The sequence below is a fragment of the Kitasatospora sp. NPDC004272 genome (assembly GCF_053603035.1).
In genome coordinates this window covers 1-47,470 of sequence record NZ_JBSGET010000055.1, presented here as the reverse complement: position 1 = coordinate 47,470, position 47,470 = coordinate 1, and the positions used below count along the sequence as shown (strand labels likewise).

46 protein-coding genes and 2 pseudogenes are annotated in these 47,470 nt (G+C 74.4%); 22 read left to right on the top strand and 26 right to left on the bottom strand.

Features of this window, described 5'->3' with window-relative positions:
- Positions 1–85: 85 nt before the first annotated feature.
- From ACWEO5_RS18700 to argC, 9 genes are all read right to left on the bottom strand, one after another.
- The gene (locus ACWEO5_RS18700; protein ID WP_452163394.1) at positions 86–577 is read right to left on the bottom strand and encodes a GNAT family N-acetyltransferase; all 492 of its coding nucleotides are present in this window, start codon (positions 575–577) and stop codon (positions 86–88) included.
- Positions 578–865: 288 nt separating this feature from the next.
- Positions 866–2,230: an FAD-binding oxidoreductase gene (locus ACWEO5_RS18695; protein ID WP_452163393.1), complete on the bottom strand. Its 1,365-nt coding sequence runs from the start codon at positions 2,228–2,230 to the stop codon at positions 866–868.
- Positions 2,231–2,449: 219 nt separating this feature from the next.
- Positions 2,450–3,871 (bottom strand): argininosuccinate lyase, encoded by a 1,422-nt coding sequence (argH, locus tag ACWEO5_RS18690; protein ID WP_344555245.1) that lies wholly within the window; start codon positions 3,869–3,871, stop codon positions 2,450–2,452.
- 82 nt (positions 3,872–3,953) lie between these two features.
- A complete protein-coding gene (locus ACWEO5_RS18685; protein WP_452163392.1) occupies positions 3,954–5,147 on the bottom strand; it encodes an argininosuccinate synthase in 1,194 nt (397 codons plus the stop codon).
- 112 nt (positions 5,148–5,259) lie between these two features.
- Entirely contained in the window at positions 5,260–5,811 is a 552-nt protein-coding gene (locus tag ACWEO5_RS18680) for an arginine repressor (protein ID WP_033253686.1), read from the bottom strand.
- A gap of 25 nt (positions 5,812–5,836) precedes the next feature.
- Positions 5,837–7,039 carry an acetylornithine transaminase gene (locus tag ACWEO5_RS18675; RefSeq protein ID WP_452163391.1) on the bottom strand — a complete coding sequence of 401 codons (1,203 nt, stop codon included), beginning with the start codon at positions 7,037–7,039 and terminating at the stop codon, positions 5,837–5,839.
- A complete protein-coding gene (gene argB / locus ACWEO5_RS18670) occupies positions 7,036–7,968 on the bottom strand; it encodes an acetylglutamate kinase (RefSeq protein ID WP_452163390.1) in 933 nt (310 codons plus the stop codon). The genes ACWEO5_RS18675 and argB overlap by 4 nt, the downstream gene beginning before the upstream one ends.
- Before the next feature lie 23 nt (positions 7,969–7,991).
- Complete coding sequence (gene argJ, locus ACWEO5_RS18665; protein ID WP_452163389.1) at positions 7,992–9,176, bottom strand: bifunctional glutamate N-acetyltransferase/amino-acid acetyltransferase ArgJ; 1,185 nt, start codon at positions 9,174–9,176, stop codon at positions 7,992–7,994.
- On the bottom strand, positions 9,173–10,201 hold the full coding sequence (argC, locus tag ACWEO5_RS18660) for an N-acetyl-gamma-glutamyl-phosphate reductase (RefSeq protein ID WP_452163388.1): 1,029 nt from the start codon (positions 10,199–10,201) through the stop codon (positions 9,173–9,175). The genes argJ and argC overlap by 4 nt, the downstream gene beginning before the upstream one ends.
- A 369-nt stretch (positions 10,202–10,570) precedes the next feature.
- On the opposite strand from argC, the gene ACWEO5_RS18655 reads away from it, so the two are divergent.
- Positions 10,571–11,161 (top strand): hypothetical protein, encoded by a 591-nt coding sequence (locus ACWEO5_RS18655; RefSeq protein ID WP_452163387.1) that lies wholly within the window; start codon positions 10,571–10,573, stop codon positions 11,159–11,161.
- A 154-nt stretch (positions 11,162–11,315) separates the two neighbouring features.
- Here ACWEO5_RS18655 and ACWEO5_RS18650 read toward each other — a convergent pair whose 3' ends face one another.
- A complete protein-coding gene (locus tag ACWEO5_RS18650; protein ID WP_452163386.1) occupies positions 11,316–12,314 on the bottom strand; it encodes a LacI family DNA-binding transcriptional regulator in 999 nt (332 codons plus the stop codon).
- A gap of 217 nt (positions 12,315–12,531) precedes the next feature.
- Here ACWEO5_RS18650 and ACWEO5_RS18645 point away from each other — a divergent pair, with 217 nt between their 5' ends.
- From ACWEO5_RS18645 to ACWEO5_RS18610, 8 genes are all read left to right on the top strand, one after another.
- A complete protein-coding gene (locus ACWEO5_RS18645; RefSeq protein WP_452163385.1) occupies positions 12,532–13,434 on the top strand; it encodes a ribokinase in 903 nt (300 codons plus the stop codon).
- 49 nt (positions 13,435–13,483) lie between these two features.
- Positions 13,484–14,830, top strand: coding sequence for an NtaA/DmoA family FMN-dependent monooxygenase (locus ACWEO5_RS18640; protein WP_452163384.1), 1,347 nt, complete (start codon positions 13,484–13,486; stop codon positions 14,828–14,830).
- 48 nt (positions 14,831–14,878) lie between these two features.
- Positions 14,879–15,385 (top strand): flavin reductase family protein, encoded by a 507-nt coding sequence (locus ACWEO5_RS18635; protein ID WP_344555268.1) that lies wholly within the window; start codon positions 14,879–14,881, stop codon positions 15,383–15,385.
- Positions 15,378–15,803, top strand: coding sequence for a riboflavin kinase (locus ACWEO5_RS18630; protein ID WP_452163383.1), 426 nt, complete (start codon positions 15,378–15,380; stop codon positions 15,801–15,803). The genes ACWEO5_RS18635 and ACWEO5_RS18630 overlap by 8 nt, the downstream gene beginning before the upstream one ends.
- Positions 15,804–16,017: 214 nt before the next feature.
- Positions 16,018–16,710 (top strand): nicotinamide mononucleotide transporter family protein, encoded by a 693-nt coding sequence (locus ACWEO5_RS18625; protein WP_344555272.1) that lies wholly within the window; start codon positions 16,018–16,020, stop codon positions 16,708–16,710.
- A gap of 68 nt (positions 16,711–16,778) precedes the next feature.
- Positions 16,779–17,339 carry an Imm21 family immunity protein gene (locus ACWEO5_RS18620; RefSeq protein ID WP_452163382.1) on the top strand — a complete coding sequence of 187 codons (561 nt, stop codon included), beginning with the start codon at positions 16,779–16,781 and terminating at the stop codon, positions 17,337–17,339.
- A gap of 41 nt (positions 17,340–17,380) precedes the next feature.
- Positions 17,381–18,871, top strand: coding sequence for a hypothetical protein (locus tag ACWEO5_RS18615; RefSeq protein WP_452163381.1), 1,491 nt, complete (start codon positions 17,381–17,383; stop codon positions 18,869–18,871).
- 79 nt (positions 18,872–18,950) lie between these two features.
- Positions 18,951–19,550 (top strand): hypothetical protein, encoded by a 600-nt coding sequence (locus ACWEO5_RS18610; RefSeq protein ID WP_452163379.1) that lies wholly within the window; start codon positions 18,951–18,953, stop codon positions 19,548–19,550.
- A gap of 275 nt (positions 19,551–19,825) precedes the next feature.
- Here the strand turns inward: ACWEO5_RS18610 and ACWEO5_RS18605 are convergent, their stop codons facing one another.
- Entirely contained in the window at positions 19,826–21,058 is a 1,233-nt protein-coding gene (locus tag ACWEO5_RS18605) for an erythromycin esterase family protein (RefSeq protein WP_452163378.1), read from the bottom strand.
- Between the two features lie 80 nt (positions 21,059–21,138).
- Here ACWEO5_RS18605 and ACWEO5_RS18600 point away from each other — a divergent pair, with 80 nt between their 5' ends.
- Entirely contained in the window at positions 21,139–21,840 is a 702-nt protein-coding gene (locus tag ACWEO5_RS18600) for a MerR family transcriptional regulator (protein WP_452163377.1), read from the top strand.
- 90 nt (positions 21,841–21,930) lie between these two features.
- On the top strand, positions 21,931–22,710 hold the full coding sequence (locus ACWEO5_RS18595) for a HEAT repeat domain-containing protein (protein WP_452163376.1): 780 nt from the start codon (positions 21,931–21,933) through the stop codon (positions 22,708–22,710).
- 6 nt (positions 22,711–22,716) lie between these two features.
- Here the strand turns inward: ACWEO5_RS18595 and ACWEO5_RS18590 are convergent.
- Positions 22,717–23,061 (bottom strand): annotated as a pseudogene (locus tag ACWEO5_RS18590) (amidohydrolase family protein); the annotation flags it as partial.
- Positions 23,050–23,304: pseudogene (locus tag ACWEO5_RS18585) on the bottom strand (amino acid transporter); the annotation flags it as partial. The pseudogenes ACWEO5_RS18585 and ACWEO5_RS18590, both read right to left, overlap by 12 nt.
- A gap of 345 nt (positions 23,305–23,649) precedes the next feature.
- Between ACWEO5_RS18585 and ACWEO5_RS18580 the strand changes: the two are divergent.
- A complete protein-coding gene (locus ACWEO5_RS18580) occupies positions 23,650–24,864 on the top strand; it encodes a beta-ketoacyl-[acyl-carrier-protein] synthase family protein (RefSeq protein WP_452163375.1) in 1,215 nt (404 codons plus the stop codon).
- Between the two features lie 57 nt (positions 24,865–24,921).
- Here ACWEO5_RS18580 and ACWEO5_RS18575 read toward each other — a convergent pair whose 3' ends face one another.
- A complete protein-coding gene (locus ACWEO5_RS18575) occupies positions 24,922–25,953 on the bottom strand; it encodes an ADP-ribosylglycohydrolase family protein (RefSeq protein WP_452163374.1) in 1,032 nt (343 codons plus the stop codon).
- A 52-nt stretch (positions 25,954–26,005) separates the two neighbouring features.
- Between ACWEO5_RS18575 and ACWEO5_RS18570 the strand changes: the two genes are divergently transcribed.
- The 3 genes from ACWEO5_RS18570 to ACWEO5_RS18560 all read left to right on the top strand — a co-directional run bounded on the left by ACWEO5_RS18570 (position 26,006) and on the right by ACWEO5_RS18560 (position 28,399).
- On the top strand, positions 26,006–27,160 hold the full coding sequence (locus tag ACWEO5_RS18570) for a methyltransferase (RefSeq protein WP_452163373.1): 1,155 nt from the start codon (positions 26,006–26,008) through the stop codon (positions 27,158–27,160).
- Positions 27,157–27,342, top strand: a complete 186-nt coding sequence (locus ACWEO5_RS18565) for a hypothetical protein (protein WP_452163372.1) — start codon at positions 27,157–27,159, stop codon at positions 27,340–27,342. The genes ACWEO5_RS18570 and ACWEO5_RS18565 overlap by 4 nt, the downstream gene beginning before the upstream one ends.
- A gap of 124 nt (positions 27,343–27,466) precedes the next feature.
- Positions 27,467–28,399 carry a rhomboid family intramembrane serine protease gene (locus tag ACWEO5_RS18560; RefSeq protein WP_452163371.1) on the top strand — a complete coding sequence of 311 codons (933 nt, stop codon included), beginning with the start codon at positions 27,467–27,469 and terminating at the stop codon, positions 28,397–28,399.
- 7 nt (positions 28,400–28,406) lie between these two features.
- Here ACWEO5_RS18560 and pdxR read toward each other — a convergent pair whose 3' ends face one another.
- Positions 28,407–29,777 carry a MocR-like pyridoxine biosynthesis transcription factor PdxR gene (pdxR, locus tag ACWEO5_RS18555; protein WP_452163370.1) on the bottom strand — a complete coding sequence of 457 codons (1,371 nt, stop codon included), beginning with the start codon at positions 29,775–29,777 and terminating at the stop codon, positions 28,407–28,409.
- A gap of 299 nt (positions 29,778–30,076) precedes the next feature.
- On the opposite strand from pdxR, the gene ACWEO5_RS18550 reads away from it, so the two are divergent.
- From ACWEO5_RS18550 to ACWEO5_RS18540, 3 genes are all read left to right on the top strand, one after another.
- Complete coding sequence (locus tag ACWEO5_RS18550; protein WP_452163369.1) at positions 30,077–31,009, top strand: DMT family transporter; 933 nt, start codon at positions 30,077–30,079, stop codon at positions 31,007–31,009.
- A gap of 177 nt (positions 31,010–31,186) precedes the next feature.
- Positions 31,187–32,044, top strand: a complete 858-nt coding sequence (locus ACWEO5_RS18545; protein WP_452163368.1) for a polysaccharide deacetylase family protein — start codon at positions 31,187–31,189, stop codon at positions 32,042–32,044.
- A gap of 31 nt (positions 32,045–32,075) precedes the next feature.
- A complete protein-coding gene (locus ACWEO5_RS18540) occupies positions 32,076–33,080 on the top strand; it encodes a ketopantoate reductase family protein (RefSeq protein ID WP_452163367.1) in 1,005 nt (334 codons plus the stop codon).
- A gap of 7 nt (positions 33,081–33,087) precedes the next feature.
- Here the strand turns inward: ACWEO5_RS18540 and ACWEO5_RS18535 are convergent, their stop codons facing one another.
- Positions 33,088–33,906: an SDR family NAD(P)-dependent oxidoreductase gene (locus ACWEO5_RS18535; RefSeq protein WP_452163366.1), complete on the bottom strand. Its 819-nt coding sequence runs from the start codon at positions 33,904–33,906 to the stop codon at positions 33,088–33,090.
- 242 nt (positions 33,907–34,148) lie between these two features.
- Between ACWEO5_RS18535 and ACWEO5_RS18530 the strand changes: the two genes are divergently transcribed.
- The gene (locus tag ACWEO5_RS18530; RefSeq protein WP_344555312.1) at positions 34,149–35,015 is read left to right on the top strand and encodes a 3-hydroxybutyryl-CoA dehydrogenase; all 867 of its coding nucleotides are present in this window, start codon (positions 34,149–34,151) and stop codon (positions 35,013–35,015) included.
- A gap of 35 nt (positions 35,016–35,050) precedes the next feature.
- Here the strand turns inward: ACWEO5_RS18530 and ACWEO5_RS18525 are convergent, their stop codons facing one another.
- Positions 35,051–35,446, bottom strand: coding sequence for a hypothetical protein (locus tag ACWEO5_RS18525; RefSeq protein WP_452163365.1), 396 nt, complete (start codon positions 35,444–35,446; stop codon positions 35,051–35,053).
- Between the two features lie 184 nt (positions 35,447–35,630).
- Positions 35,631–36,500, bottom strand: a complete 870-nt coding sequence (locus ACWEO5_RS18520; RefSeq protein WP_452163364.1) for a chitosanase — start codon at positions 36,498–36,500, stop codon at positions 35,631–35,633.
- Between the two features lie 260 nt (positions 36,501–36,760).
- Between ACWEO5_RS18520 and ACWEO5_RS18515 the strand changes: the two genes are divergently transcribed.
- Complete coding sequence (locus ACWEO5_RS18515) at positions 36,761–37,252, top strand: N-acetyltransferase family protein (RefSeq protein ID WP_452163363.1); 492 nt, start codon at positions 36,761–36,763, stop codon at positions 37,250–37,252.
- A 3-nt stretch (positions 37,253–37,255) separates the two neighbouring features.
- On the opposite strand, the gene ACWEO5_RS18510 is transcribed toward ACWEO5_RS18515, so the two are convergent.
- Positions 37,256–38,455: an MFS transporter gene (locus tag ACWEO5_RS18510; protein ID WP_452163362.1), complete on the bottom strand. Its 1,200-nt coding sequence runs from the start codon at positions 38,453–38,455 to the stop codon at positions 37,256–37,258.
- A 126-nt stretch (positions 38,456–38,581) separates the two neighbouring features.
- On the opposite strand from ACWEO5_RS18510, the gene ACWEO5_RS18505 reads away from it, so the two are divergent.
- Positions 38,582–38,995, top strand: a complete 414-nt coding sequence (locus ACWEO5_RS18505) for a hypothetical protein (protein WP_452163361.1) — start codon at positions 38,582–38,584, stop codon at positions 38,993–38,995.
- A 71-nt stretch (positions 38,996–39,066) separates the two neighbouring features.
- Here the strand turns inward: ACWEO5_RS18505 and pheT are convergent, their stop codons facing one another.
- From pheT to infC, 7 genes are all read right to left on the bottom strand, one after another.
- Positions 39,067–41,577: a phenylalanine--tRNA ligase subunit beta gene (gene pheT, locus ACWEO5_RS18500; protein WP_452163360.1), complete on the bottom strand. Its 2,511-nt coding sequence runs from the start codon at positions 41,575–41,577 to the stop codon at positions 39,067–39,069.
- The gene (pheS, locus tag ACWEO5_RS18495; RefSeq protein WP_344555326.1) at positions 41,577–42,698 is read right to left on the bottom strand and encodes a phenylalanine--tRNA ligase subunit alpha; all 1,122 of its coding nucleotides are present in this window, start codon (positions 42,696–42,698) and stop codon (positions 41,577–41,579) included. The genes pheT and pheS overlap by 1 nt, the downstream gene beginning before the upstream one ends.
- A gap of 127 nt (positions 42,699–42,825) precedes the next feature.
- Positions 42,826–43,914 carry an ATP-binding protein gene (locus tag ACWEO5_RS18490; protein WP_452163359.1) on the bottom strand — a complete coding sequence of 363 codons (1,089 nt, stop codon included), beginning with the start codon at positions 43,912–43,914 and terminating at the stop codon, positions 42,826–42,828.
- 44 nt (positions 43,915–43,958) lie between these two features.
- Complete coding sequence (locus ACWEO5_RS18485) at positions 43,959–44,828, bottom strand: TrmH family RNA methyltransferase (protein ID WP_452163358.1); 870 nt, start codon at positions 44,826–44,828, stop codon at positions 43,959–43,961.
- Positions 44,829–44,931: 103 nt separating this feature from the next.
- Complete coding sequence (gene rplT / locus ACWEO5_RS18480) at positions 44,932–45,318, bottom strand: 50S ribosomal protein L20 (RefSeq protein ID WP_033256285.1); 387 nt, start codon at positions 45,316–45,318, stop codon at positions 44,932–44,934.
- A 104-nt stretch (positions 45,319–45,422) separates the two neighbouring features.
- Positions 45,423–45,617 (bottom strand): 50S ribosomal protein L35, encoded by a 195-nt coding sequence (gene rpmI / locus ACWEO5_RS18475; protein WP_030268653.1) that lies wholly within the window; start codon positions 45,615–45,617, stop codon positions 45,423–45,425.
- 133 nt (positions 45,618–45,750) lie between these two features.
- Positions 45,751–46,485 carry a translation initiation factor IF-3 gene (gene infC / locus ACWEO5_RS18470; protein ID WP_344555361.1) on the bottom strand — a complete coding sequence of 245 codons (735 nt, stop codon included), beginning with the start codon at positions 46,483–46,485 and terminating at the stop codon, positions 45,751–45,753.
- Between the two features lie 484 nt (positions 46,486–46,969).
- On the opposite strand from infC, the gene ACWEO5_RS18465 reads away from it, so the two are divergent.
- Positions 46,970–47,344, top strand: a complete 375-nt coding sequence (locus tag ACWEO5_RS18465; protein ID WP_344555335.1) for a DUF1844 domain-containing protein — start codon at positions 46,970–46,972, stop codon at positions 47,342–47,344.
- The last annotated feature ends 126 nt before the right edge of the window (positions 47,345–47,470 follow it).

Genomic DNA, 47,470 nt, shown 5'->3' with positions numbered 1-47,470 from the left:
GCGCCCGACCCCTCGTTCGGGTCGGGCGCCGCAATGCGTGTGCCGCGGTGCTCGTGCCGCGGTGCGTGTGCCGGAGGGCTCGCGCTCAGGCGGCGAGGGTGGTCGCCCCCGTCTTGGCCAGCGTCACGATGGACAGCCGGCGGGACACCTCGCGCACCTCGGTCTCGCGGTAGCCGAGCCTGCGGTACAGCCGCAGGTTGCCCAGGCTGCGGTGGCCGGTGAACAGTTCGAAGCCGCTCGCGCCGTCCTCGGCCAGCCCCGCCTCCAGGGCCTCCAGCAGGCGGCGGCCCAGGCCGTGCCGCTGCATCCGCGGGTGCACCACCAGCCGGCCGATCTGCCCGGTGCCGTTCCCGTCCACCCAGCCGCGGGCGCTGCCCACGACCTCGTCGCCGAGCCGGGCGACCAGCACCCGGTGGTCGGCCATCTCCGCCTTGAGGCTCTCCAGGGTCTGGGTCAGCGGCTCCAGCCCCCAGTCCCCGTAGAGCTCGGCCTCGCTCTGGTAGCCGAGGTACTGGAGCTTGAGGATCTGCTCCGCCTCTTCCGGTCGTGCCGCTGCGATGATCACACTCATGCCCATGTGCGGGGGCCTCCATCGTTAAGTGCCCGGCGCGTGCGAGTGAGGGTCTTGCACCGGTTCCTGTCCGAGGTGTGCCCGGACGGGGATCGGCCCGGCCCGGGAAAAGCGCGACGCGTCCCGCCGGACGGTGGTCCGGACGGCCGGGACTGACGCGCGCTCACGCTCAGTATCCGGGTGGTCGGGCGACCGTCAAGAGAGACGTTCGCCACCGCTCTACCCAGCGGCCAACCGTTCTCAACCTTCCCGACGCCCGACGTGGCGAGCGTCACGCCCCCACGGGTGGTGCCGTCACCCGCTCGGCCGGATGTTCTGGTTGACCCGGAACAGGTTCGCCGGGTCGTACCGGTCCTTCAGCGCGACCAGCCGCTCGTACTTCGCCAGCCCGTACGCCTCCACCACCCGGGCCTGCCCCTCCGCCCCCATCAGGTTCACGTACGCCCCGCCCGAGGAGAACGGCCGCATCGCCTCCCAGCAGCGCCGCACCCAGGCCGTGTGCGGCTCCGCCGGGCCCCGGGTCCAGCGCGCCACCGCGCTCAGCAGGTACGGCGCCGTCCGGTGCGTGTACGCGGTGTCCTCCGGGCCGACCCGGGCCACCGCCCCGCCCAGGAACGCCAACTGGAGCTGCGCGCCCGGCCCCGGCATCGCCGCGACCTGCTCGGCCAGCCGGTCGATCGCCGCCCCGTCCAGCACCGACAGGAACTCCGAACGCCCGAAGTTGGCCGCGCCCGGCCCCCGGTCCGCGTCCAGCGCCCGCTGCCACAGCGCGTACGGCCGGGTCTGCACGGTGTCCACCAGCACCCCCGGCAGGGCGCGCAGCGGCGCCACCGCCTCCCGGCCCCGGTCGGCCCGGCCGGACCAGCACAGGCCGATCCGCAGCACCGTCCGGTCCGGCAGCTGCGGCACGCCCCGCGGCCGTGCCAGCTCCACCCCCACCGTCAGGCCGTCCGGCGCGTGCGCCATGAAGTCCCGCACCGCGGCGAGGGTCGGCGGGAACAGCTCCACCGGCACGTACAGCGCCCCGCACAGCACGTGCGGGCCCACCCCGTGCAGCCGGTAGGTGAACGAGGTCACCACCCCGAAGTTGCCGCCGCCCCCGCGCAGCCCCGCGAACAGCTCCGGGTGCGCGGACGCGCTCGCCGTCAGCAACCGCCCCTCGGCGGTCACCACGTCCGCCTCCACCAGGTTGTCGCAGGTCAACCCGTACGCCCGGGCCAGCCAGCCCACTCCCCCGCCGAGCGTCACGCCCGCGATGCCCGCCCCCGAGTACGGTGCGCCCGTCGTCGCCAGGTCGAACGCCTGCGTCTCGTGGTCGAACGCCCCCCAGGTCACCCCCGGCTGCGCCCGGGCGAGCCGGCGAGCCGGATCCACCCGGACGCCGCGCAGCCGCGACAGGTCGATCAGCATGCCGCCGTCGCACGTCCCCAGCCCGGCCAGGCCGTGGCCCGCGCCGCGGACCCCCGCGTACAGGCCGTGCTCCCGGGCCACCGCGACGGCCTGCAGCACGTCGGCGACGCCGGTGCACCGGGCGATCAGCTCGGGCCGCCGGTCCACCGCGCCGTTCCACACCGCCCGCGCCGCGTCGTACTCCGCGTCCCCGGGCACCACGATCTCGCCCCGGAACCCCTCGGCCAGCGCGGCGGCTGCTTTGGACATGGATCCAGCGTAGGCCGGGGGCACCTTTCGGGCAGGACGAGCGGGATGTGCATTCAGGGGCTCGGGGAACGGCGAGCCCGTGCTGCTGACGGCCGGAGCCCGTCGAAGCGTCCGTGCTGCCGCGCGCCCGAAACAGAACCGGAAGCCGATGCGCTGGGCGGCAGTGAACCGTCAGCAGACCCGGGCTCGCCGTTCCCCGAGCCCCTGTCGGGGCCCTTCTCAGCTCAGCCAGGACTGCTGGGCCGCGAGGTCGTCCTTGATCTCGGCGAGCTGGACGGCGACCGCCGACGGGGCGGTGCCGCCGCGGCCGTCGCGGGAGGCGATGGCGCCGTGGACAGAGAGGACGGTGCGGACCTCGGGGGTGAGGTGGGGGGAGATCCGCGCGAACTGGGCGTCGGTGAGGTCGGAGAGCTCGATGCCCTCGGCCTCGCAGACCTTGACGCAGGCGCCGGCCACCTCGTGCGCGACCCGGAACGGGACGCCCTGCTTGACCAGCCACTCGGCGATGTCGGTGGCGAGCGAGAAGCCGGCCGGGGCCAGTTCCTCCAGGCGCTCGCGGTGGACGGTCAGGGTGGCGATCATGCCGGTGAAGGCGGGGAGCAGGACCTCCAGGGTGTCGCAGGAGTCGAAGACCGGCTCCTTGTCCTCCTGGAGGTCGCGGTTGTAGGCGAGCGGCAGGGCCTTGAGGGTGGCGAGCAGGCCGGTCAGGTTGCCGATCAGGCGGCCGGACTTGCCGCGGGCGAGCTCCGCGATGTCGGGGTTCTTCTTCTGCGGCATGATCGACGACCCGGTGGAGAAGGCGTCGTGCAGCGTGATGAAGCCGAACTCCTTGGTGTTCCAGATGATGATCTCCTCCGCGATCCGCGAGAGGTTGATGCCGATCATCGCGGTGACGAAGGCGAACTCGGCGACGAAGTCGCGCGAGGCGGTGCCGTCGATCGAGTTGCCCACCGAGCCGCGCTCGAAGCCGAGTTCGGCGGCGACGGCCTGCGGGTCGAGGCCGAGCGAGGAGCCGGCCAGCGCGCCGGAGCCGTACGGGGAGACGGCGGTGCGGGCGTCCCACTGGCGCAGCCGCTCGGCGTCCCGGCCGAGGGCCTGGACGTGGGCGAGGACGTGGTGGGCGAACAGCACCGGCTGGGCGTGCTGGAGGTGGGTGCGGCCGGGCATCGCGGTGTCCGGGTGGGCCTCGGCGAGGCCGACCAGGGCGTGCTGGAGGTCGAGGACCAGCGCGCCGATGGTCTTGGCGTGGTCGCGCAGGTACATCCGGAACAGGGTGGCGATCTGGTCGTTGCGCGAGCGCCCGGCGCGGAGCTTGCCGCCGAGGTCGGCGCCCAGGCGCTCCAGCAGGCCGCGCTCCAGGGCGGTGTGCACGTCCTCGTCGGCGACGGTGCCCACGAAGGCGCCGGACTCGACGTCGGCCAGCAGCTGGTCCAACCCGGCCAGCATGCCGTCGAGTTCGGCGTCGCTGAGCAGTCCGGCCTTGTGCAGGACGCGGGCGTGGGCCTTGGAGCCGGCGATGTCGTAGGGGGCGAGCCGCCAGTCGAAGTGGACGGAGGCGGAGAGCTTGGCCAGGGCCTCGGAGGGGCCGTCGGCGAAGCGCGCGCCCCAGAGGCGGACGTCTGCGGGCTGGTCGGCGGTCATCGCGTGGGCTCCTTCGGAGGTGGGTCTGAGTGCGGCGGTGCCCCGGCCGCGGGGTGCGGCCGGGGCGGGGACTGCGGGTCGGTCAGGCCAGGTCGCGGCGGGCGGCGATCTTCGAGGACATGCCGAAGATCTCGATGAAGCCCTTGGACATGGACTGGTCGAAGGTGTCGCCGGTGTCGTAGGTGGCGAGGTTGAAGTCGTACAGCGACCGGTCCGACTTGCGGCCGTTGACGACGGCGCGGCCGCCGTGCAGGACCATCCGGATCTCGCCGGAGACGTGCTGGTTGGCCTCGTTGACGAAGCCGTCCAGGGCGCGCTTGAGCGGGGAGAACCACAGGCCGTCGTAGACCAGCTCGGCCCAGCGCTGCTCGACCTGCCGCTTGTAGCGGGCGAGTTCGCGCTCGACGGTGACGTTCTCCAGGGCCTGGTGGGCGGTGATCAGGGCGATCGCGCCGGGGGCCTCGTAGATCTCGCGGGACTTGATGCCGACCAGGCGGTCCTCGACCATGTCGAGGCGGCCGATGCCCTGGGCGCCGGCCCGCTTGTTCAGCTCCTCGATGGCCTGCAGGACGGAGACCTTGCGGCCGTCGATCGCGACCGGGACGCCGGCCTCGAAGGTGATGACGACCTCGTCGGCCTCGCGCGCGGTGGCCGGGTTCTGGGTGTACTCGTAGACGTCCTCGATCGGGGCGTTCCAGATGTCTTCCAGGAAGCCGGTCTCGACGGCGCGGCCGAAGACGTTCTGGTCGATCGAGTACGGGTTCTTCTTGGTGGTGACGATCGGGAGGTTCTTGGCCTCGGCGAAGGCGATCGCCTTGTCGCGGGTCATCGCGTAGTCGCGGACCGGGGCGATGCACTTCAGGCTCGGGGCCAGCGACTGGATGCCGACCTCGAAGCGGACCTGGTCGTTGCCCTTGCCGGTGCAGCCGTGGGCGACGGTGGTGGCGCCGTGCTTCTGCGCGGCGGCCACCAGGTGCTTGACGATCACCGGGCGGGAGAGCGCGGAGACCAGCGGGTACTGGCCCTGGTAGAGGGCGTTGGCCTTGAGGGCCGGCAGGCAGTACTCGTCGGCGAACTCGTCGCGGGCGTCGGCCACCTCGGCCTCGACGGCGCCGCAGTCGAGGGCGCGCTGGCGGATGACGTCGAGGTCCTCGCCGCCCTGGCCGACGTCGACGGCGACGGCGATGACCTCGGCGCCGGTCTCCTCGGCGATCCAGCCGATGCAGACGGACGTGTCCAGACCGCCCGAGTAGGCGAGTACGACGCGCTCAGTCACGGCTATCTCCATTCACAAACACAGGTTCCATGCGGCGTTAGGCATAAGTATGCACCACCGCGTATGAGTTCACAAACCAGTACCGCACAGCACGTTTGAAAAGCCCGGGAGGCTACTGCGACTTGGCCTGGGCGAGTTGCATCAGGTGGTCGGCCAGCGCCTGCCCGCCCGCCGCGTCCCGGCTGATCAGCAGCACGGTGTCGTCCCCGGCGATGGTGCCGAGGATCTCGAACACCTCGGCGGTGTCGATCGCGGAGGCCAGGAACTGGGCCGCGCCGGGCGGGGTGCGCAGCACCACCAGGTTGCCCGAGGCGGTTGCGGAGACCATGAGCTCGCCCGCCAGCCGGGCCATCCGGGCCTCGCTGGCGGACTCGCCCATCGGGGCGCGGGGGGTGCGGTCCCCGCCCTCGGCCGGGACGGCGTAGATGAGCGCGCCGTCCCGGTTGCGGATCTTCACCGCTCCGAGCTCGTCCAGGTCCCGGGAGAGGGTGGCCTGGGTGACCACCAGCCCGTCGTCGGCGAGCAGCTTGGCGAGCTGGCTCTGCGAGCGGACGGGCTGACGGGTCAGCAGGTCCACGATCCGCCGGTGGCGCGCGGTGCGGGTCTGCGGGACCTGCGGCGTGGGGCCGGCGGCGGGGGTCGTGGGCTCGGGGCGTTCGGTCATGACTGATGATTCTCCTGAAGGACGCTCAGCTGTTCGCGTCGGGGGCGGCTTCGCGGACCGTTCGGAGGATCGCGGGCAGGGCGGCGAGGAAGCCGTCGGCCTGCTCCTCGGTGAGCACCAGCGGCGGGACCAGCCGGACGGCGTCCGCGACGGCGGCGTTGACCAGGAAGCCCGCCTCCTGCGCGGCGGCCTGCACCCGGGCGGCGACCGGCTCGGTGAGCACGATGCCCAGCAGCAGGCCCTTGCCCCGGACGTGGTCGACCAGCGGGTCGCCGATCGCCTCGATGCCGGTGCGCAGCCGCTCGCCGAGCTTGGCGGCGTGCTCCAGCAGGCCCTGCTCCTCGATGGTGCGCAGCACCGCGAGGCCGGCGGCGGCGACCACCGGGTTGCCGCCGAAGGTGGTGCCGTGGTGGCCGGGGCCGAGCAGGTCGGCGGCCGGGCCGAAGGCGAGCACGGCGCCGATCGGCAGGCCGCCGCCGAGGCCCTTGGCGAGGGTGACGACGTCCGGCTCGACGCCCTCGTACGCCTGGTGGGCGAACCAGTGGCCGGTGCGGCCGGTGCCGGTCTGGATCTCGTCCAGGACCAGCAGGGTGCCGGTGGCGCGGGTGATCTCGCGGGCGGCCCGCAGGTAGCCGTCCGGGAGCGGGATGGCGCCGTTCTCGCCCTGGACCGGCTCCAGGAAGACGGCGGCGGTGTCGGTGGTGACGGCGGCGCGCAGGGCCTCGACGTCGCCGAACGGGACGTAGCTGACGTCGCCGGGCAGCGGCTTGAACGGCTCCTGCTTGCCGGGCTGGGCGGTGAGCGCGAGGGCGCCCATCGTCCGGCCGTGGAAGGCGCCCTGGAGCGAGACCAGGTGGGTGCGGCCGGTCAGCCGGGAGATCTTGAAGGCGGCCTCGTTGGCCTCGGTGCCGGAGTTGCAGAAGAAGACCTTGCCCGGGCGTCCGGACAGCTCGATCAGCTTCTCGGCGAGTTCGATGGTCGGCTCGGCCATGAACAGGTTGGAGACGTGGCCCAGGGTGGTGATCTGCCGCGTCACGGCCTCGACGATCGCCGGGTGGGCGGTGCCCAGCGCGTTGACCGCGATGCCGGCGACCAGGTCGAGGTACTGCTTGCCGTCGGCGTCCCAGACCAGCGAGCCCTCGCCGCGCACCAGCGGGATCCGCGGGGTGCCGTAGTTGTTCATCAGGCTGTGCTTGTACCGCTCGGTGATGGCGTCGTTGCCGCTCATGCCAGGCCCCCCACTACGGTGCTGTCGTCGTCGGGCACGACCATGGTGCCGATGCCCTCGTCGGTGAAGATCTCCAGCAGCAGGCTGTGCTGGACGCGGCCGTCCAGGACGCGGGCGGTGCCCACGCCGGAGCGGACGGCTCGCAGGCAGCCCTCCATCTTGGGGAGCATGCCGGAGGCCAGGGTGGGGAGCATCTCCTCCAGCTCGCTGGCGTTCAACTGGCTGATCACGTCGTCGGAGTTCGGCCAGTCCTTGTACAGGCCCTCGACGTCGGTGAGCACCACCAGCATCTCGGCGCCGAGCGCGGCCGCGATGGCGGCGGCCGCGGTGTCGGCGTTGATGTTGTAGACGTGGCCGTCGGCGCCGCGGGCGATCGAGGAGATCACCGGGATCCGGCCGTCGGCGATCAGCGCCTTCACGGCGCCGGCCTCGATGTTGACGATGTCGCCGACCAGGCCGATGTCGACCTGCTCGCCGTCGACCACGGCGTAGCGCTTGACGGCGGTCATGGTGTGGGCGTCCTCGCCGGTCATGCCGACGGCGAACGGGCCGTGCGAGTTGAGCAGGCCGACGAGTTCGCGCTGGACCTGCCCGGCGAGCACCATCCGGACCACGTCCATGGTCTCGGGGGTGGTGACGCGCAGGCCAGCGGTGAACGAGGACTCCAGGCCCAGCTTGTCGAGCTGGGCGCTGATCTGCGGGCCGCCGCCGTGCACGACGACGGGGTGCAGGCCGGCGAACCGGAGGAAGACGACGTCCTGGGCGAACGCGGCCTTGAGGTCCTCGTCGACCATGGCGTTGCCGCCGAACTTGATGACCACGGTCTTGCCGTGGAAGCGCTCCAGCCAGGGCAGCGCCTCGATCAGGGTGCGGGCCTTGGGCAGGGCCGCGTTGCTACGGGCCTGTTCGCCCTTGGGTGCGATCTGCATGGCGTGGTTCCGTCCCCCTCGGGTCAGCTGGAGTACGCGCTGTTCTCGTGCACGTACTCGGCGGTCAGGTCGTTGGTCCAGACGGTGGCCGCGGCCCGACCGGCCTTCAGGTCGGCGGTGATGACGACCTCGCGGTCCTTCATCGAGACCAGGTCGCGGTCCTCGCCGACGCCGCCGCCCCGGCACACCCAGACGCCGTTGATGGCGACGTCCAGCTGGTCCGGGTCGAAGGCGGCGGAGGTGGTGCCGATCGCGGACAGCACCCGGCCCCAGTTGGGGTCCTCGCCGTGGATGGCGCACTTGAGCAGGTTGCTGCGGGAGATCGTGCGGGCGACGTCGACGGCCTCGTCCTCGGTGGCCGCGTTGACCACCTCGATCCGGATGTCCTTGGAGGCGCCCTCGGCGTCGCCGATCAGCTGGCGGGCCAGGTCGGCGCAGACGGTGCGCACGGCCTCGGCGAACTCGGCCTGCCCGGGCGCCACTTCGGAGGCACCGGAGGCCAGCAGCAGCACGGTGTCGTTGGTGGACATGCAGCCGTCGGAGTCGACCCGGTCGAAGGTGGTGCGGGTGGCGTCGCGCAGCGCGGCGTCCAGCGCGGCGGAGTCGACCACGGCGTCGGTGGTGACCACGACCAGCATGGTGGCCAGGCCGGGGGCGAGCATGCCCGCGCCCTTGGCCATGCCGCCGACCGTCCAGCCCGCGGGGGCGGTGACCTGGGCGGTCTTGTGCACGGTGTCGGTGGTCTTGATGGCGATCGCGGCGCTCTCGCCACCGGTGTCGCTGAGGGCCTTCACCGCGAGCTCGACGCCGGGCAGCAGCTTGTCCATCGGCAGCCGGACGCCGATCAGGCCGGTGGAGCAGACCGCGACCTCGATGGCGCCGATGCCGAGCTCGGCGGCGACCTTCTCGGCGGTGGCGTGGGTGTCCTGGAAGCCCTCGGGGCCGGTGCAGGCGTTGGCGCCGCCGGAGTTGAGGACCACGGCGGCCAGTTCGCCGTCGTTCAGCACCTGGCGCGACCACTTGACCGGCGCGGCGTGCACCCGGTTGGAGGTGAACACGCCGGCGGCGGCGTGCCGCGGGCCGTCGTTGACGACCAGCGCGAGGTCCGGGTTGCCGGACGCCTTGATGCCCGCGGTGACGCCCGCCGCGCGGAAGCCCCTGGCCGCGGTGACGCCGACGCCGACGGTGCTCTGGTCCTGGGTGGTCACGGTGCGACTCCGTTCAGCGGGAGGCCGAGCTCCTCGGGGAGGCCGAGGGCGATGTTCATGCTCTGCACCGCGCCGCCCGCGGTGCCCTTCACCAGGTTGTCGATCGCGCTGATCGCGATGATCCGCCCGGCGTGCTCGTCCAGCACGACCTGCAGCACGGCGGCGTTCGAGCCGTACACGGACGAGGTGTGCGGCCACTGCCCCTCGGGCAGCAGGTGGACGAACGGCTCGTCGCCGTACGCCTTCTCGTACGCGGCCCGCAGCTCGGCGCCGGTGGTGCCGGGCTTCGCCTTGGCCGAGCAGGTGGCGAGGATGCCGCGCGGCATCGGCGCCAGGGTGGGCGTGAAGGAGACGGTGACCGGCTCGCCCGCGAGCGGGGCCAGGTTCTGCGCCATCTCCGGGGTGTGCCGGTGGCCGCCGCCGACGCCGTACGGGCTCATCGAGCCCATCACCTCGCTGCCCAGCAGGTGCGCCTTGGCGGCCTTGCCCGCGCCGGAGGTGCCGGACGCGGCGGTGATCACCGCCTCCGGCTCGGCCAGGCCCGCGGCGTACATCGGGTACATGGCGAGCGTGACGGAGGTCGGGTAGCAGCCGGGCACGGCGATCCGCTTGCTGCCGCGCAGCGCCTCGCGGTGGCCGGGCAGTTCGGGCAGGCCGTAGGGCCACGTCCCGGCGTGCGGGGAGCCGTAGAACTGCTCCCAGTCGGCGGACGACTTCAGGCGGTGGTCGGCACCCAGGTCGACCACCAGGACGTCCTCGCCGAGCTGGGCGGCGACCTCGGCGGACTGCCCGTGCGGCAGGCCGAGGAAGACGACGTCGTGCCCCGCCAGCGTCTGCGGGTTGGTCGGCTCCAGCACCCGGTCGGCCAGGCCGATCAGGTGCGGCTGCAGCGCGCCGAAGCGCTGGCCCGCGTTGGAGGCGCCGGTCAGCGCGCCGATCTCCACCTCGGGGTGCGCCTGCAGCAGTCGCAGCACCTCACCGCCCGCGTATCCGCTCGCGCCGGCGACGGCTACTCGCAATACCATGGCATTCCCTCCTGAAGCCCAGCATGAATATACGCAGCCTAGCAAAATCATGCAAGGATGCGGTCGGTCCGGACCCTGTCCTGCCCACCTCCCGGAGGGCGGACCATGACCGATCTCGCCACAGCGGCGCACCTGTTGACCGGGGACGGCCTCCCGGTGGAACTGCCGGCCCGCCACCCCCGACGGCCGGGCCGAGCCGCTACCCGCCCCCGCGTGCTGCGAGGCGCTCGCCCGCAGCCCCGACGGGCGCTGCCTCGCCGTCCGCGGCAACGCCCACGTCGAATCGCTGGACGTCTTCGCCTTACCCCCGTCCGGACGAACGCCCGCCGGGCGGATGAGCGGGCGGGTGGCGGCCCGTACCCTGCGGGCATGGACCTGGCGGAGGCGTGGCACGAGCGGCTGGCGGAGCTGGTCGGGTGGCGGACGGCCCGGCGGCGGGAGATCGACTGGGCGGGGGTGGCGGCCCGGTTGGGGACGCGGCTGCCGCTCGGCTACCGGCTGCTGGCGGAGCGCTTCGGGGCGGGGGCGTTCGACGGGCTGTCGCTGCTGGTGCCGGGGGCGCCGGACCCGCTGCTGGACCTGGAGCGGAACACGGCGCGGTTGGCCCGGGCGACCGCCGAGTGGCCCGGGCGGCTCGATCCGCACCCGGCGTTCCCCGCGCCGGGCGGGCTGCTGCAGTGGCTGGACGGCGAGGACGGCCAGTTGCAGGCGTACTGGCTGACCGACGCGGGCGACCCGGACCGGTGGCCGGTCCTGAGCAACGGCGCCGACGGCACGGCCGCGGAGTGGGAGCGCTTCGACGGGCCTGCCGGGCAGTACCTGTTCCGGCTGTTCACCGGCCGCCGCCCGGGCGCGTACGCCGGGGGGCCGCCGCCGGTCCGCTTCGAGCCCGCGGGTCCGGCGGCCGCGTCCTGGGAGGACGAGGGGCTTGAGGAGTGGAGTCCCGACCCGCACTGGTGAGTTGACGCCAGGTCAGGAAATTACATCCGCGCCGGCGGAGGCGCGGACCACGAGCTGCGGAGCGAAACGCTCGACCCCCTCCGCACGATCGGCAGCAGGCCCCCGGAACAGGGCGGGCGCACGCTCGACCCCCACCCCACCCCTTCGACCCCGGTCAGGCACCCGCACCCGCATCCGTGGAAGCCCGAACCACCAACTGCGGAGCGAAACGCTCGACACCTTCGGTGCGGTCGGCGGCCGACCCCTGGAGGAGGGCGAGGGCGCGTTCGGCCATGTCGGCGAGCGGGTGGCGGATGGAGGTGATCGGGGGGTCGAGGAGTTCGAGCAGTTCGGTGTCGTCGAAGCCGGTGACGGCGATCTCGCCGGGCACGGAGACCGCCGAGCGCTGCAGGGTGCTGACCAGGCCGACGGCGAGGACGTCCGCGCCGCAGACGACGGCGTCGACCTCGGCGCGGCGTTCGGCGATCTTGCGGCCGGCGGTGCGGCCGGCGTCGGTGGTGAAGCTGGGGAGCAGCACGGTGGTGGCGCCGTCGCCGCGGGCGGCGGTGAACGCGGCGAGGCGTTCGGCGCCGGAGGAGGACGCCTGGTCGGCGGCGACCAGGGCGATCCGGTGGCGGCCGAGGCCCTCCAGGTGGTCGAGCAGCAGGCGCACCGCGGCGGCGTTGTCGAGGGTGACGGCGACGGTGCCGGAGCCGTGCGCCCAGCGGTCGAACAGCACGACGGGGGCGCGTTCGGCGGCGGCCCGGACGGCGGCCCCGGAGGCGGCGGCGGAGACCGGGACGACCAGCAGCCCGTCGACGCGTCCGCTCAGCAGGGTCTCGATCTGTTCGGCCTCGATGGCGGGCGAGTTGGCCGCGTCGGAGACGACGAGCTGGCCGCCGGCGGCCCGGACCCGCTGGGCGAGGGCGTCGGCGAGCTGGACGAAGTACGGGTTGGCGAGCGAGGGGACGACCACGCCGACGGTGCCGGTGGTGCCGGTGCGCAGCGCCCGCGCGGAGTGGTTGGTGCGGTAGCCGAGGCGCCGGGCGGCCTCCTCGACCCGGCGGGCCAGGTCGGGGTCGACGTTGCGCGGGGTGCCGGCCAGGACGCGCGAGGCGGTGGCCCGGGAGACGCCGGCGGCCGCGGCCACGTCGAGGAGTCGGGGCGCTGTCACGTGGGGTCCTCCCCGGTCGGAGCGGTCTGGGCGGCGGTGCGCGGGCCGCGCGGCGCGTTCCCGGTCTCCGAGCGGTGACGGCCGGGTCTCGTTCCGGTCGGCGGCGCCCTGGCGGGCCTGAGCTGGCGCGATGCGCAGCACGAGGGTACTTGACGCCTCGTGAGTGCTGGTCCACAGTGTGGGAGATCGATCTCCCATGGCTCCCGAGGAGTCCCAGATGCCGTCCATCACCGTCGTCGGTTCGGTCAACCGCGACCTCGTCCTGACCGTCGAGGACCTGCCGCGGCCCGGCGAGACCGTGCTCGCGCGGGGCTTCGTCGAGGGCGTCGGCGGCAAGGGCGCCAACCAGGCCGTCGCGGCCGCCCGGCTCGGCTCGCAGGTCCGCCTGGTGGCCCGGGTCGGGGCGGACGGCGAGCCGATCCGGCGGGTGCTGGCCGCCGAGGGCGTCGACCTCGACGCGGTGCTGACCGCGCCGGACGCCACCACCGGGATCGCCTCGGTGGTGGTCGACCGGGCGGGCGAGAACACCATCGTGGTCAACCCCGGCGCCAACGCCGTCCTCTCGGTCGAGGACCTGCCGCAGTGGCTGGCCCGCACCCCCGGCGAGGTGGTGCTGGTGCAGCACGAGGTGGCCGCCGAGGTGGTGGCGGCCGCGGTGCTGCGGGCCCGGGAGCAGGGCGGCACGGTCGTCCTCAACCCGGCCCCGGCCCGTCCGGTCGCCGCCGAGGTGCTGGCCGCCGTCGACGTCCTGGTGCCCAACCTGGGCGAGCTGGCCGCGCTGCTCGGCACCGCGCCGGTGGCCGGCCCGGCCGCCGCCCGCGAACTGCTGGAAGGCGCCGAACTGCCGTGCGGCGCCGTGGTGGTCACGCTCGGCGCGGACGGGGCGCTGATCAAGCGGCCGGGCCGCCCGGCCGTCCACCTGCCCGCCCCGGCGGTGGACGCCGTCGACACCGTCGGCGCCGGCGACACCTTCTGCGGCGCCCTCGCCGACGCGCTCGCCCGCGGCGCCGACCTGCCCGCCGCGGCGGCCCGCGCCGTCCGGGCGGCCTCGCTGGCCGTCACCGGGCTCGGCGCCCAGTCCTCGATGCCGTACGCGGCGCAGCTCGACACCCTCCCCTGACTCACCGTCAGTTCCCCCGCACCGCCTGCCTGTTCAACGGAGAACACCCATGCGCAGCCTCAAGCTCGGCCTGTTCGAGAACGCCCAGACCAACGCCAGCGGCACCGCCACCTGGCGGCACCCCGACAGCCGCCGCCACCTGTTCGACACCCTCGGCTACTGGCAGGAGGTGGCCCGGCTGTGCGAGGACGCCAAGCTGGACTTCCTGTTCCTGGCCGACGCCTGGGGCTGGTCGGAGATCAACGGGGTCCGCCCGCCGATCGCCACCGAGGAGACCCTCGACCTGCCCCGGCTGGACCCGTTCGTGATCGCCTCGGCGCTGCTGGCCTCCACCACCGACCTGGGCCTGGTGGTGACCGGCTCGGTGCTGGTCGAGCCGCCGTACGCGTTCGCCCGCCGCCTGGCCACCCTGGACCAGCTCTCCGGCGGCCGCCTCGGCTGGAACGTGGTCACCACCGGCACCGCCGACACCGCCGTCAAGGCGTTCGGGATGGACATGGTCGCGCACGACGACCGGTACGCGATGGCCGAGGACTTCCTCGACCTGGTCTACAAGTACTGGGAGGGCGCCTGGGAGCCGGACGCGCTGGAGAAGGACAAGGCCGGGCGCTTCGCCGACCCGGCCAAGGTGCACCTGGTCGAGCACGAGGGCCCGTTCTTCCGCTCGCACGGCTACGGCAACACCGCCCGCTCCCCGCAGGGCACCCCGGTGCTGTTCCAGGCCGGCGCCTCCCCGGCCGGCCGCCGGGTCGGCGGGCGGCACGGCGAGTGCATGTTCGTCGGCAGCGGCAGCGTCGAGCAGCTGGCCGGCCACACCAAGGCGATCCGCGCGGAGGCCGTGAACGCCGGACGCGGGGCCGACGAGGTCAAGGTGATGTCGGCGTTCTCCTGCGTGGTCGGCGCCACCACCTCGGACGCCGAGCGCCGCTGGCAGCGGATCCTGGACGCGCAGCGCCCCGAGGTCACCGTCGCCTCGTACGCGATGTTCACCGGCCTGGACCTGTCCTCGTACCCGCCGGAGACCCCGATGACCGAGCTGTCCACCGAGATGTCGCAGACCCAGATCGCCCGGTTCGCGGGCCGGACGGTCGGCGACGTGCTCGCCGACTGGCACACCCACGGCGTGGGCGCCCGCCCGGTGGTCGGCACCGCCGAGGAGATCGCCGACGAGATCTGCGCCCTGGCGGAGGGCGCCGACCTGGACGGCTTCCTGCTCTCGCCGACCGTGCAGCCCGCCTCCACCGTCGAGTTCGTCGAGTCGGTGCTGCCGATCCTGCGCGAGCGCGGCGTGTTCCGCGGCGAGTACGCGGACGGCGAGTCGCTGCGCGAGCGCCTCACCGGCTCCGGCGACCGGGCGCTGCCCGCCAGCCACCCGGGCGCGCGGCACCGGCACTGACCTGCACCTCCGTACCACTTCCGGCACCACGAGAGGACGGCACCGGCCATGGCCACTCCCGTTCACCACCCCTCCGCACTGGACGCGGGCGCGCTGCGGCAGGCGTTCGGGGCCTACCCCACCGGCGTGGTCGCGATCGGCGCGCTGCGCGACGGCGGACCGGTCGGCTTCGCGGCCAGTTCGTTCGTGTCGATCTCGCTGGAGCCGCCGATGGTCGCGGTCAGCGTGGCCCGCACCTCCACCACCTGGCCCCGGCTGGCCGAGGCCCCGGTGCTCGGCCTGAGCGTGCTCAGCCACGGCCAGGGCGCGCTGTGCCGCAAGCTCGCCTCCCGGGCGGGCGACCGGTTCGACGGCACGCCCTGGCAGGCCACCGGCGACGGCGCGGTGCTGATCCACGACGCCGCGCTGTGGCTGACCGCCCGGGTCGGCCCGGTGTACGACGGCGGCGACCACGAGATCGTCCTGCTGGAACTGCTCTCCGCGGAGCTGTTCCCGGGCGTGGAGCCGCTGGTCTTCCACACCAGCCAGTTCCGCGAGCTCAGCCCCCATGCCTGAGCCCTCCCTCCCCTCGACTCCCCTGGTCGGCACGGTCGTTCACGGCGCCGGCCGGGGGAAGGGCCTCGGCTTCCCCACCGCCAACCTCTCCCCCGCACCCGGCACGGCCGTCCCGCCACCCGCGATCTACAGCGGCTGGCTGACCCGCCCGGTGACCGGGGGCGTGCACCGGGCCACCGTCAGCATCGGGACCAACCCGACGTTCGGCGACTCGCCCGAGGTGCACGTCGAGGTGCACTGCCACGACACCTCGGACGACCTGTACGGCGAACGCGTCGAACTGTGGTTCGTCGCCCGGCTGCGCGACACCGAGAAGTTCGCCACCGTGGGCGAACTGCTCGCCGCCGCGCACGAGGACGTCCGCCGCTCGGACGCCCTGCTGGCCGCCGCACCCCGCCCCGCCGCCCCCACCGCTTGAGGCGCTGAGCCCCTGAGCCCGGTCGGCCCCGCCGCTCCCCCGCTTCCGGGCGGGGCCGACCGTTCCCCCCTCCCTTCCCCTCCGGCACGCACCCCCGCCCCACCCCCGTCACCGCGCCCGATGCCCGCGTGCCCGGCCGACCTCCCCTCCCCTGCGCGGGTCGGCCGTCCCTCCCCCACCACCACCTCGCTCCGTACGAACAAAGGTGTGAGTCATGAGCGCATTCCACTGGTTGAACGAGCAGTTCAGCTTCTTCGGCCTCCCCGTCTACTGGTCCGACTTCCTGGGCAACATCCTGGCGCTCGCCACCGTCTGGCTGGCCCTGCGCCGGTCGCTGGTGGCCTGGCCGGTGCAGATCCTCGGCTCGGTGTTCCTGCTGATCGCCAGCCTGAACGTGGACCTCGGCGGCAACGCCGCCCGGCAGGTCGTGATCATCGTCTCGGCGTCCTGGGGCTGGGCGACCTGGAAGCGCAGCCGCGAGCAGGAGGGCGCCATCAACGTCCGCTGGGCGAACTGGAGCGAGCGCGCGGTGCTGATGGCCGCGATGGTGCTCGGCACGGTCGCCTTCGCCGCGGTGCTGAAGTGGCAGGACGCCTCGTTCTACCCCGGCGCGCCGATGTGGATGGTGAGCGCGGACGCCTGGATCTTCGTCGGTTCGATCATCGCGATGTACAGCCAGGCCCGCCGCTACATCGAGTTCTGGTTCGTCTGGCTGGCGGTCGACCTGGTCGGCGTGCCGCTGGCGGTGCACTCGGAGCTGTACTTCTCCGGCATCGTGTACGCGGTCTTCTTCGTGATGGTGGTCATCGGCATCCGCGACTGGGCCTCGCGCAGCAAGCCGCAGGAGATCGCCTCGCCGCTGGAGCCGGCCGTCCTGATCGAGAGCCGCGAGGAGACCACCCGCTGAACCCCTCGCACGGGCCGTCCCCAGCACGGGGGCGGCCCGTGTCAGTGTGTCGGAGCAGGATGGCCGCCATGAACACCTCCGTCCGGGTGCCCTCGATGGGCGGCCCACTGGTCGTCGTCCCGTGCTCCGCCCTCGCCGCCTGGGGCGGCTGCACCCCGGAGGCGCTGATCCTGGGCGGTTCCGGGCTGGACGGTACGGGCGGGCCGGACGACTACGACCGGGCGTGCGGGGTCGAGGGGTGGGCGGAGACGGTCGCACTGCGCGGCAGCCGACTGCGCGCCCTGGTGCTGGGCGGCGAGCCGGCCACCACCTGCTACCTGCCCGCGCACCGGATCTTCGTCCGCTGGACGGGCGGCTACGACTGGGACGAACTGCTGCCCACCGTGGGCGAGTTGATCGCCGACCCGGCCATCACCTGGGAGGACTGCGGCAGTTGGGAGACGGACGGCCCGGCCGTCCTGATGGACTCCGCCGAGGCGGGCGCCGATCTGGGCATCTCGTACCCGCCGTACCCGGACGGTGACGGCAGGGTGCCGGCCGAGGCACCCGTGCCGCTCCCGGCCGGGCGGTGGCGAGTGCGTTCCGACGCGACGGGCGGCCTGCTCCAGCTCCTGCCCGTAGGCCGATAACCGGCTGATCGACCTGCCTGCGGTCTGCGACGATCACCCGTGTGAACAGCTCCCGCCGCATCGTCCGCGTCCTGGCCGACCGCCCGCTCGCCGAGGTCGGCGAGCCCGCCCTCGCGACGGCCGACGACCGGCGCGGCCTGCTCGCCGTCGCCGGGGCCACCGAGGGCGGAAAGCCCGCGCCGATCGCGGTGTACGACACGTCCGGGTCGTCGTCCGGGCCGTCCTGCGTGGCGCTGGCACACTCCCGTTTCCCGGTACGCGCGCTGGCCTTCCATCCGGAGCTGCCGCTGCTGGCGATCGGTACCGGCGCGTACGACGGGGGCTACCACTTCGAGGGTGAGCTGCTCCTGCTGGACCTCACCACCGGCGCGGCCGTCTCGCTGTTCGAGCACTGGCTCGGGCGCGAGGTGCGCGGCCTGGAATGGGCGGACGGCACCTCGCTGCACCTGCTGCTGGCCCCGCCGGACGACTGGAAGGACCGGACCGCCCACCGGGAGGGTCACCGCGCCCGGCTGCACCGCGCGAACTGGCGTGGTCTCGCGGCGGGTTCGGTCAGCGAGCGGGAGCTGACCGGTCCACGCGTCCCCGCGCTCCGGTCGGACGGCAGCGCGTCCGCCCGCGCCCTGCTGGACGGTCTCGCCACCGGACGGGAGCGGCGCGGCCCGGTCCACGCAGTCGCGGAACTGGCGGACGGCCGGCTGCTGGCCCCCCTCCCCGGCGTGCTGCTGGAGTGCCGGACGCCGACCGGCGAACCCGCCTGGGCGGTGCCGACGAACGGCGCAGGCCACGAACTGGTGATCGCCCCGGACGAGGACCGCGCCTGGGTGTACCTGACCGGTCCGCACTCGGACGCCCTCGACGCCCCCGCCACCGTCGCGGAGGTGCGCCTCGCCGACGGCGCGGTGACGGCGCGGCACCAACTCCCGGTTCCCGCATTCCTGTTCACCGGACCTGACGACCTGCCCGGGCTCGCCCCGCGCACCTTTCGCCCACTGCGGATCCGGCGCGGCACCCTGGCGTACTCACTCGCCAACCGGAACTCCTCCCTGTGGGTGACGGCCGCCGATCCGACCGCGCTGCCCGCCGAACAGCGGGCCGGACGGCTGGCCGGACGTGCCCGGACGCGCTTCCGACAGTCCTGGGAGCCCGGGCAACGGCACTTCGGCGGCCCGGGCGTCGAACTCCCGGACGGCGACCTGCTGCACGCGGGCACCGTGTACGACGGCCGGGGCCTGCAACCGGGCGGCTCCTTCGTGGTGCGCCGCGACCCGTCCGACGGCGCGCCGCGCTGGGCGTTCCGCACCGACCTCCCGGCTACCGCACTGGACCTGGACATGGACCGCGACACCGTCCACCTCGCCTACGAAGAAGGCGAGGTGGTCTCCCTCTCGGCCACCGACGGCACTGTCCGTCACCGCGCCCCGCTCACCCTCGGCCCGGTCGTCGTGCGCCCGACCGCGCTCACCGTCCCGGGCCCGGGGCGGCTGCTGGTCGGCACCGTCGACGGCCGCGTCCTCGACTGCGTCACCTGACCAGCGCCCCGTCCGCACCACCCGCCTCCGCATTCCGCCCTCCGCATTCCGCATTCCGCTTCCGCGAAAGGAGCAGTCCTTGACCGCCTCCGATCTCGTCGCCCCGCTCGGCGATCCCGCCGTCGCGGTGGCCGACCCGGACCGCCGGCTGCTCGCCGTGGCCTGTGCCGACGGGTACGGCGAGGCGCTGAAGCTCAGCCTGTTCGAGACCGGTGCCACGCCCCGACTGATCCGGCGGTTCGGCTTCGACCAGTCGGTGAACGCCCTCGCCTTCCACTCCGAGCTGCCGCTGCTGGCCGTCGGCACCGGCGACTACGACGGCGGCTACGCCTTCTCCGGGCAGCTGTTCCTGATCGACCTCGACGCCCCCGCCCGGCGCCCGCGCCGGCTGTTCGCCGCGCGCACCGACCGCCAGGTGCTCGCCCTCCGGTGGCTGGACCGGCACCGGCTGCAGCTGCACCTCGCCCCGCCCGACGACGACGAGGACGAGGCCGCGCACACCGAGGCCCACACCGTCCTGCTCCACCGCACGGACTGGGCCGACCTGCCGACCGGCTCCGTCACCGCACGCCACCTGCACGGCCCGCGCGGCCCGTTCCCCCGCCCCGACGGCAGCGCCGCCGCCCGGGCGCTGACCGCCCGGCTGCTCACCCCGCCCGCGCACCGGCACGACCGCTGAGCCGGCCGTTCCGCTCGCGGGCCCGCTACTCCGGCGGCAGCAGGCGCAGCAGGTCCGCGACCGGGAGGGACGGGTTCGCGGCGGCACGGGGCGCGGTCGCGGGGTCGGCGAGCAGTTCGCGGAGCCGGTCGAGCGGCAGGGCCGGGTGCTCGGCGGCCTCGCCGGAGGCCCGGGCGAGGTACGCCGCCGGCTCGCTGCCCTTCTACCTGGCGTACGAGTTCACCGCGGCGGACGGCCGGGTGCTGCTCTTCATCGAGACGTTCTGCTGAGCCCGCTCACGCGTCCCCGCCGCCGAACAGCCCCTGCTGCCGGGCGATCTCCCGGACGAACACCACCCCGTCCAGCTGCCCGAGTTCCGCCGGGTCCAGTCCGAAGTAGGTGTGGTCGGCCGGGACTCGCGCCTTGACCCCGCCCAACCCGCTCACCACCGCGTCGAGTTGCTTCGGGACGAGGACGCTGCGCGGGAACGGGAGGGTGGCGAGGAGCCCTTCGAGGGTGTCGGGGGCCGGGTGGTCGTCGGGGGCGCGGTGGCCGAAGGCGGTGGCGAGGAAGGCGTATCCGTCGCCGAGGCGGGATTCGAGCAGGGATCCGGCGCTCCACCACTGGAGCAGCTGTTCGCCGAGCGGGATGCGGGCGGCCGTGCGCTGGAGGTGCCGGTTGTGGGCGAAGAGCAGGGTCGGGCCGCGGCGGGCCTCGCGGTGGAGGATCGCCTCGACGTTGTCGGCGATCATCAGACCCCGCTGCTGCATCAGGGAGTTGAGCCGGTCGGGCCCGTCCCCGGCGGTCGCCGCGTGGTAGCGGAGCAGGCCGGTGGCGGTGCGGGCGTCGAGTTCGGCCTGCCAGAGTGCGTCCTGCTCGTGCTGGAACTGCGGGCGGTGCGCGGCCAGCAGGAGGTTCAACTCGTCGGCGAGCAGCCGCAGCCGGACGGCGTCCTCGGTGCGGCCGATCGAGCGGGCGGGGTCGAGGGCGGCGGCGGGTTCGGTCCAGCGGTCGTCCGGCCCGTGCAGGTGGAGCAACTCCTCGCGGGCGGGGAGGGGTTGGCCGGGGAGGCGGGTGGCCAGGAAGTCGTGCAGCCGGAGCAGCGCGGGGCCGGGTGCGGCGGCGCCGGTGTACTCCAACGGGCCGTCCGCCCCGTAGAACCTGATCCGCTCGTCCGCCCCGGCCGAAGCGTTGAACTGCCGGGCCCAGCAAACGAGTTCGCGGTTCCCGGCGTACGCCCCGAAGCCGTGGCCGAAGCCCTCCCGCAGCACGGTGTCCAACTCGCCGTCCGCGCCGTCCAGGTAGGCGTCGACGGTGCGCGCGGCCAGGCAGTCGCTCTCGACCGCGATCGAGCGGTAGCCGTGCGCGGTGACCAGGTGGCGGAAGAGTTCGTTGCGGAGGTCGAGGAACTCCTCGGCGCCGTGGGTGGGCTCGCCGAGGGCGAGCAACCGGGTGCCGGCGGGGACGAGGGCGGCGAGGGCGGCGGCGGTGAAGGGACGGGCGGCGTCCCCGAGCGAGGCGGCGGTCATGGCTTCCAACGTATCGTTGAAGTCACGGTGTAAGCTTTTCCGCTCCCAGCCCGGGAATCGACCAGGAAACCTTCAAACCCATGCCGCTGCGTCCGATCGACCTGGCCCGCGCGCACGGCCTGTCCGCCCAGGCGGTGCGCAACTACGAGGAGGCGGGCGTCCTCCCGGCCGCCGCCCGTTCCGCGCACGGGTACCGGCAGTACGGCGAGCGCCACGCGGCCGCGCTGCGGGCCTTCCTCGCACTGCTGCCGGGGCACGGCCACCCGGCCGCCACCGCGATCATGTGCGCCGTCAACGCGGACGACCTGCCGGAGGCGCTGCGCCTGATCGACGACGGCCACGCCCTGCTCGCCGAGGACCGCCGCACCCTGGAGGCGGTCCGCACCGCGCTCGACCACCTGCCCGCCACCGACCCGCCGCCCGCCGCGACGGCCGCCGCCGGGACCCACATCGGTCCGCTCGCCCACCGCCTGGGCCTGCGCCCGGCCACCCTCCGCGCCTGGGAGCGGGCGGGCCTGGTCGTTCCGCCCCGGGACACCCGCACCGGGTACCGGATGTACACCCCCGCGCAGGTCCGCGAACTGCTCCTCGCCGAGCAACTCCGGCGCGGCGGGCACGGCTTGGCCCGCACCGCCGAGATCCTGGACCGGCTGCGCACGGCGGGCTCCCCGGCGGCGCTCCGCCCGACCCTGACCGCCTGGCAGGACCGACTGACCGCCCGCGGCCGCGCCCTGCTCGCCGGCTCGGCCGCCCTGCACGCCTACCTGGACCACCCGAGCTGAGCCCCGCAGGCCGCCCGCCACCGCGCGCCACCACCCGCCACCTGCGAAAACCGCTGGCCTCAGCCGCCACCCGCACCCCGGCATCCCGCCATGCACCCCGCCGCCACCACCGCCACCACCGCCACCACCTTCACCGCCACCACCGACGACGACGCCGTCGAGATCGCCGCGCTGGTCGCCGACCTCGACGCGGAGTCGACCGCCACCGCCGAGGAGGCGCAGTACGGTCTGATCCACCTCGGCCCGCAGGTGCTGGACGCGGTGATCGCGGCGACGCCGACGCTGAACCCGTTCGGTCAGCTGTGCGCGATCGAGGTGTTCAACGCCTTCGACGACCGGCGCCCGGGCGCGGTGCTGATCGGCCTGCTGGAGAGCGGAAACGCGGTGGTCCGCCAGTGGTCGGCGGAGTCCCTGGGCAGGCTGCGTGTCGAGGCGGCCACCCCGGCACTGCGGCGGACGTACGCGGAGTTCAACCGGCGCGGCGAGGCGCCGGACGACTGCGAGGGCGTGGCGCTGCGCGAGGCGCTGACCGAGCTGGGGGCGCGCCGCGAGGTGGTGCCACCGCGCGTGAGGGAGTTGAGCGTGGACGGGGAGGGGTGGTGCTGGCCGGCGGCCCGTCTCCCGGAGGTGATCGGGGAGTTGGCGGCGCACGGGCAGGCGGTGCTGTACTTCATGCTCCGGGAGGTCCGGCCGGACGGGAGCCGGTACGGAGGCTCCGGCCCGGGCATCGACTGGGATGTGGACCGCTCCTGGCCGTGGGAGCGGGTCGTCGAGCACTGCCGCGACTGGGCCCTGCTGGCCGCCGAATCGGTCGAGCAGGGCCCGGAGCCGGTGGCGACGATCTGCTGGATCGACGCCGCCGACCTCTGAAGTCCCTTACCCGGCACCCCGGTTGGTGACGACCCCGTTGAACGTGGTGAGCGGCACCGCCGTCTCGGCGAAGGCGTCCGGGTCGGCGGTGAGCGGGTCGAGGGCGAAGGCGGTGAGGTCGGCGCGCAGGCCGGGGGCGATCCGTCCGGTGTGCACGGACTCGCCTGCGGCGCGGGCCGCGTGGGTGGTGTAGCCCTCCAGGGCCATCAGCGCGGCGAAGGCCTGGCCGGGGTTGACGGGCGCGGTGCCGGTTCCGGCGTGGCGGCGCAGTTGGGCGTAGGCGAGGACGCCGCGCGGGTCGTGGTGGGCGATCGGCCAGTCGGAGCCGAGCGCGAGGGTGGCGCCGAAGTCGATCGAGCGGAAGCCGCCGTACCAGATCACCAGCAGGCCGATCAGCGCGGGCAGCAGCCAGGGGACGTCGTGGCCGGTGAGCGCCTGGACGGTGTCCCTGGTGGCCGAGCCGAGCAGGCCGAAGACGCCGATGTTCATGCCGAGGTAGCCGAGCAGGGCGAGCAGGGCGAGCAGGGCGGCGCCGAACCCGGCGGGGCGGCCGAGGCCCTGGGTGATGTACGCGCAGAAGCCGCCGGCGTTGCGCTGGTGCTCGGCTCCGTGCTCGACCTCGCCGCCCCCGAGACGGCCTGGGACCCGACCGCCGACACCCCCCCGCCTCGCCGAGGCCCTGCGCGCCGCCGGACCGGGGCGCAGCGACGCCGCGTTCGACCTGGCGCTCACCGCCCTGCCGCCCCGGGCGCACGCCCTGCCGCCCTGACCGGCCGTCAGACAAAAATGTAGGGAACCTACAACTCCACCGGGTGCGACTCAGTCCTACCCGGCAGCCTTCCATGCCCGTTTCCCTTGGCAGAGTGGGGCCCATCGGATCACCGGCCGAACGCCGGCAGAGACCGATCATTGTGCTGCCTTTACAACGGGAGTATCGCCATGCGCACCGCCCACGACACCGTCGTCATCACCGGCCTCGGGGCCACCACCCCGCTCGGCGGCACCGCCCCCGCCACCTGGCGGGCCATGTGCGAAGGGCACAACGGCATCCGCGCCCTCGACCGCCCGTGGGCCGCCGAACTGCCGATCCGGATCGCCGGACAGCTCGCCGTCGAACCCTCCACCGTCCTCGACCGGATCGAGGCCCGCCGCCTCGACCGCAGCGAACAGCTCGCCCTGATCGCCGCCCGCGAAGCCTGGGCCGACGCCGGACGCCCCGCGGTCGAGGGCGAACGGTTCGCCGTGGTCATCGGCACCGGCACCGGCGGCGCGGTCACCATGCTCGACCAGGACGACGTGCTGGAACGCTCCGGCGTCCGCAAGGTCTCCCCGCACACCGTCCCGATGCTGATGGCCAACGGGCCCGCCGCCTGGGTCTCCATCGACCTCGGCGCCAAGGCCGGCGCCCACACCCCCGTCAGCGCGTGCGCCTCCGGCGCCGAGGCCCTCGCCCTCGCCGTGGACCTGATCCGCCTCGGCCGCGCCGACGTCGTCCTCGCCGGCGGCACCGAAGCCTGCCTGCACCCCCTCCCGCTGGCCGGATTCGCCCAGGCCCGCGCCCACTCGCTGCGCAATGACGACCCGGCCGGCGCCTCCCGCCCCTTCGACACCGGACGCGACGGCTTCGTCATCGCCGAGGGCGCCGCGATGCTCGTCCTCGAACGCGCCACCCTGCGCCCGCACGCCCGCCGCTACGCCACCCTGGCCGGCGCCGCCGTCACCTCCGACGCCCACCACATCACCGCCGGCCACGCCGACGGCCAGGTCCGCGCCGTCCGAGGCGCCCTCGCCGACGCCGGCCTGCCCCCCGAGGCGATCGGCCTGGTCCACGCCCACGCCACCTCCACCCCGCTGGGCGACCTCACCGAAGCCGAGACCCTCGCCCGCGTCTTCGGTCCGCACCGCCCCGCCGTCACCGCCACCAAGTCCATGACCGGCCACCTCTTCGGCGCCGCCGGAGCCCTCTCCGCCCTCGCCACCGCCTACTCCCTCCACCACCAGCACGCCCCCGCCGTCCGCAACCTCGCCACCCCCGACCCCGCCACCCCCCTCGACCTCGTCACCACCTCCGGCCCGCGGTCCGCCACCGCCGCCCTCACCAACTCCTTCGGCTTCGGCGGCCACAACGCGGCCCTGGTCCTCACCACCGCCTGATCACCTCCGCACACGAGTACGCACAACAGGGGCCCGGGGAACGGCGGGTCCGAGCTGCTACCGGCCGGAGCCCGTCGAAGGCCCGTGCTGCTGCGTGCCGTGAGCAGTGCCCCCGGAGCCCCTGGCCGGCCACCGCCCCCGCACGCCCGCCACCGTCCCCGCACGCCCGCCCTCGTCCAGCGCCACCGCCAGCGCCGCCAGCTCCCCCGCCCGCAGCACCCGCCCGGTCGGGGGCAGCGGCACGTGCAGCGCCGCCGGCCACCGCGCCGGGATCGCGTCCGCCCCGTACACCGCCCCCGCCAACCCGCCGGTGACGGCCGCCGTCGTGTCGGTGTCGCCGCCGAGGTCGATCACCGCCCGCAGCGCGTCCGCGAAGCCGCCGGTCTCCCGGAGCGCCCAGAGGGCCGAGCCGAGGCACGCCCACACCGCCCCGTTGCCCTCCGTCGCCAGCTCCGGCCGCCAGTCCGGCGCGAGGACCCGCGCCCACCGCTCCCGGTGCTCGGCCCGCACCTCGCGGAGCGTCCGCGGCACCGCCGCCACCGGGTCGCCGCCGTCCAGGGCGACGCGCAGCAGTTCGTGCAGGATCGCGGTGCCCTCCCAGGCCGCGCCGTCGCCGTGGGTGAGCGCGGTGATCCGGCGCGCCGCGGCCATCGTCGCCGCGCGCCCCTGCGGCGCGAACCAGACCGCCCCGGTGACGGCCCGCATCAGCGCGCCGTTCCCGGCGGCCCGGCCCTCGGCCTGGAAGTGCAGGGCGGCGGCGAGGTCCCAGGGCAGTCCGCCGCCGAGCACGATCTCGGTCTGGATGCCGATGTCCTTGGGATCGCCCGCCGCCCAGCCGCGGAACCGTTCGAACATCTCGGGCAGGTCGAGCCCGCCGGCCGCGAGCAGCGATTCGCCGAGGTGGACGGCCATCTGGGTGTCGTCGGTGGCCTCGCCCGGCTCCCAGCCGCCGCCCCCGCACATCTCGGCGGGGCCGGGGAAGCGCGCCCCGAACGCCCCGGCCGGCCCGAACTCGAAGGGTGCGCCGAGGGCGTCCCCGACCGCCGAGCCGAGCACCGCCCCGACCACCCGCTCCCGCCGTCCCGGCACGTCCGCCTCACTCTCCGTAGCGCTCTCGCCCTCCGCTAGCCTGGTGGGCACGATGAACTGTTTCACCACCGCCTGGGGCGAGTTCGAGCTGGCCCGGTTCCCGGAGGATCCGCGCGAGCAGCTGCGCGCCTGGGACGCCGCCGACGACTACCTGCTGCGGCACCTGCACGAGGAGGCGGTGCCGCTGGACGGCGCGGTCACCGTCCTCGGCGACCGTTGGGGCGCGCTCTCCACCGCGCTGGCGGCGAAGGCCGGCCCGCTCACCGCGGTCACCGACTCGTACCTGGCCTCCCGGGCGATCGCCGCGAACCTCGCCCGCAACGGCCTCGACCCGGCCGCCGTGACGGTCCGCAGCACCCAGGACGCCCCGCCCGCGCGGATCGACGTGCTGCTGGTGCGGGTCCCGAAGAGCCTGGCCCTGCTGGAGGACCAGCTGCACCGGCTGGCCCCGGCCGTGCACGAGGGCACCGTGGTCGCGGGCACCGGCATGGTCACCGAGATCCACACCTCCACCCTGGAGCTGTTCGAGCGGATCCTCGGCCCGACCCGCACCTCGCTGGCGGTCCGCAAGGCCCGCCTGATCCACACCGCGCCGGACGCCGGCCTCGCCCGTCCGGCCAACCCGTGGCCGCTGCGCTACCGGCTCCCGGACGGCATCGGCGTCCTGTCCGGCCGCCAGGTCGCCAACCAGGCGGGCGTGTTCTGCGCGGACCGCCTCGACATCGGCACCCGCTTCTTCCTCCAGCACCTGCCCGAGCCGACCGGCGGCCCGCGCCGGATCGTCGACCTGGGCTGCGGCAACGGCGTTCTCGGCACGGCCGCCGCGCTCGCCGACCCGAACGCCGAACTCCGCTTCGTGGACGAGTCGTTCCAGGCCGTGGCCTCCGCCGAGGAGACCTTCCGCGGCAACCTCGGCCCCGACCGGGCCGCCGAGTTCCTGGTCGGCGACGCCCTCGCCGACCTCCCCACCGCCTCCGCCGACCTGGTCCTGCTCAACCCCCCGTTCCACTCCCACCAGGCCACCACCGACGCCATCGCCCGGCGGATGTTCACCGGCGCCCGCCGTGTCCTGCGCCCGGGCGGCGAACTGCGCGTGGTCGGCAACCGCCACCTCGGCTACCACGTCACCCTGCGCCGCCTGTTCGGCAACTGCCGCACGGTGGCGGGCAGTCCGAAGTTCACGATCCTGAGCACCGTCCGCCGGTGAACCCCGCGCCGTCGACCGTGCCCGCCGGTAGCCTCCCGCCACCGTCGACGGAAGAGGAAGGAACGGATGACGGCGCCACCCACGCCCCCTCCCCGGTCGCCGCGCCCGGCCCGGACGGCAGCCGGCTCGCCGTCGGGCTCCCGGGCACCGTCGCCGTGATCGACCTGCCCGCAGTGGTCTGAACCCCTCCCCTCCCTGCTGCGTGCGCCGTCCGGGCCGTGCTCTAGGGTGAGCGCCGTTTCACCGTGGAAGATCGCCGTGGAGACCCCCGCGGCCGAGCACCACCGCCCAGGGGAGGACCCGCACATGGCCGCCACGCATCCCGATCCGGGAGCCCCGGCTCCCGAGCCGCCGCCGCCGACCTGCTTCCGGCACGCCGACCGGGAGTCGTACGTCCGCTGCACCCGCTGCGACCGCAACGTCTGCCCGGCCTGCCGGCGCGAGGCGGCGGTCGGCTACCAGTGCGTGGAGTGCGTCAAGTCCGGCCACCAGGGCGTCCGGCAGGCCCGGACGGCGTTCGGCGGCCGGATCACCTCCCGCCCGTACGCGACCCTCGTGCTGATCGCCCTGAACGTGGCCGCGTACCTGGTCGAACTGGTCCGGCCGGAGACGGTGAACCGCTTCGCGGTGCTGGGCTCGAACGTCCTGCCGCCGCCCCCGGACGCCGACCCGTACACGTACGTGCCGCACTTCTCGGGCATCGCGCACGGCGAGTGGGAGCGGCTGATCACCGGCGCGTTCCTGCACCTGGAGCCGACCGCGTGGCCGATGGGCGTCCTGCACATCGTGTTCAACATGTACTGGCTGTGGAACCTGGGCCAGGTGGTCGAGAACCGGCTCGGCGTGCTGCGCTTCCTCGCGCTGTACCTGCTGTCCGCGCTGGGCTCCTCCGCCCTGACCTACTGGCTCGCCCCGGAGACCCTGGCGATGGGCGCCTCCGGCGCGGTCTTCGGCCTGGCCGGCGGGTACTGGGTGCTCAGCCGCCGACAGGGCTACGACCCGCTCGGCGGCAACCAGATGCTGGTCACCCTGGTGCTGTGGATGGTGCTCTCGGCGGGCTTCACCTCCTGGCAGGGCCACCTGGGCGGCCTGCTCACCGGCCTGGCCGCCGGCGCCGCCCTCGGCTACGCGCCGAAGCAGCAGCGCGGGCTCGTCCAGTCCATCAACCTGGCGGCCGTGCTCGCGGTGGTGGCGATAGTGATCGTGATAGCCACCGACCAGGCACCACACGTCAGTTGACGATTCGTCAGCCGATCTCCCGGTACGCCGCGCCGAGCAGCGCCGCCGCCTCGCGCAGCCGCTGCTCGGCCGGCACCGCGTACCCGAGCGCGACGGCCCCGGGGCCGGGCGACAGCCGCCCGGGGGCGACCGGCGCGATCCGCACCCCGTGCCGCAGCGCGGCCGCCACCAGCTCCGACTCGTCGGCGCCGGACGGCAGTTCGGCGTACAGGTGCAGACCGGCGGCGACCCCGCGCAGCCCGGCCCGCGGCAGGTGCTCGCGCAGGCCGGCCACCAGCGCGTCGCGGCGGGCGCGGTAGCGGGGGCGGACGGCGCGCAGGTGGCGGTCGTAGCCGCCGCCCTCCAGCAGTGCGGCGAAGGCGAGTTGGTCGATCGCGCCGGTGCCGAGGTCGGCGTAGCGCTTGGCCTCCCGGAAGTCCCCGGCCAGCCAGGAGGGCAGCACCGCCCAGCCGAGCCGCAGCCCGGGCGCCAGGGTCTTGCTGAGCGAGCCCAGGTACACCGTCCGCTCGGGTGCCAACCCCTGGACGGCGCCCAGCGGTTCGCGGTCGTAGCGGAACTCGGCGTCGTAGTCGTCCTCCACCACCAGCCCGCCGGCCCGCGCCCAGGCGGCGAGTTCGCCCCGTCGGCGGGCCGACAGCACGACCCCGGTGGGGTACTGGTGGGCGGGCGTGACCAGCACCGCGTCCGCCCCGCTCGCCGCCAACTCGCTCACCACCAGGCCCTCCTGGTCGACGGGTACGCCGACCGGCTCGATGCCGTGGGCACGCAGCAGCTCCAGGGTGCCGGGCGAGGCCGGGTCCTCCAGCGCGATCCGCCGCCGCCCGTGCCGGGCCAGCACCCCGGTCAGCAGCGCCAGCCCCTGCCCGACCCCGCTGACCACCGCCACCCGCTCCGGCCGTGCGGCCACCGCCCGCACCCGGCCCAGGTAGGCCGCCAACTCCCCGCGCAGCTGCGGCAGTCCGGCCGGATCGCCGTACCCCAGATCCCGGTTCGCAACCCCCTGCAGCGCCCGCCGCACCGCCCCCGCCCAGGCCGTCCGCGGGAACGCCCCCAGGTCGGGCGAGCCCGGCTTCAGGTCGTACCGCGGCTCGGCCGCCACCGCCCGGACGTCCGCCCCCGGCGGCTCGGCCGCCACCCCGTCCGCGACCCTGGTCCCCGACCCCTGCCGCCCCACCAGGTAGCCCTCGGCGGCGAGTTGCTCGTACGCCTCGACCACCACCCCGCGTGAGACGCCCAGTTGGACGGCCAGCGCCCGGCTCGCGGGCAGCCGCGCCCCGGCGACCAGCCGACCGTCCCGCACCGCCGCCCGCAGCTCCCGGGTCAGCCGCCCGGCCAGCTCCCCGCCGCCCTCCCCCAGCGTGATCAGCAACTCCCGCACCCGAAGCCTCACTTCCTTCCACACAGGGAGCCCGGTCAGGAACGGCGGGAGGCGAAAACAGGGGCCCGGGGAACGGCGGGGCCGTGCTGCTGACGGCCGGAGCCCGTCGAAGGTCCGTGCTGCTGCGTGCCGTAAACAGAACCGAAAGCAGATGCGCCGGGCGGCAGTGCACCGTCAGCAGACTGGGCCTCGCCGTTCCCCGAGCCCCTGAAGGCACAACCAACCTACTCGATTGGTCCGCTCCAGCACCCCCCGAGTGGCCCTGGGAACCGAACCACCCTCCTCCTAGCGTGGCTCCCATGACACCCACCACCCCCGCCGGCTCCGGCCGCGCGGCCGCCGCGATGTCCCTGCTCGGCGCGTCCACCGGCGTGAGCGCCGCCTTCTCCTCCTTCCCGGTGGCCGGCGGCCAGGCGCTGCGCTACACCCTGGCGGCCGCGGTGCTGCTGCCGCTGGCCCGCCGCCGGCCGCGGCTCGCGCACCGGCTGACGGTGCGCGAACTCGCCCTGCTGCTGGCCCTGTCCGCCACCGGCCTGTTCGGGTTCAACCTGCTGCTGGTCGCCGCGCTGCGGCACACCGACCCGGCGGTGGTCGGCAGCGTGGTCGGCTGCACCCCGCTGCTGCTGGGCGTGGCCGGCCCGCTGCTGGCCCGCCGCCGTCCGGCGGCCCGGCTGCTGGTGGCGGCGGCCCTGGTGGTGGGCGGCGCGGCGCTCACCCAGGGATTCGGCCACGGCGACGCGCTCGGCCTGCTGCTGGCGACCGGCACCCTGCTGTGCGAGGCGGCCTTCTCGCTGCTGGCCGTCCCGCTGCTGCCCCGGCTCGGCCCGGTCCGGGTGTCCGCCTACACCACGCTGATGGCGGTGCCGCTCTTCGCCGTGACGGCCGCCCTCTCGCCGTCCGCGCTGCGCGCGCCCACCGGCGGGGAACTACTCGCCCTGCTCTATCTCGGTCCGGTGCTGACCTGCGGCGCGTTCCTGCTCTGGTACTCGGCGCTGACCGTGCTCCCGGCGGACCGGGCGGGCCTGTTCGGCGGCCTGATCCCGCTCACCGCGACCCTCTCCGGCGCGCTGCTGACCGCCACCGCCCCCACCCCGCCGCAGTTCCTCGGCGCCGCCCTGGTCACCGCCGCCCTGCTCTTCGGCGCCACCACCGCCAGCCCCGCGACCACCGCCAACCCCGCGACCACCGCCGCCACCACCCCCGTCCCCGCCACCCCCGCCGGCACCACCTGACTCCCCGTGCGGCCCGTACGACCCGCACAACTCGCACCCCCCGCACAGCTCTCCGGCCCCCGCAACCCACCGCCCCGCCCATCGCCCTCACGCACCGTCACCCTTCCCCCGAGCGGCCACTCGTCCGGGTCGCAGCCGTTGCCACCCCGCCGAAACGTCCGCTTAGGCTGGGCCGCGATGACAGTCGACCGCCGCAGTGTTCTGCGTTCCGCCTCCCGCCTGGCCGCGTTGAGCGCCGCCGGCGGCCTCGTCGCCGCTTGCGGCGGCCCCTCCGACGGCCCCGGTGCGAACGGCCCCTCGGTGGCGGCCCGTCCGCAGCCCGCGCACCTGACCGAGTCGCCGAGCCCGAGTCCGAGCCCGACTCCGACTCCGAGCCCGAGCGCCTCCCCGTCCCCGTCCGCGACCCCGTTCGCGCTGCCCCCGCTGGCCCCGGACACCCCGCTGGAGGTGGTGACCGGGCCGCACAGCAGGCCGCAGCTGGCGCTGACCTTCCACGGCCAGGGCGATCCGGCGATCGCCACCGCGCTGCTGGAGGCCGCCGAGCAGCGCGGCGCCCGGCTGACCGTGCTGGCGGTGGGCAGCTGGCTGGACGAGCAGCCGCAGATCGCGCAGCGGATCCTGTCCGGTGGCCACGAGTTGGGCAACCACACCCAGAACCACCTGGACATCTCCTCGATGCGCCCGGAGCAGGCGCGCGAGGAGATAGCCCAGTGCGCGCAGCGCCTCCAGCGCTTGACCGGTTCGATCGGCCGCTGGTTCCGTCCGTCCGCCACGCAGTACGCGAACACGATGCTCAAGGAGCAGGCGCAGCAGGTCGGTTACGCGCACGTGCTGTCCTTCGACGTCGATCCGCGCGACTACGCGGACCCGGGCGCGGACGCGGTGACCCGCCGGGTGCTGAAGGCGGCGGCGGCCGGTTCGGTGGTCGCCCTGCACATGGGCCACCCGGGCACGGTGACGGCCCTGCCGGACATCCTGGACGGGCTCGCGGAGCAGGGCCTGCACGCGGTGACGGCCTCCGAACTCTGCGCCTGAGCAAGGCCCCCGCCGTGGCATGCTCGTCCCCATGCGCTACATCTTCCTGGGCGCCGGCGCGGTCGGCGGCACCATCGGCGGACGCCTGCACCGCGGCGGCCGCGACGTCCTGCTGGTCGCCCGCGGCCCGCACCTGGCCGCGCTGCGCGCCGACGGCCTGCGGCTGACCGTCCCGGACGGCACCCACCTGCTGCCGGTCCCGGCGGTCGGCGGCCCGGAGGAGGTCGAGCTGACCCCGGACGACGTGCTGGTGCTGGCGGTGAAGACCCAGCACTCGGCGGCCCTGCTCGACCGGTGGGCGCCCCGCCCGGTCGCGGGCGGCGGGACGGCGGGCGAGCGGCTGCCGCTGGTGTGCGCGCAGAACGGCGTGGAGAACGAGCGGCTGGCGCTGCGCCGCTTCGCCCGGGTGTACGGGATGTGCGTGTGGCTGCCGTCCACCCACCTGGAGCCGGGCGCGGTCTCGGCGGCGGGCTCGCCCCGCTCGGGCGTGCTGCACCTGGGCCGTTACCCGCACGGCACGGACGGGACGGCCACCCGGATCGCCGCCGACCTGGACGACTCGCACTTCGACGGGTACGCGGTCGAGGACGTGATGGCCTGGAAGTACGCGAAGCTGCTGAGCAACCTGGGCAACGCGCTGGAGGCGGTGGCCGGTCCGATCGACGGCGAGCTGCGGACGCGGTTGTGGCGGCGGGCCCTGGCGGAGGGCGGGGCGGTGCTGGCGGCCGCCGGGATCACGTACCCGTCCGAGGAGGAGCAGCGGGCCAGGCGCGGCGACCGGGTGACGCTGCTGCCGCTGGCGGGCGCGGTGCGCAGCGGCGGTTCGTCCTGGCAGTCGCTGGTGCGCGGCACCGGCGACATCGAGGCCGACTACCTGAACGGCGAGGTGGTCCTGCTGGGCCGCCTGCACGGGGTGCCGACGCCGCTCAACGCGGCCCTGCAGCGCCTGGCCGCCGCCTTCGCCCGCGAGAGCCGGCCGGCCGGCTCCCTCCCGGAGGCCGACCTGGCCGACCTGGCCGCCCTGCTCGACGCCTGAACGGGCGTCACCCCATCGGGTCGTCCGGCCCGTACGGGCGCAGCCGCAGCGTGCGGGCGTCGGTGGAGCGGATGGTGGCGGCGGAGGCCACCAGGGTCTCCAGGTTGTCGCGCCCGGCGTGCAGGAAGCGCCCGTGCAGCCCGTCGAAGCGGCCGCGGGCGGCGTCGACGGTGACGGCGACCATGTACGGGACGGAGCCCCAGGCCTTCATGTCGTCGAACATCGGCATGCCGGCGGTCATCTCGGTGGCGACCGCGCCGGGGCTGATGTCGAGCACCACGACGCCGTGCTCGCCGACCGAGTCGGCGATGTTGTCGGAGAGCCGCAGCAGCGCGCCCTTGGAGGTGGCGTACGCGGTGTAGTGGCCGTCGGGGCGCAGCGCGAAGCCGCTGTTGAGGTTGATCACCCGACCGCGGCGGCGCTGCACCATGCCGGGCAGGACGTTGCGCAGCAGGTTGTAGGGGCCGCGCAGGTTGGTCTCGACGACCTGCCACCACTGGGCGGGGTCGGTCTCCCAGATCGGCACCTCGGCGCGGTCGACCTGTCCGGCGTTGTTGACCAGCAGGTCGACGGGGCCGAGGTCGCGCTCGATCGAGCGGACGGCCTCCCGGACGGCGCCGGGGCGGGTGACGTCGGCGGTGACGGCGACGCCGCGGGCGCCGTGCCGCACGCACTCCTTGAGGGTGGCGATCAGCTTGTCCTGGGTGCGGCCGATCAGTCCGACGGCCATGCCCTCGGCGGCCAGCCCGATGGCGATCTCGCGGCCGATGCCGCGTCCGGCCCCCGTGACCAGTCCGACCTGTCCGGTGAGTGATCCCGTCCCCATGCCCTGCTCCCTCCTCCGGCCGGCCCTCCGCATTGTGGTCCGCCCCCGGGGGGCGCACGGGGGAGCGCGCGCGGCGCACCGCCGACGCCCACCCGTTCGGCCCAGCGCCCGGCGCGCCGCCGCCGGTGGCACGCACCGATGTGAACGGGCGTTAAGGCAGGTAGTACCGTCGTCCGGGCGGGCCACGGCGCCCGCGACACCCCGGCCGGGTGACCCCCGGCTCCGTCCCGAAGGGCATTTGAGTGAGCGACATCGCGCGCGTCGGAGTAGTCGGCTGCGGCCTCATGGGGTCCGGCATCGCCGAGGTCTTCGCCCGTTCCGGCCTGGAGGTGCTGATCTCGGAGGCCAGCGGCGAGGCCCTGGAGCTCGGGCGCACCCGGCTGACCAATTCGCTGGAGACCGCGGTGCGGCGCGGCAAGCTCTCCGAGGAGGACCGGGACGCGGCGCTGGCACGGCTGTCGTTCACCACCGAGCTCGCCGACTTCCACGACCGGGACCTGGTGGTCGAGGCGGTGGCCGAGCGCGAGGACGTCAAGGTCAAGATCTTCCAGACCCTGGACCAGGTGGTGACCCGCCGGGACGCCGTCCTGGCCTCCAACACCTCCTCCATCCCGATCGTCAAGCTGGCCGCCGCGACCGGCCGCCCCGAGCAGGTGATCGGCCTGCACTTCTTCAACCCGGCCCCGGTCCAGAAGCTCGTCGAGGTCATCCCGACCCTGACCACCTCCGCCGAGACCACCACCCGCGCCGAGCAGTTCGCCGTCGAGGTCCTCGGCAAGGAGCCGATCCGCGCCCGCGACCGGGCCGGCTTCGTGGTCAACGCCCTGCTCGTCCCCTACCTGCTCTCCGCCGTCCGGATGTTCGAGTCCGGCGTCGCCACCGCCGCCGACATCGACAAGGGCATGGAGGCCGGCTGCGCCCACCCGATGGGCCCGCTGCGCCTGTGCGACCTGATCGGCCTGGACACCATCGTCTCGATCGCCGAGTCGATGTACCACGAGTACAAGGAACCGCTGTACGCGGCCCCGCCGCTGCTCTCCCGGATGGTCGACGCGGGCCTGCTCGGCCGCAAGTCCGGCCGCGGCTTCTACGACTACACCGCTTCCTGAACCACCCCTCCCGCCCGCCGGGGGCGCACGGTGGTTCAGGGGCTGGCGTAGCGGGCGATGTCGGCGATCCGGCAGCTGACCGGGCCGTGCGGGTCGGCGGTGCCCTGGGCGTGTTCGAGGGCGTCCTGGCCGGGCGGGAGGGAGCTGGCGGCGGCGACGCCCTCGGTGACCTGGCGGCCGGCGCCGTCGTCGAAGGCGATCTGCACCACGTAGTTGCTGGTGGTGGCGGTGTGGTTGGTGATCCGGACGGTGGCGGAGGGCCAGCTCAGTTCGTCGTCCACCTGGCAGGAGGTCAGTTCGACGTCGCCGAACGCGGCCCGCCCGGCGTCCTCCGCGCCCGCCGTCCGGCCGTCGTCGTCCTGGTCGCAGCCGGCCGCCGTCAGGGCCAGCGCGGCGACCAGGAGGGCGGTGGCGATCGCTCGGGTGCGCATGGTCTCCCCTCGGGCCGGACACGGGTCGAGGCCGACGCTACGAGCCGCCGGGGCCGCCCGCACGGAATGTGTCCGATCCGTAATAACCGTGCGGAGCAAGTGTGTTGACGGTGCGTCAGCGAATGAACCGGGCACGGCGGACGGCCCGGCGCGTGCGGGCGCCGGGCCGTCCGGGTCGGGGGTGTCAGGCGTTGATCTGGTACGGGTCGCCGTAGACCTTCCACTTGAGCGGCGGGTTGAGGTCGAAGTTCCCGGCGTTCAGGAAGACCAGCTGCTCGGTGTCGACCCGGCTGGTGTCGGCGTGCGCCTCCTCCTGCTTCATGATCACCTTCCGGGCGTCCAGGAACGCCTTGAGGTAGGTGGTCTCGTCGCCGCCCTGGGCCGGGGTCTTGGCCTTCTTCATCGCGGCGGCGCGGATCCCGCCGAAGCTGTCGGAGCTGCTGCCGGGGCCGTGCATCACGATGGCGTCGTAGTAGATGAACTGGCCGAGCGCGCGCAGCCCGTCGGCCTTGGCCTGCTTGACCGAGGGGTTGAAGTAGACCCGGTCGCGCTCGTCGTTCTGGGCCTGCTGGAAGACGGTGTCCTTGGCGGCGGTCTTCCAGTCGCTGACGAAGGCGCTGCCGAGGCCGGAGTGCGAGTCGGTGCCGTTGACCTTCTTCAGCGCGGGCAGGTACTTGGCCAGGACGTTGCCGGACTTGAGGTCGGTGTAGTGCTGGACGAGTTCGAGCATGTCGCCGGTGCCGGAGCAGAAGCCGATGATGCCCGCGGTGTAGCCGCGGCCGTCGCCGATGTCCTCGATGTACTTGTACTGGGCCTTCCAGTCGAGCGAGGAGTTCTCGGCCGAGGAGACCAGCTCCATGGCGATCTCCTTCTTCGCCGGGTCGTCCAGTCCGACGGCCGCCACCGCCACGGTGCCCGCAGTGCTCGCCGCGGGGGTGGCGGCGTGTCCGGTCCCGGCCGCGGCCAGGGTCAGCGGGAGGGCGCCGACCAGGATCGCGAGGGCGGCCCGGGTGGTGCGGGCGGTACGAGCGGTGCGGTGCTTGCTGGGGTGCATCTGACGCTCCGTCTGCCGGCCGCGGGCATGGGGGTGCCCGCGGAAGGTGAGTTAGGAAACTTTCCTAACCATGATTGAAGCGTCCCGCCGCGCCCCTCCGCAAGGCGTGCGACGGTATCCGGGCCAACTCGTCCACCCGGCCGGCCCAGCGCCCCGACGGTCCGTCACTCCCCCGCCGGCGCACCGCGCACCGCCCCGCCCACCACCCGGCACCGGAAAACCGCTGGCCCCCGGGCCGGACGGCGACCATGCTGGGCCGGATGGAGATCCGCGAAGCCACCCCGGAGGACTGGGCCGCCGTCTGGCCGTTCTTCCACCGCATCGTCGCCGCCGGCGAGACCTTCACCTACCCGGCCGACCTGACGTCCGCCGAGGCCCGCGGCTGGTGGATGCTGCCCGCCCCCGACCGCACCGTGGTCGCCGTCGACGACGCCACCGGCGCCGTCCTCGGCACCGCCAAGATGAACCGCAACCAGGCGGGCGGCGGCGCGCACGTCGCCAGCGCCAGCTTCATGGTCGACCCGGACCACGCCGGGCGCGGCACCGGCCGCGCCCTGGGCGAGGAGGCCCTCCGCTGGGCCCGCGAACGGGGCTTCCGCGCCGTGCAGTTCAACGCCGTGGTCGCCAGCAACGCCCCCGCCGTCGGCCTCTACCGCTCGCTGGGCTTCGCCGTGGTCGGCACCGTCCCCGAGGGCTTCCACCACCCCCGCCTGGGCTACGTCGACCTGTACGTCATGCACCGGCGGCTGTGACCCTCACGCTCCCCCGCCACCCACCGCGACCGCCCCCGCCGTCTCCCGCACCACCGCCGGCCGGGAGGCGACCGTCACCAGCAGCGACAGCGCGGCCGCCGCCCCGATCGCCCAGCGCACCTCCACCCACTGCGCCAGGGCGCCCGCCAGCGCCGCGCCCACGCCCTGCCAGGCGATCCGGCCCGCCGACTCCACGCCCTGCACCTGCCCCCGGGCGGCACCGGGCGTCAGCGCCAGCAGCCGCTCCTGCAACGGCAGCGTCGCCGCGAACCCGACGCCCGCCACGCCCACCGCCAGCGCCGCCGCCCACACCGGCGGCCGGGCCGCCAGCAGCAGGAACGGCCCCGCCAGCAGCAGCCGCAGCCCGTACGCCAGCCGGGCCCGCCGGGCCGCGTCCAGCAGCCGCCCCACCAGCAGGTCCCCCACCAGCATCCCGGCCGAGCCCGCCGCCAGCAGCGTCCCGGCCGCCCCGGGCGCGTACGGCAGGAACAGTGCCTCGCAGCCCACCACCAGCCCGTTGGGCACCCACAGGTTCAGCAGCAGCGCCCGCCGCCCCGGCCGGCCCAGCAGTTCGACGTTGCCCCGCCAGGTCTCCCGCAGCCCCGGCCGGCGCGGCGGCCGGACCGACCGCTCCCGCACCGTGGCCGCCACCGCCACCGTCGCCAGCGCCGTCAGCCCGGCCGCCGCCCACAGCAGCCGGTACGGCGTCAGGACGGTCAGCAGCACCCCGCCGAGCGCGAAGCCGAGCACCGCCGCCCCGCCCGCCGTGACGTTCATCAGCGACCTGGCGGGCGCGTAGCCCTGCGGCGGGACGATCTCCGCCAGCAGGCCCATCCGGGTCCCGGTGCCGAGCGCCTGGAAGAAGCCGACCACCAGCAGCAGCGCGAACCGTCCCGCCAGCGGCAGCCCCGGCACCGCCTGCGCCAGCGTCGCCGCCAGTGCCAGCAGGTGCAGCGCCACCAGCGTCCGGCGCGGCCGCGCCCCGTCCGCGACCGACATCAGCGTCAGCGCGCCCAGCACCGCCGCGAACGACGACCCGTACATGCTCACCGCCGTCAGGAACGGCGACCCGGTGCGCTCCCGCACCAGCGCGCCCAGCGCGAAGCCGGACAGCGTCCCGGCCCCCGCCAGCAGCGTGAAACCTGCGTACAACCCCGCGAACTCGCGCTGCCGCAGCAGCGCCCGGTACCCGTGTCCAGTCATGAAAAAAGCCTCCGACGCTGCCGCGGGGGCGCGTTCGAAGGCCGACGACGAGAACATAGCAGTCAACGGACCGCTCCCGCACGGGTTTTCGCCCCTGCGGCCGCCGGTTCTGGCACAGTGGCGGCCATGCGTACCCGTCCCGTCCTCACCCGGACCGCGGCCGGCCTCCTGGCCGCCGGCCTCGCCCTGGCCCTGAGCTCCTGCGACTTCCCGGGCAGCGACTCCAAGGGCGGTGGTGCGAAGGGCGGCGGCGCCGGGCCCGCCGCCACCGCCTCCGCCTCCGGCGCCGACTGGGCCGAACTCGCCGGCGCCGAGGCCGCCATGCTCGGCGACCTCGCCGACATCGACCCCGGCCTGGTCACCGACCAGGAGAAGGCGATCGCCGGCGCCGACACGGTCTGCGAGGCCATCCGGGCCGGCAAGAGCGAGGACGAGGTGGCCCGCACCGCGGGCGCCGAGTTCACCACCGACGAGATCAAGCCCGACCTCGGGGTCGTCAGCCGGATCGTCGACGTCCTGAAGTCCACCACCTGCGTCTGAGCCCGGACGCGGCGGAGCCCCGCCGCTCCCCCGCCCGGGGGTGCGACGGGGCTCCGTCACGCAGCGGGCGCTCAGGCCCCGCGCAGCACCGCGCCGGTGCGCTCGCCGGCCACCGCGACCGCCGACGCGCGGGCCGCCGACGCCTCGTCGGCCGTCAGCGTCCGGTCGGTGGCCCGGAAGCGCAGCGTGTACGCCAGCGACTTCTTGCCCGCGCCCGCCTGCTCGCCGGTGAACACGTCGAACAGCCGCAGCGACTCCAGCAGTTCGCCCGCGCCCTCGCGCAGCGCCGCCTCCACGTCCGCGGCGTGCACGGCCGCGTCCACGATCAGCGCCACGTCCTGGGTCGCCACCGGGTAGGCGGAGACCGGCGGGCCGGAGACCCGGCGGCCGTCCGCGAACAGCAGGTCCAGGTCGAGCTCCATCGCGCTGGTGCGCTCCGGCAGGTGCAGTGCCTTGACCACGCGCGGGTGCAGCTCGCCGGCGTGGCCGACGACCTCGTCGCCGACCAGCAGTTCGGCGCAGCGCCCCGGGTGCCACGGCGCGTACTGCGCCTGGCGGACGGTCAGCTCCACGCCCGCGGCGGCGGCGACCACCCGGGCCGCCTCGACCGCGTCCGCCCAGCCGGACGGCGCGCCCTTGCCCCACCAGCCGGAGGGCAGCCGCTCGCCGGTCAGCGCGACGGCGACCCGGCGCGGCTGGTCGGGGAGGGCGGCGTTCAGCTCGGCGAGCTGCTCCTCGGTCGGCCGGCGGTCCACCGGCAGCCGCGGCGCGACCTTCGGCTCGGCCTTGGGCAGGAACACCGTGCCGGTCTCGAAGATCGCCAGGTCGGTGTTGCCGCGCCCGACGTTGCGCCGCAGCGCGCCCAGCAGGCCCGGCAGCAGCGTGGTGCGCAGCCCCGGCTCGGCGTCGTTCAGCGGGTTGACCAGCTTGACGGTGCGCCGGCGCGCGTCGTCGGCGTCCAGCCCGAGGCCGTCGAAGGAGGCGTCGCCGACGAACGGGTACGCGTTGATCTCCACGTAGCCCGCGCCGGCCAGCGCCACGCCGACCCGCCGGTGGAAGCGCTGCGCCTCGGAGAGGCCGCGCCCGGGCGGGGTGACCGGCATCCGGGCCGGGACGTTGTCGTAGCCCTCCAGCCGGATGACCTCCTCGGCGAGGTCGTACGGGTCGGTCAGGTCGGGCCGCCAGGACGGCGGGGTGACCTCCAGGACGTCCGTCCCGACGACCGTGCAGCCGACCTCCTGCAGGCGGCGGGCGACGGTCTCGCGGCCGTACTCGGCGCCGGCCACCCGGTCGGGCAGGTCGGCGTCGATCGGGATGGTGCGCACCGGGTGCGGGGCGGCGATGTCGGTGACCCCGGCCTCGGCGGTGCCGCCGGCGATCAGCACCAGCAGGTCGACGGCGCGCTGCGCGGCGGCCCGGGCGGCCTCCGGGTCGACGCCGCGCTCGAAGCGCTTGGACGCCTCGGAGGGCAGCTTGTGCCGCTTGGCGGCGCGGGCGATGGCGACCGGCTCGAAGTGCGCGGCCTCGATGATGATCTCGGTGGTGCCGCTGGCCAGGCCGGTCTCCGCGTCCACGACCGGGTCGAGGATCTCGGTGGTGGCGCCGCCCATCACGCCGGCCAGGCCGATCGGGCCGGAGTTGTCGCAGATCAGCAAGTCCTCGGCGGACAGCTTGCGCTTGACGCCGTCCAGCGTGGTGAGCTCCTCGCCCGGCACCGCCCGGCGGACCTGGATCGGCCCGTCCACCCGGCCCCGGTCGTAGGCGTGCAGCGGCTGGCCGACCTCCAGCATCACGTAGTTGGTGATGTCGACGGCCAGCGAGATCGGCCGGATCCCGGCCTTCTGCAGGCGGCGCTGCAGCCAGATCGGCGACTTCGCGCCCGGGTCGACGCCGGTGACGGTGCGCGCCACGAAGCGGTCGCAGCCGACCGGGTCGGCGACCTTCACCGGGTAGCCGTACGAGTTGGCCGGGGGCACGTCCAGCAGCGCCGGGTCGGCCAGCGGCAGGCCGTACGCGGCGGCGGCCTCGCGGGCCACGCCGCGCATCGAGAGGCAGTAGCCGCGGTCGGGGGTGACCGCGATGTCGAGCACCTCGTCGACCAGCTGCAGCAGTTCGAGGGCGTCGGTGCCGGCCTCGTACTCGGGCGGCAGCACGATGATGCCGTTGTGGTCGTCGCCCATGCCGAGCTCGCGGGCGGAGCAGATCATGCCGGCCGAGGTGTGGCCGTAGGTCTGCCGGGCGGAGATCGGGAACGGGCCGGGCAGCACGCCGCCGGGCAGGATCACCACGACCTTGTCGCCGACCCGGAAGTTGGTGGCGCCGCAGACGATCTCCTGCGGCTCGCCGGTGCCGTTGGCGTCGCCGACGTTCAGGAAGCAGTGCCGGATCGGCTTCTTGAAGCCGGTCAGCTCCTCGATCGAGAGCACCTCGCCGACGACCAGCGGGCCCTTGATGTCGGTGCCGAGCTGCTCGACGGTCTCCACTTCGAGACCCGCGCGGACCAGCCGGGCCGCGACGTCGCGGCCGGTCTCGCCCGCCGGCAGGTCGACGTACTCGCGCAGCCAGGAAAGCGGGACGCGCATCAGATCTCCATCCCGAACGGGAGGGTGAAGCGGACGTCACCCTCGACCATGTCGCGCATGTCGGCGACGTTGTGGCGGTTCATCAGGATCCGCTCCAGGCCGAGGCCGAAAGCGAATCCGCTGTAGCGGTTCGGGTCGATGCCCGCGGCGACCAGCACCCGCGGGTTGACCACGCCGCAGCCGCCCAGCTCGATCCAGCCCTCCGAGGAGCAGGTCCGGCACGGGCGGTCGGGGTTGCCCACCGAGGCGCCGCGGCACACGAAGCACTGCAGGTCGATCTCGGCGCTGGGCTCGGTGAACGGGAAGTACGAGGGGCGCCAGCGCAGTTCGAGGCCGCCGCCGATCAGCTTCTCCACCAGCACCTCGATGGTGCCCTTGAGGTGGCCGAAGGTGATGCCCTCGTCCACCGCGATCGCCTCGACCTGGCGGAACACCGGGGTGTGGGTGGCGTCCAGCTCGTCGGTGCGGTAGACCCGGCCGGGGCTGACCGCGTACAGCGGCGGCTCGCCGGCCAGCATCGCGCGGATCTGCACCGGGGAGGTCTGGGTGCGCAGCACCATGCCGGAGTCGGCGGTGCCGTCGGGCGCCTCGACGAAGAAGGTGTCCTGCATCGAGCGGGCCGGGTGGTCGGCGTGCAGGTTGAGGGCGTCGAAGTTCAGCCACTCCGCCTCGACCTCGGGGCCGGAGGCCACCTGGTAGCCCATCGCGACGAAGGTGTCCTCGATGCGCTCGGCCAGCGTGGTCAGCGGGTGCCGGGCGCCGCGCGGCACCCGGCCGTACGGCAGGGTGACGTCCACCGCCTCCTCGACCAGCACCCGGGCGTCGCGCTCCGCCTCCAGCTCGACCTGGCGCGCGGCCAGGGCCTGGTTGACGGCGCCGCGGGCCTGGCCGATCAGCTTGCCCGCGGCGGCCTTGGCCTGCGGGGGCAGCGCGCCGATCTCGCGGTTGGCGAGCGACAGCGGGGAGCGGTCGCCGGTGTGCGCGACCTTCGCCTGCTTGAGCTCGTCGAGGTCGGCGGCGGCGGCGAAGGCGGCGAGCGCCTCGTCCCGGGCCTGTTCCACCACCTCGGGCTTGAGGGCCTCGACCTCGACCGGGTCGTACGACTTATTGGGTGCCGACATCTCTATCTTTCCCGTGCTCCTGCTCGTGATCAGGTCTGCTGCGTCGCCGGGCGTCCCAGAACGCCAAAGGTCGAGTGTAGTCGCAGCCCGCCACCGCCCCGGGCGGGTGGCCGCGCCCCGGGCGGGCTCAGAGCATGAAGTCGGGGACGCCCGCGGGGAGCACGAACCGGAACCGGGCGCCGCCGCCGTCGGCCCGGCTGATCCGGATCACCCCGCCGTGCGCCTCGACGATGCCCTTGACGATGTACAGGCCCAGGCCGGTGCCGCCGCGCCTGGAGCCCCGCCAGAACCGGGTGAAGACCCGCGGCATCGCCTCCTCGGGGATGCCGGCGCCCTGGTCGCTGACGGTCACCGCGGTGCCCTCGACCACCCGCGGCGGGATGCCGGGCACCTCCACCAGCTCTTTCGCCGGGCCGACCTCGATGGTCACGGTGCCCTCGCCGTGCCGGACCGCGTTCTCCAGCAGGTTGGCCAGCACCTGGTCGATCTTGTCCGGGTCGCCCCACTGCTCGGCGGGCGGCCCGGCCACCTTGATGTCGAAGCGCTCGGCGGGGATCCCGGCGGCGACCTTCCCGGCCACGTGCCGGTGCACGGCGGCCGGCAGGTCGATCCGCTGCCGGCGGATCTCCAGCCGGCCCGCGTCGATCCGGGAGATGTCCAGCAGTTCGGCGATCAGCCGCACCACCCGGTCGGCGTCCGCGTCGACGGTCTCCAGCATCACCCGCTTCTGGCCGTCGTTGAACCGCTCCCACTTGGCCAGCAGCGTCGCCGTGAAGCCCTTGACGCTGGTCAGCGGGGAGCGCAGCTCGTGCGCGACGGTGGCGATCAGCTCGGCGTGCGAGCGCTCGGTGCGCCGCCGCGCCTCGGTGCCGCGCAGCGTCACCACCACCTGCCGGACCGGCCCGCGCGGCGCGTCGCGCACGTACCTGGCGCACACCAGCACCTCGCGCCCGTCCAGCAGCAGGTTCCGCTCGGGCTGCCCGGTGCGCACCGCGAGCCCGCCGTACGGGTCGGTGAGCCGCCACCAGGGGCGCCCGTCCAGGTCCTCCAGCGGCAGCGCCCGTTCCAGTTCGACGCCGATCGCGCGGTGCGCGGAGCGTCCGGTGATCCGTTCCGCGGCCCGGTTGAAGACCACCACCCGGCCCCGCTCGTCCGCGACCACCAGCCCGTCCGGCAGGTCGTCAGGTCCGACCGGTGCCCAGTTGACGCCGCCCATGGGTGTCCTCCCCGCCCGCCCCCTCGCAGGCCCAGGAACCGACCCTAGCGCGCCCGGCCCTCGGCGCGACACCCGCCGCGGGAGCGCTGGGCGCGCGCGGAGGCGTACAGGCACACGGCGGCGGCCGTGGCGAGGTTCAGGCTCTCCGCGTGCCCGTGGATGGGCACCTTCACCACCTCGTCCGCCAGTGCGCGGGTCTCCTCCGGCAGGCCCCACGCCTCGTTGCCGAACACCCAGGCGCACGGGCCCTGCAGGGTGCCCTCGTCCAGCTCCTGGTCGAGGTCGCGCTGCCCGGCCCCGTCCGCGGCCAGCACCCGCACCCCGGCCGCGCGCAGCCGGGCCACCGCCTCCTCGACCGGCACCCCGGTCGCCACCGGCAGGTGGAACAGGCTGCCGACGGACGCCCGCACCGCCTTCGGGTTGTACGGGTCCACCGAGGCGTCGGTCAGCACCACCGCGTCCGCCCCGGCCGCGTCCGCGGTGCGCAGCACGGTGCCCGCGTTCCCGGGGTCGCGCACGTGCGCGAGCACGGCGACCAGCCGCGGGCGGGCGGCCAGCACCTGCTCGAACGGGGTGTCGATGAACCGGCACAGCGCCACGATGCCCTGCGGGGTGACGGTGTCGCAGATGTCCGCGACGACCTCCTCGGTGGCGCTCAGCACCGGCAGCCCGGCCTCCCGCGCGGCGGCGACGATCCCGGCGTGCCGCCCGGCGGCCTCCGGCGTCACGTACACCTCGACCACCGCGTGCTCCCCGTCCGGCAGCCGCCCGAAGGCCACCGCCTCCCGGACGGCCTGCGGTCCCTCGGCCAGGAAGCGCCGCTCCTTGCCGCGCTGGTTGCGCTTGGCGAGCCGGCGGGCGGCGACGACGCGCGGGGAGCGCAGGGAGGTCAGCAGGGGGGTCTCGGTGCTCATGCTCACGATCTTCGTCACGGACGGGCGGGGGCGCGATACGCGACGGACCCGCAGGCCGGGCGGCCTGCGGGTCCGGGGAACGCTTTCAGGGCGACGGCCTGGATCAGGCGGCGACCTTGGGGGCGTTGACGTCCGCCGGGAGCGCCTTCCGGGCGACCTCGACCAGGGCCTGGAACGCCACGGAGTCGTTCACCGCGAGGTCGGCCAGCATCTTGCGGTCGATCTCGACGCCAGCGGCCTTGAGGCCCTGGACGAAGCGGTTGTAGGTGATGCCGTTGGCACGGGCAGCGGCGTTGACGCGCTGGATCCAGAGCTGGCGGAAGTCGCCCTTGCGCTTCTTGCGGTCGTTGAAGTTGTAGACCAGCGAGTGGGTGACCTGCTCCTTGGCCTTGCGGTACAGGCGCGAACGCTGACCGCGGTAGCCGGAGGCCCGCTCGAGGATGACCCGGCGCTTCTTGTGGGCGTTCACTGCCCGCTTGACGCGTGCCACTTCATTACTCCTTGGTTCCGGACCTCGGATCGTGCCGGCGGTCCGTTATTCGATTCGGTCGGGAAGGATCAGCTGGTGCCCGCGACGCTGCCGCGGGCGGGCGATCACTTGCCGAGAAGCTTCTTGATCTTCTTCGCGTCGCCCGGGGCCATCTCGGCGTTGCCGGCCAGCTTGCGGGTCAGCGTCGAGGGCTTGTGCTCAAGCAGGTGGCGACGGCCGGCACGCTCGCGCAGCACCTTCCCGGAGCCAGTGATCTTGAAGCGCTTGCTGGCGCCGCTGTGCGTCTTCTGCTTCGGCATGTCGCCGTTTCTCCTCGTCGGTCCGTTCCGGCCCGCGCCGTGCGGCGCGGGCCGGAACTGGATGGATCTCGTCTCCAGGGCGGGACGCCCCGGAACCGGGTGCCTCGACTCCCGGTCGTCCGAGCCCTGGGGCTCAGGCGTCCTGGGCGGCCTCGGCGGGCTGCTCGACCTCGGCGGCCTCGGCGGCCTCGGTCTCGGCGGCGTCGGTCTCCTCGACCTCGGCCGCCTCGTCCTCGGCGCCGTCGATGTCCTCGACGTCGTCGACGTCATCCGCCTGGTCCGCGGCCGGTCCGCGACCCAGCCGCTCCGCCTTGCGGGCGTCGGCGGCGGCGCGGGCCTCGGCCATGGCCTCGGTCTTCTTCTTGTGCGGGCCGAGAACCATGATCATGTTTCGGCCGTCCTGCTTCGGAGCGGACTCCACGAAGCCCAGGTCCTGGACGTCGTCCGCGAGCCGCTGCAGCAGTCGGAAGCCCAGCTCGGGGCGGGACTGCTCACGACCGCGGAACATGATCGTGATCTTGACCTTGTCGCCCTGCTTGAGGAACCGGACGACGTGACCCTTCTTGGTGTCATAGTCGTGCGGGTCGATCTTCGGCCGGAGCTTCATCTCCTTGATGACCGTGTGCGCCTGGTTCTTGCGCGCCTCACGGGCCTTCATGGCCGACTCGTACTTGAACTTGCCGTAGTCCATGAGCTTGCACACCGGCGGGCGCGCCGTGGCGGCGACCTCGACCAGGTCCAGGTCGTACTCCTGGGCAAGCTCCAGCGCCTTCGCGAGCGGGACGATGCCGACCTGCTCGCCGCTGGGACCGACGAGTCGCACCTCGGGGACGCGAATCCGGTCGTTGATGCGGGGCTCGGTGCTGATGGGGCCTCCTCGGTTGCACCTTTTCCGATGCGGCCGTCGGGCGGCGGTCGCACGTAGTGGTTTCGACCACTGGGCGGGGCTTCATTCATGCTCCGCTGCCCGTCGAGGGCACCGAGCGCACGAAAAAAGCCCCGCACGGTACAGGCGGGGCTCCACACGTTCCGGGATGCCCTCACGGGCACCACTGCTGACGAACAGTCCCTCGCGGGCGCTCATCGCGGACCGGACCCGTCGGCCCTTCGGCCGCGCGGGTGGGAGACTGTCGCGGTTGCCCTCTCGGGCCTCCTGGGTGGAGCCTCCACTTGCTGGCCGGGCAACCCGAAAGGGTCCCCTGGCCGGTCAGTCTCGAATCATACCAGCGTTTTTGGCCCGACCGGTATTCCGACCCCGCCAGCCCGCCCGACCGGCGCCACCGGCCCCCTCCCGCCCGCCTTGTACGCTCCTTCCGTACCGCGCTTTCGCCCCAGCCCCTCGGAGTGACACCTTGACCAGCCAGCCCGACCACGCGCACGAGTCCGAGCAGGCCCTCGGCTTCGACGACCTGACCCGCGACATCGCCGAGGTCCCCGCCGTCGAGGTGATCACCACCGTCGCCGTCCACCTGATGAGCGCCGCCGCCGTCAAGTGCGGCCTCGCCGAGGGCGGCGAGGCCGACAAGGACCTCGACGAGGCCCGCAAGCTGATCACCGCCCTGGCCGGCCTGGTCACCGCCGGAGCCCCCGAGATCTCCAACTTCCACGCCGCCCCGCTCCGCGACGGCCTCCGCTCCCTCCAGCTCGCCTTCCGCGAGGCCTCCCTCATCCCCGACGCCCCCGGCTCCGGCCCCGGCGAGAAGTTCACCGGCCCGGTCTACTCCTGACCGGCCCCGCGCGGAGGCCGCCCCCCCGGGGCGCGGGCCCCGGCGGGGGGCCCCCGGCGACGGGGAGGCGGCCCCCGGGGGTGGCGGGGCGGCGGGGGGGGGGGGGGTGGCCGGTGGGGTGGGCCG

What these genes read in the sequence shown, in the direction of transcription:
- ACWEO5_RS18700 (WP_452163394.1), bottom strand. Translation starts at nt 577, where the DNA reads ATGGGCATGAGTGTGATCATCGCAGCGGCACGACCGGAAGAGGCGGAG.
- ACWEO5_RS18695 (WP_452163393.1), bottom strand. Translation starts at nt 2,230, where the DNA reads ATGTCCAAAGCAGCCGCCGCGCTGGCCGAGGGGTTCCGGGGCGAGATC.
- argH (WP_344555245.1), bottom strand. Translation starts at nt 3,871, where the DNA reads ATGACCGCCGACCAGCCCGCAGACGTCCGCCTCTGGGGCGCGCGCTTC.
- ACWEO5_RS18680 (WP_033253686.1), bottom strand. Translation starts at nt 5,811, where the DNA reads ATGACCGAACGCCCCGAGCCCACGACCCCCGCCGCCGGCCCCACGCCG.
- ACWEO5_RS18675 (WP_452163391.1), bottom strand. Translation starts at nt 7,039, where the DNA reads ATGAGCGGCAACGACGCCATCACCGAGCGGTACAAGCACAGCCTGATG.
- argB (WP_452163390.1), bottom strand. Translation starts at nt 7,968, where the DNA reads ATGCAGATCGCACCCAAGGGCGAACAGGCCCGTAGCAACGCGGCCCTG.
- argC (WP_452163388.1), bottom strand. Translation starts at nt 10,201, where the DNA reads ATGGTATTGCGAGTAGCCGTCGCCGGCGCGAGCGGATACGCGGGCGGT.
- ACWEO5_RS18655 (WP_452163387.1), top strand. Translation starts at nt 10,571, where the DNA reads ATGGACCTGGCGGAGGCGTGGCACGAGCGGCTGGCGGAGCTGGTCGGG.
- ACWEO5_RS18645 (WP_452163385.1), top strand. Translation starts at nt 12,532, where the DNA reads ATGCCGTCCATCACCGTCGTCGGTTCGGTCAACCGCGACCTCGTCCTG.
- ACWEO5_RS18640 (WP_452163384.1), top strand. Translation starts at nt 13,484, where the DNA reads ATGCGCAGCCTCAAGCTCGGCCTGTTCGAGAACGCCCAGACCAACGCC.
- ACWEO5_RS18635 (WP_344555268.1), top strand. Translation starts at nt 14,879, where the DNA reads ATGGCCACTCCCGTTCACCACCCCTCCGCACTGGACGCGGGCGCGCTG.
- ACWEO5_RS18630 (WP_452163383.1), top strand. Translation starts at nt 15,378, where the DNA reads ATGCCTGAGCCCTCCCTCCCCTCGACTCCCCTGGTCGGCACGGTCGTT.
- ACWEO5_RS18625 (WP_344555272.1), top strand. Translation starts at nt 16,018, where the DNA reads ATGAGCGCATTCCACTGGTTGAACGAGCAGTTCAGCTTCTTCGGCCTC.
- ACWEO5_RS18620 (WP_452163382.1), top strand. Translation starts at nt 16,779, where the DNA reads ATGAACACCTCCGTCCGGGTGCCCTCGATGGGCGGCCCACTGGTCGTC.
- ACWEO5_RS18605 (WP_452163378.1), bottom strand. Translation starts at nt 21,058, where the DNA reads ATGACCGCCGCCTCGCTCGGGGACGCCGCCCGTCCCTTCACCGCCGCC.
- ACWEO5_RS18600 (WP_452163377.1), top strand. Translation starts at nt 21,139, where the DNA reads ATGCCGCTGCGTCCGATCGACCTGGCCCGCGCGCACGGCCTGTCCGCC.
- ACWEO5_RS18595 (WP_452163376.1), top strand. Translation starts at nt 21,931, where the DNA reads ATGCACCCCGCCGCCACCACCGCCACCACCGCCACCACCTTCACCGCC.
- ACWEO5_RS18580 (WP_452163375.1), top strand. Translation starts at nt 23,650, where the DNA reads ATGCGCACCGCCCACGACACCGTCGTCATCACCGGCCTCGGGGCCACC.
- ACWEO5_RS18570 (WP_452163373.1), top strand. Translation starts at nt 26,006, where the DNA reads ATGAACTGTTTCACCACCGCCTGGGGCGAGTTCGAGCTGGCCCGGTTC.
- ACWEO5_RS18560 (WP_452163371.1), top strand. Translation starts at nt 27,467, where the DNA reads ATGGCCGCCACGCATCCCGATCCGGGAGCCCCGGCTCCCGAGCCGCCG.
- ACWEO5_RS18550 (WP_452163369.1), top strand. Translation starts at nt 30,077, where the DNA reads ATGACACCCACCACCCCCGCCGGCTCCGGCCGCGCGGCCGCCGCGATG.
- ACWEO5_RS18545 (WP_452163368.1), top strand. Translation starts at nt 31,187, where the DNA reads ATGACAGTCGACCGCCGCAGTGTTCTGCGTTCCGCCTCCCGCCTGGCC.
- ACWEO5_RS18540 (WP_452163367.1), top strand. Translation starts at nt 32,076, where the DNA reads ATGCGCTACATCTTCCTGGGCGCCGGCGCGGTCGGCGGCACCATCGGC.
- ACWEO5_RS18535 (WP_452163366.1), bottom strand. Translation starts at nt 33,906, where the DNA reads ATGGGGACGGGATCACTCACCGGACAGGTCGGACTGGTCACGGGGGCC.
- ACWEO5_RS18525 (WP_452163365.1), bottom strand. Translation starts at nt 35,446, where the DNA reads ATGCGCACCCGAGCGATCGCCACCGCCCTCCTGGTCGCCGCGCTGGCC.
- ACWEO5_RS18520 (WP_452163364.1), bottom strand. Translation starts at nt 36,500, where the DNA reads ATGCACCCCAGCAAGCACCGCACCGCTCGTACCGCCCGCACCACCCGG.
- ACWEO5_RS18515 (WP_452163363.1), top strand. Translation starts at nt 36,761, where the DNA reads ATGGAGATCCGCGAAGCCACCCCGGAGGACTGGGCCGCCGTCTGGCCG.
- ACWEO5_RS18510 (WP_452163362.1), bottom strand. Translation starts at nt 38,455, where the DNA reads ATGACTGGACACGGGTACCGGGCGCTGCTGCGGCAGCGCGAGTTCGCG.
- ACWEO5_RS18505 (WP_452163361.1), top strand. Translation starts at nt 38,582, where the DNA reads ATGCGTACCCGTCCCGTCCTCACCCGGACCGCGGCCGGCCTCCTGGCC.
- pheT (WP_452163360.1), bottom strand. Translation starts at nt 41,577, where the DNA reads ATGCGCGTCCCGCTTTCCTGGCTGCGCGAGTACGTCGACCTGCCGGCG.
- pheS (WP_344555326.1), bottom strand. Translation starts at nt 42,698, where the DNA reads ATGTCGGCACCCAATAAGTCGTACGACCCGGTCGAGGTCGAGGCCCTC.
- ACWEO5_RS18490 (WP_452163359.1), bottom strand. Translation starts at nt 43,914, where the DNA reads ATGGGCGGCGTCAACTGGGCACCGGTCGGACCTGACGACCTGCCGGAC.
- ACWEO5_RS18485 (WP_452163358.1), bottom strand. Translation starts at nt 44,828, where the DNA reads ATGAGCACCGAGACCCCCCTGCTGACCTCCCTGCGCTCCCCGCGCGTC.
- rpmI (WP_030268653.1), bottom strand. Translation starts at nt 45,617, where the DNA reads ATGCCGAAGCAGAAGACGCACAGCGGCGCCAGCAAGCGCTTCAAGATC.